Here is a 57,158-nt window from a genome sequence, read left to right as displayed (position 1 = left end):
CGGCACCCCGGGCTCGACGAACGCCCTGCGCGTCCACACAATCGGCTCCGCGGTCTCCCACGCGCACTGACCTTGTGACCCGCCGTGCGTGCGGCGACTCTCCGTGACCCCGCCGTGTGTGCGGCGATCTCTGATCGCGGCGTGATGCCCCTTCTTTTACGCTGCGACGTGGCCCGCCACCCGCCGCACTCCGGCGGGCGGCCCTCCATGTAACGGCCTCTGACCCTTCACCGGCTGAGCGCCGTTACGCGAGCCCACGTGGGCCGTCTCCGTGGTTCAAGGAGCAGCCGGGCTACCGGGGGTCCAGGCTTGCCCGCTGAAGCAGGCCGGCCCGGCGACGCCCTGTGGCATGAAACGACGATGGGGCAGCGTTCGTCCGGGCGCTGCCCCATCGGTGTTCTGCCAGTGGGTCAGTCGTTGGCGTGGAGGGCGGCGTTGAGTTCGATGCCGCCGCCCTTGCGGGGGAGGGCCTCCACCGCGCCCGACTGGGAGTTGCGCCGCAGCAGGATGCCGTTGGAGCCCGACAGCTCGGCCGCCTTGACGACCGTGCCGTCCGGCAGCGTGACCCGCGTGCCCGCCGTGACGTACAGGCCCGCCTCCACCACGCAGTCGTCGCCCAGCGAGATGCCCAGGCCCGAGTTGGCGCCCAGCAGGCAACGCTCGCCGATCGAGATGACCTGCTTGCCGCCGCCCGACAGCGTCCCCATGATCGAGGCGCCGCCGCCCACGTCGGAGCCGTCGCCGACGACCACGCCGGCCGAGACCCGGCCCTCGATCATCGAGCTGCCGAGCGTGCCGGCGTTGAAGTTCACGAAGCCCTCGTGCATGACCGTGGTGCCGGCGGCCAGGTGGGCGCCCAGCCGGACCCGGTCCGCGTCGGCGATCCGGACACCCGCCGGCATGACGTAGTCGACCATCCGCGGGAACTTGTCCACCCCGTACACCGTCACCGCGCCCCTGGCCCGCAGCCGTAGCCGCGTACGCTCGAAGTCCGGCACCGGGCAGGGGCCGAAGTTCGTCCACACCACGTTGGCCAGCAGGCCGAAGATGCCGTCCAGGTTGACGCCGTGCGGCCGGACCAGGCGGGACGAGAGCAGATGAAGACGCAGGTAGACGTCGTGCGCGTCCACGGGCGCCTCGGAGAGCTTGGCGATGCCGGTGCGCACGGCCACCACCTCCACGCCCCGCGCCGCGTCGGAGCCGGCCAGCCCGGCCAGCTCGCCGGCCTCGTCGGCGGAGAGCCGCTGGGTGCCCGGATGGGGCGCGTCGCCCAGCTCGGGGGCGGGGAACCAGGTGTCGAGTACGGTGCCGTCGGCGGCGATGGTGGCGAGGCCGACGCCGAACGCGCCGGTCGAGGTGGGATCGAAAGCAGTCACGGCCCCAAAAATACCGTTTCCAGGTCAGCCCGGGCCCGCAGGCACCCCGACGCCCCCACCGCCCTCATCCCCGGCCCCCAAGGCCGGCGGTGTCGACCCGCGGTGTGGGCCCCCGCGGTGTGGGCGGCAGCCCGGCCCATGGCAGGCCGCCGACATCAGAGCCGCCCTCAGGAGGCTGCCGGCGTCAGCCACCGTACTCATGGGGGCCCTCAGCTCAGGGCGCCCAGGTCGGCCGAGAGCCAGTGTTCCGGGCGCATCCTGAACGTCACCAGCACGTTGAGGTCCGACCCCTGGACGTAGCCGGACACCGCGTCCGGCGGCAGGTAGCGGGCGGAGATGCGGGTCAGGTCGTCCAGCGTCGTCGGGCCCGAGCGCACCACCGGGCCCTCCACCGACACGTAGCGGTAGGTGGGACTGACTCGCTGCGCCAGTATCGAGAACCGGCCCGTCTTCGCGATGAGCCTGGCCTTGTGCGAGCCGCCGTCCGTCAGGAACCGGATCTCGCCGCCGGGGCTGTAGTCGTACCAGACCGGTACGACCAGCGGCGCCCGGCCGTCGCCCGCCTCCACCGCCAGGCTGGCGATGTGCGACTCCGCCAGGAACGCCTCCCGCTCCGCCACGTTCAACGGCATCCCGCCCCACCCCCCATGAGTCTTCGATCTTGAGACGGCTATTCCCGGTGGGAGCGATCCCGAAAAGTCCCCACCCCACCCGAGGCCCGAGCCACAACCTCCGCCGCCGTACGAGGCGCCGCGACGTCCGCCGCCGCATGGTGTGGGGCGGTCTCCGCGCTGGTGCGCCGCGCGGCGACCTCCGTCCCTGTGCGGATCGTGGCGGCCTCCGCCCCTGTGCGGATCGCGGCGATCTCCGCCGCCGTGCGGACGAACTCGGCCAGTGGCCGCGACCGGGCCCCCTCCGGCCAGGCCAGCACCACGGTGGTCGGCTCCGCGTCCAGCACCGGCACGCACGTCAGATCCCGCCGCACCTGGTCGTGTACCGACTCCGGCGCCACCACGACGAGCCGCCCCAGCGCGACGAGCTGCATCAGCATCGCCGGATCGCCCACCTCCTGGTGGGACCCGGGCCAGCGCGGCGGCGGGCCGGCGTCGAGTTCGGCCAGGCGCACGTGGTCGCGGCCCGCCAGCGGGTGGCCCGACGCCATGACGGCCACGTTCGCCTCCACCAGCAGCGGCTCGCTGTCGAACCCCGTCAGGTCCTCGTACGGGCGGTGCAGGAACGCCACGTCCGCCGTCCCGTCGCGCACCAGCCGCGCCCGCTCCGCCACCCCGCACAGTGCCAGCTCCACCGCCACCGCCCCGGGCCGCGCCCGGTAGGCGGCCAGTACGTCCGGCAGCAGCCCGCCGTCGCCTCCCGGCTTGAGCGCGACCACCAGCCGCGGCTCCGCCAGCCCAGCCCTGCGGGCGCGGGCCGCCGCCCCCGGAGCCTGCGCCACCGACCTCACCAGGGACCTGCCGTTGCCCATCACCCGCACGGCCGCGGAGGGAGCGGCCGTCGTCATCCATCTGGCCACCCTGGGAGCCGACGGGCCGACGGGCGGGTTCTTCGACGACGGCGGGCCCGTGCCCTGGTGACGCCGCCCGGAATTACGGTCGAGCATTTCGGCCATCTGCCACGGAGTGCGATATCGTGCATGCGGAGAGTGTCGCAGCCGGGTACGACAAAACCGCCGGGCTCGGAAGCCGGGCGGTCGGGTCGGTGTCACCTCGGTGCCCCGGGTGGGATTCGAACCCACACTGAATGGATTTTGAGGCCATCGACTCTGCCGATTGGTCTACCGGGGCGGCGAATGTCCGGGCTGTGATCTCGTAGCGTAGCGCTCCGAGCCGCACCGGCGTGGATCTAATCTACCGGACGTCTGTACTCTTCTGCTCGTGAGTACGCAGCGGCGAGTAGTGATCGCGGAAGACGAGGCCCTGATCCGCCTCGACCTCAAGGAGATGCTCCAGGAGGACGGCTACGTCGTCGTGGGCGAGGCCGGTGACGGCGAGCAGGCGATCCGGCTGGCCGCCGAGCTGAGGCCCGACCTCGTCATCCTCGACGTGAAGATGCCGGTGCTCGACGGCATCTCGGCGGCCGAGCGCATCGTGTCCGAGCGGATCGCCCCCTGTCTCATCCTGACCGCGTTCTCCCAGCGCGACCTGGTCGAGCGGGCCAGGGACGCGGGGGCGATGGCCTACCTGGTCAAGCCGTTCACCAAGGCCGACCTGGTGCCGGCGATCGAGATGGCGGTCAGCAGGCACGAGGAGATGGTGGCACTGGCGGCCGAGGTCTCCAGCCTGTCGGAGCGGCTGGAGACCAGGAAGCTGGTCGAGCGGGCCAAGGGTCAGCTCATGACGCAGCACGGCTGGACGGAGCCGCAGGCGTTCCGGTGGATCCAGAAGGCGTCGATGGACCGGCGGCTGAGCATGCGCGAGGTTGCCCAGATCGTTATCGACGACACGGCGGAGCGATCCTGAAAAAGCCCTATATCAGGTGATTTGGCCCGGCGGGTTGTGGTGCGGTCACGAGTGGGCATCCAACCGGCCTCGGCCGCTTACGTGGGATGCGTCCCGGCGCGTAACTGATGGTCGGACGGAAGGTCCGCTCATCTCGATCGGAGACGCACTCCATGATCCGCATTCTTCGCGCGCCGCTCGCCGCCACCGCGGCGGTCGTGGCGCTGGCGGCGTGCTCGCCCGGCGACACGACCGCCGGCACCGTCCCCTCCGGCTCCGCGCCGGCGCAGCCGCCCTCGGCGACGGCGCCGCAGGGGGACGGCACGCTGAGCATCGGCACGGTGCTGCCGCAGACCGGGTCGCTCGCCTATCTGGGGCCGCCCATGTTCGGGGGCGTCGATCTGGCGCTCAAGGAGATCAACGGGGCCGGCGGCGTGCTCGGCAAGCCGGTCACGAAGTCCGACACGGACTCGGGGGACACGACCACCAACATCGCCTCGCAGTCGGTGGACAAGCTGCTGGCGCAGAAGGTGGACGCGATCGTCGGCGCGGCGTCCTCGTCGGTGTCTGAGTCGATCATCGACAAGATCACGCGGGCGGGCGTGGTGCAGTTCTCCCCGGCCAACACCTCCGACAAGTTCACCACGATCGAGGACGCCGGCCTGTACTTCCGTACGGCGCCGCCGGACAAGCTGCAGGGGCGGGTCCTGGGTGACCTGGTGGTCGCCGACGGCAACGACACGATCGGGATCCTGGCCATGCAGGACTCCTACGGCTCCGGCCTGGCCGACCAGGTGACGCGGACGGCCCAGGAGGGCGGCGCGACGGTCGTGGAGCGGGTGGACTACGACCCGAAGGCGGCCGACTTCTCCGCCGACGTGTCCAAGATCAAGGCGGCGAACCCGAAGGGCATCGTGCTGATCGGGTTCGAGGAGACGTCGAAGGTCGTGCAGGAGCTGGTCAAGCAGGGGCTGACCAGCGACAAGTACAAGTGGTACATGGTGGACGGCAACATGTCGAACACCAACTTCGCCAAGACCCCGAAGGGCACGATGGAGGGGGTCAAGGGCACGCTGCCCGGGGCGGAGGCGCCAGAGGCGTTCCAGAAGCGGCTGCTGAAGGTGAACCCGGAGCTGGCCGAGTACACCTACGCGGCGGAGTCGTACGACGCCGTGACGCTCATCGCGCTGGCCGCGGAGGCGGCCAAGGCGGACACGGGCGCGGCGATCGCGGGCAAGCTGGTGGAGGTCAGCAAGGGCGGCACGAAGTGCACGGGGTTCAAGGAGTGCGCCGATCTGCTGAAGGCGGGCACGGACATCGACTACGACGGCGTCAGCGGGCCCGTGGACTTCAACGACGTGGGTGACCCGTCGGTCGCGACGATCGGGGTCTACCAGTACAGGGCGGACAACACGTTCGACGCCGCCAAGGCGGTCGAATATCGCCGGGGGAACATCGACGGCTGAACCGCGCGGCTTTCTCACCCTGGTCCGGATATTCGGGCCAGGGTGCTCTGCTTTACGGACCCATCCGTAACTCTCCTGAAACAGACCATTACTCTGGGTATTTAGGACATTACGATCCAGTATAAAAGTCAGGTAAGAACTCCCCATCCTCGCGCTGAACAGGCATGCTGAGCTCGGAAAACGCGGCGAAGGTGATCGTCTCTTCGCCGAGATTGGGGGAGTTTCTTCTATGAACCGCATTGCTCCGATGGGGCGCCTGCTGGCAGCCGCGGCCGCGGCGAGCCTGGCTCTGACGGCCTGCGGCGGCGGCGACACGGCCAACCAGTCCGCCTCCACCGCGCCGTCCGCCGCGACGTCCACGCAGGCCTCCTCGGCGCCGGCGGCGAAGGGTGACGGCACGCTGACCATCGGCACGGTCCTGCCGCAGACCGGTTCGCTGGCGTTCCTCGGCCCGCCCGAGTTCGCCGGCGTGGACCAGGCCGTCAAGGAGATCAACGAGGCCGGCGGCGTGCTCGGCAAGCCGGTCACCAAGGTGCACACGGACTCCGGCGACACCACCACGAACATCGCCTCGCAGTCGGTGGACAAGCTCATCGGGCAGAAGGCCGACGCCATCATCGGCGCCGCGTCGTCGTCGGTGTCGGAGTCGATCATCGACAAGATCACGGGTGCCGGGGTGGTGCAGTTCTCACCGGCCAACACCTCCGACAAGTTCACCACCATCGAGGACAACGGCCTGTACTTCCGCACCGCGCCGCCGGACAAGCTGCAGGGCCGCGTGCTGGGCGACCTGATCGCCGCCGACGGCAACGACACCGTCGGCATCCTGGCGATGCAGGACTCCTACGGCTCCGGCCTGGCCGACCAGATCACCAAGACGGCCGAGGCCGCCGGCGCCAGCGTCGTGGAGCGCGTCGACTACGACCCGAAGGCGGCCGAGTTCTCCGCGGACGTGGCCAAGATCAAGGCCGCGAACCCGAAGGCCGTCGTGCTGATCGGGTTCGAGGAGGGCGCCAAGGTCGTGGCCGAGCTGGTCAAGCAGGGGCTCACCGCCGACAAGGTGAAGTGGTACATGGTGGACGGCAACATGTCGAACACCAACTACCTGAAGATGCCCAAGGGCACGCTCAAGGGCGTCAAGGGCACCATCCCGGGCGCCGAGGCGCCGGAGGAGTTCAGGGAGAAGCTGAAGAAGCTCGACCCGAAGCTCGACGACTTCACCTACTCCGCCGAGTCGTACGACGCGGCGAACCTGATCGCGCTGGCCGCGGAGGCCGCCAAGGACGACAGCGGCGCGTCCATCGCGGGCAAGCTGGCCGAGGTGAGCAAGGGCGGCGAGAAGTGCAAGAGCTTCAAGGAGTGCGCCGACCTGCTCAAGGCCGGTAAGGACATCGACTACGACGGCATCAGCGGGCCCGTCGAGTTCGACGACAACGGCGACCCGGCGGTGGCGACCATCGGCGTCTACCAGTACGGCGACGACAACAAGTACGCCCCCAAGGCGCTGGAGTACCGGACCGGCAAGATCGAGGGCTAGGCCCTCATCCGCCCGGGCCCCTTCCTTCCCGAGGGGCCCGGGCACGCCCGTCAGGAGCCGAGGCCGCAGGTCCGCTGGGCGTAGGTGATGAGGCGGTCCTGGAGGGGCTTGGGCGGGGTGACGATCAGCACGCGCTCCTCGCCGCCGTCCACCGACACCCGTACAGGGAACAGGAACGCCTTCTTGGCCTCGGCGAAGGCGTGCGGGTCGCAGCGGCCGGGGGTGAGCTCGAGCGGCACCTCCAGCCGCTGCTCCCCGGCGGCCAGCGTGCCCATGGGCCTGCGCGCGGGGGTGGCGATGTAGTGGGTGGTGCCTCCGACGTCGGCGAGGGTCACAGCGCCCTGCCCGCGCCGCGTGACCACCAGGCTCCCGCGCATCACCCGCTCGGACTTCGGCCCTGACTCCGTCCACTCGGGCCCGAACTCGATGCTCGCGCGCTGCTTGATCAGGAACTCCGAGCACTCGTCGCGCAGCAGCCTGGCCAGCAGCGGGTCGGGGTGCGGCACGTCGAAGACCACCTTGCGGAGCTGCTCCGACCCGGTCCGCACGTGCGCCACGACCGTCGCCGGCTGGACCTCTGGCAGGCCCTGGGGCCGGCAGTTGGCTGCGCCGTACGTGATGGGCAGGTCCGTGCGCCTGGTCTTCCTGATGACGGCGTCGGCCTGCTGCGGCGGCAGCGTCTTGAAGGACGGCGTGACGAGCTGGACATCAGCGAAATAAACGGGTGTTTCACTAGTATTTCGGACAGCCACTTGAAGCGCGTGCACCGGTTCGTCCGAACGATATTGGGCCAGCGTGACCGATACTCCGGGCGGCGGTCCGGCGGGCGGCGGGGAGTGCGGCTCGGTGGAGCCGCATCCGGTCGCCAGCGCGACGATCAGCAGGAGAGGCGTTTTGCGCTTCACCTGTCGCACATTAAGCGCCGGTGCGCAGCTCTCGTAAGTTGAGGAGTGATTACGACTCCGCATCCAAGTGCCGACAGTTCCCCAGCGGATCTGGTTCGAGTGTGCAGCAATTTTGTACGTTTCCTGCATTCGATCGGGAACGCTCGGCGGTGCTGAGGATCCCGGCCTGGAATCGGAGGAGACACTTCATGATCCGCATTGCTCCCGTGGGGCGGGCGCTGGCTGTCGTGGCTGCCACCAGCCTCGCCCTGACAGCCTGCGGTGGTGGCGGCGGTGACACCGCCACTCAGGCTTCCCAGAGTGCCGCGCCTGCCTCATCCGCGCCCGCGGCGAAGGGTGATGGCACGCTGACCCTCGGCACGCTGCTGCCCCAGACCGGTTCGCTGGCGTTCCTCGGCCCGCCCGAGTTCGCGGGCGTCGACCTCGCTCTCAAGGAGATCAACGAGGCCGGCGGCGTGCTCGGCAAGCCCGTGCAGAAGTTCGACACGGACTCGGGCGACACGACCACCAACATCGCCTCGCAGTCCGTGGACAAGCTGCTGGCGCAGAAGGCCGACGCCATCATCGGCGCGGCGTCCTCGTCGGTGTCCGAGTCGGTGATCGACAAGATCACGGGCGCCGGCGTGGTGCACTTCTCCCCGGCCAACACCTCCGACAAGTTCACCACCATCGAGGACAAGGGCCTCTACTTCCGTACGTCCCCTCCGGACAAGCTCCAGGGCCGCGTGCTGGGTGACCTGATCATCGCCGACGGCAACGACACCGTCGGCATCCTGGCGATGCAGGACTCCTACGGGACCGGTCTGGCCGACCAGGTCCAGAAGACGGTCACCGACGGCGGTGGCGAGGTCGTCGAGCGCGTCGACTACGACCCCAAGGCGGCCGACTTCTCCGCCGACGTGGCCAAGCTCAAGGCGAAGAACCCCAAGGGCATCGTCCTGATCGGCTTCGAGGAGACCGCCAAGGTCGTGCAGGAGCTGGTCAAGCAGGGCATGCCGGCTGACAAGCACAAGTGGTACATGGTGGACGGCAACACGTCGAACACCAACTACGTCAAGATGCCCAAGGGCACGCTGACCGGCGTCAAGGGCACGATTCCCGGCGCCGCGGCTCCGGAGGAGTTCCAGAAGAAGCTGACCGGGGTCAACCCCGACCTGGAGGACTTCAGCTACGCCCCCGAGTCGTACGACGCGGCGAACCTGATCGCCCTGGCCGCCGAGGCCGCCAAGAGCGACGCGGGCGTCGACATCGCGGCCAAGCTGATGGAAGTCAGCAAGGGCGGCACGAAGTGCAAGAGCTTCAAGGAGTGCGTCGACCTGCTGAAGGCCGGCACGGACATCGACTACGACGGCGTCAGCGGTCCGGTCGAGTTCGACGAGGCCGGTGACCCGGCCGTCGCCACCATCGGCATCTACCAGTACGGCGACGACAACAAGTACGCCTCCAAGGCGCTGGAGTACCGCACCGGCAACATCGCCGGCTGATCAAGCACCACCCAGGCACCACCTCGAAGGGCCCGGCCACCTCGGCCGGGCCCTTCCGGCTATCCGCCGCATTCCGCCACGATCCGGTCGGCGGCGGCGCGGTACTGCTTCAGCAGCGCCACCTGCCGCTCCCTGGGCACGCCGCTCTTCGACAGGGCCGCTGTGGTGCTCTTCACGGTCTCGGCGGCGTCCCGCAGCGAGCCGGGCAGCCGGTCGCCGAACTCCCTCGTGATGCCGTTGGCCTCGGCCAGACGGCCCAGGACGGCGTCCTCGAAGTTCTGCCGCTCCTCCTGGCCCTTCGGCTCCAGCATGAGGCCGGCGTACCCCAGGGCGGACACCACGCGGTCGCAGGGGCTGTCGGCAGGGTCGCCGCCGGTGCTGTACTTCTGCGCGGAGGAGGCGCCCTCCTGGCACCCGGCGAGCAGGGCGGGCAGGATGAGCGCGACTGCCGCGAAACGTCTCACACCACTCATTAAAAAACGGAGAAGGGGCCCAGGGGAGCCCCTTCTCCGTTTTGCCGCCGGAGCCCGGTTACGCCTTGGCCAGCGTCCCCAGGTACAGCTCGATGACCTTCGGGTCGTTGGCGAGCTGCCTGCCGGTGCCGGTGTAGGCGTTGCGGCCCTGGTCGAGCACGTAACCGCGGTGGCAGATCTGCAGGCAGCGCCGCGCGTTCTGCTCCACCATGATCACGGTCACGCCGGCCTTGTTGATCTGCTGGGCCTGGATGAAGACCAGGTCCTGCAGCTTGGGCGACAGGCCCGCCGACGGCTCGTCGAGCAGCAGCACGGAGGGCTCGGTCATGAGGGCCCTGGCCATCGCCACCATCTGCCGCTCACCGCCCGACAGGGAGCCTGCGCGCTGCTTGCGCCGCTCCTTGAGCGCGGGGAACAGCTCGGCCACGAACTCGAAGCGCTCCTTGAACTTCCCCGGCACCTGGAAGGCGCCCATCTCGAGGTTCTCCTCGATGGTGAGGCTGGGGAAGACGTTGTTGGTCTGCGGCACGTAGCCGACGCCGCGCGAGACCAGGGAGTGCGCCTTCATGTTCGTGATGTCCTCACCCTTGAGCACGACCGTGCCGCTGCGGATGGTGACCAGGCCGAACATGGCCTTGAGCAGGGTCGACTTCCCGGCGCCGTTGGGGCCGATGATGCCGATCAGCTCGCCGTCCTTCACGTACAGGTCGGAGCCGTTGAGGATGTTGACGCCCGGGAGGTAACCCGCGATCAGCTCGTCGCAGCGCAGCACCGCGTCCTTGGCGCCCTCCAGGTGGGCGCTGCGGTCGGTGACGGCGGCCTTGGACTGGACGGGCGCTTCGTCGGCGCTCACTTCTGCCTCTCCTCTGCGGTCTCGGGCTCCGGGGCGGTGATGCCGCCGGTCTCGTGGATCTCCGCCTCCAGGGCCGCCTCGGCCTCGTGGAGCTGGGCCTCCAGCTCGCTCTCCGACAGCGGCGCGTCGTGGTGGGCGCCGAGGTAGGCGTCGATCACGCGCTCGTCGGACATGATCGTCGAGGGCGGGCCCTCGGCGATGACCGCTCCCTGCGCCATGACGATGACCCAGTCGCTGATGTCGCGGACCATGTCCATGTCGTGCTCCACGAACAGCACGGTCATGCCCTGCTCGCGCAGGTCCTTGACGTGGCCGAGCAGCGACTGCGTCAGCGCCGGGTTCACGCCGGCCATCGGCTCGTCGAGCATGACCAGCTCGGGGCGGACCATGAGCGCGCGGGCCATCTCCAGCAGCTTGCGCTGGCCGCCGGAGAGCGACCCGGCGAAGTCGTCGCGCTTGGCGTCGAGCTTGAAGCGGACGAGCAGCTCCTCGGCCCGCTCGGTGATCTCCTCCTCCTGCCCGCGCCAGACGCTCGGGATGAGGGCTCGCCAGAAGTTCTCGCCCTTCTGCTGCTGGGCGCCCAGGCGCATGTTCTCCATCACCGTGAGGCGCGAGAGCGCCTTGGTGAGCTGGAACGTGCGCACCATGCCGGCCCGCGCCACCTTGTGCGCGGGTACGCCGTTCATGGCCCGCCCGTTGAACGTCCACGTGCCGGAGTCGGCCGTGTCGAAGCCGGTGAGCTGGTTGAAGAACGTGGTCTTGCCCGCACCGTTGGGGCCGATCAGCGCGGTGATGGAGCCGCGCTGGACCTCGACATGGTTGACCTCGACGGCGGTCAGGCCGCCGAAGCGGCGCACCACGTTGTCGGCCACGAGGATCGGGTCGGGCTTGGGCACCCCGGGATCGCGGGCCAGATCCTTGAACGCGGCCAGCGCCGCCGCCTTGCGGTCGGTGGCCCCGGCGGTCGCAGTCGTCTTAGCGTCGTGCATCGATCGCTATCTCCCTCTTGTCACCCAAAATGCCCTGCGGCCGGTAGATGAGCAACAGGATCAGACCGAGGCCGACCAGGATCCAGCGCATGGCACCGACCTGGTTCGTGTTCAGGAACGTGATGTACCCGGCGGCGACCGCCTCGGCCATCACGTTGTAGAACAGGACCAGGAGCACCCAGAAGATCATCGAGCCGAGAACGGGGCCGAGCACGCGTGCGGCGCCGCCGAGGATGAGCATCGTGTACATGTAGAACGTGGTTTCGGTGCCGAACACGTCGGGCTGCACCGAGGCGTAGCCGAGACCGTAGATGAAACCGCCGAAGCAGCCGATGACGCCGCCCAGGACGAGCGCCTGCATCTTGTACGAGAACACGCTCTTGCCCAGGCTGCGCACCGCGTCCTCGTCCTCGCGGATGGCCTTGAGCACGCGGCCCCACGGGCTCTTCATCAGCAGGTACACGATGAAGCTGAACAGGGCGATGAGCGCCCAGCCCACCGTGAGCACCCACATCGTGCGGTGGCCGAAGAGCAGCGGCACCGGCCCGAGGTTGAAGCCGTACTCCCCTTCGGGGTACGGGTTGAGCGCGTAGAACCCGTCGGTGAAGCCGCGCTGGCCGTCGGAGCCGCCGAAGACGCTCTTGAACTCCACCGAGCGGAAGATGAGGCGGACGATCTCCGCCGCGGCGATGGTGACGATGGCCAGGTAGTCGGCGCGCAGCTTCAGCGTCGGTATGCCCAGCAGGATCGCCAGGATGACGGCGGCGATCAGGCCGACGAAGATGCCGACCCAGAACGGCAGCCCCATGACGGTGACCGTGACGGCCAGCCCGTAGCCGGCCACGCCCATGAACGCGGCCTGGCCGAAGTTCAGCAGGCCGGTGTAGCCGAAGTGCACGTTCAGGCCGATGGCGCCGATGGCGTACAGCACCGTCTCGACGTTGACCGCCGCCTTGATGGTGGTGCTGAGAATCGTGATCCAGTCCATTCTGATCCTCCCCCGATCAGCCGATCCGCTCGCGGCGGCCGAGAATGCCCTGCGGCCGGACGAGGAGCACGATGATGAGTACGGCGAGCGCGCCCACGCTCTTCAGCTCCGGCGGCACCCACAGGGTCGAGACCTGGATGAACAGGCCGACCACGAGCGAGCCCACCAGGGCGCCGAAGGCGGTGCCGAGCCCGCCGAGCGTGACGCCGGCGAAGATGAGCAGCAGGACGTCCTGGCCCATCGTGTACTTCAGGTTCTGGGAGAGGCCGAGCATGATGCCGGCCAGCGCGGCGATGGCGCCGCCGAACGTCCAGATGATCCTGATGACCCGGTCGACGTTGATGCCGGACGAGGCTGCCAGCGCGGGGTTGTCGGCCACGGCGCGGGCCGCCTTGCCGGTGCGGGTGCGCAGCAGCGCGATGCCGACGATGATCAGGACCGCCAGCTCGATGCCCATGGCCACGAAGTTCTTGGGTGCGGCCGAGATCGGGCCCACCTCGATGCCGGGCTGGGCGGTGTACTGGGCGTAGGCCTCGGTCTGGCCGCCGAAGAAGATCAGGAACACGTACCGGAGGAAGAGCGCCACGCCGATCGAGATGATCATCATGGCGATCGTGCCGGTGCCGCGCCTGCGCAGCTGCCCCCAGAACAGGCGGTCCTGGAAGTAGCCGAGGACTCCGGCGACGATGACGGCGATCACCGCTGCCGGGATGAGATGCAGCCCGAAGCCTATGTTGAAGGCGTAGGCGAGGATGGCGCCCAGCGTGACCAGCTCGCCGTGGGCGAAGTTGGTCAGGCCGGTGGTGCCGTAGATGAGCGACAGGCCCAGCGCGGCCAGCGCGATGATCAGGCCGAGGTTCAGGCCCTCGAACGTGAGCTGCGCGGCCTGCGTCCAGAACGTGCTGGTCGAACCGCCGCCGTCCTGCTGCTGCTGGCCGGGGGCTCCCTTCGGCTGCAGGGCGTACAGGACCGTGGAGCAGTTGCCCTCGTAGACCGTCGGCGTGCGGACGTTGTTGCCACCGCGCACCTCGGCATTCTGCGGAAGGCTGCTGACATCCAACGTGACCTTGTACTTGCCTGGCTTGTCGACCTGTACGTCCCAGGTGCCTTCCGCGTTTGTCGTGACCGTCTCGACGGGTTGTCCGCCCTCTGTGGTCACAGCGACTTTGGCGCCGTTCACTGGCTGGCCTTGGAGTTTGAGTGTTCCCCTCAATCCCTGGCAATCGGCGGGACCCGCGTGGGCGGGCCCGGCCAGCAGGAAGATGAGTCCACCCAGGAAGGCCGTGAACGCGATCACGGCTCTGCGCAATGGTGCTCCCTCAAAAGTAGGTCAAGGCGGGGTTGTGCCCCTCCATCTCGACACGCGCGCATCGCAGGCACAACTGGGATGCAATGGCGGGAGCTTATTCCGGCGGCGCCCGGTTCAGTATCGTTCGTCACCAATTAGTGACATGCGTGTGTCACTCATGTGAGGAATCAACGAGCCAGGTCAGGGCCTAAATGAGGCGAGACGCCTGGCGTCGCGGAGGAACGAAACGATAACGATCAACCGAAAACGTGGACGAGCCCGCGGGGGCGGCCTTTGGGGCCATGTAAGGATCCCCTTGGCGCTTGCGAGAACACCCTCGCAGACGTTGGGGCCGAACACGTTTTCTACTGGGCCTCCCCGCGGGCTCTGTTGCGACCACGGTAGCGACCCGCGGGGGCCATGCGCAAAGGGTCGGCGAAAGTAACGGACGTGACGTAAGTGTTATCGGTCTCGCACCATGCAGGTGAGGCGTGAGGTACAGACGCGACGGCCCTGCTCATCGGTGATCTCGATGTCGTACGTCGCCAAAGTGCGGCCGCCGTGCAACCGTGTCGCGACCCCGGTGACGTACCCGGAGGTCGCCGACCGGTGGTGGGTGGCGTTCAGCTCGATGCCCACGGCGATGCGCTCGGGACCGGCGTGCACGGCCGCCCCCACCGAGCCCAGCGTCTCGGCGAGCACCGCCGAGGCCCCGCCGTGCAGCAGGCCGTACGGCTGCGTGTTCCCCTCCACCGGCATGCGGCCCACGACCCGCTCGGCCGTGACCTCCAGGAACTGGATGCCCATCTTGTCGGCGAGGGTGCCCTCGTGCAGGTCGCCGAATATCGAGACATCCAAGGGATTGGTCTGCGTCAAAGTGCCGCCTCCACTCTTCCGAGCTCGGGTTTTCTGTCGGAGACGCAGACTAGGCTGCGTACGTGCCGAAGAGTGAAGTGACCCCCAGCCGCCCGTGCCTGCTGCTGCTTGACGGGCATTCCCTGGCCTACCGCGCGTTCTACGCGCTCAAGGACGCCAACCTGATGACCACCGACGGTCAGCACACCGAGGCGGTCTACGGGTTCACCTCGATGCTGACCAACATCCTGCGCGACGAGCAGCCCACGCACGTCGCGGTGGCCTTCGACCGGTCGGAGCCGACGTTCCGCCACGAGGAGTACGCGGAGTACAAGGCCAACAGGAGCGAGACCCCGGAGGACTTCCGCGGTCAGATGCAGCTCATCTACGAGCTGCTCGACACGCTGCGCATCCCGCGCATGTCCAAGGCGGGCTTCGAGGCCGACGACCTCATCGCCACCCTGGCCACCCGCGCCGGCGAGCAGGGTATGAACGTCCTGATCGTCACCGGCGACCGCGACGCGCTGCAGCTGGTCAACGAGCACGTCACCGTCCTGATGACGCGCAAGGGCATCAGCGACATGACCCGGTTCACGCCGGAGGCGGTGGAGGAGAAGTACGGCCTCACCCCCGCCCAGTACCCCGACTTCGCCGCCCTGCGCGGCGACCCCAGCGACAACCTCCTGAGCATCCCCAGCGTGGGGGAGAAGACCGCCGCCAAGTGGGTGCGCGAGTTCGGCTCCCTGACCGCGCTCGTCGACCGGGTCGACGAGGTCAAGGGCAAGGTCGGCGACAAGCTGCGCGAGCACGTCGCCCAGGTCCTGATGAACCGCCGGCTCACCGAGCTGCTGCGCGACGTGCCGCTGGAGGTCGAGCTCGGCGACCTCAAGCAGGGCGCCTGGGAGCGCGAGGAGATCAACAAGCTGTTCGACACCCTGCAGATCCGCGGCGAGCTGCGCGAGCGGGTGTTCAAGGTGCTCGGCACCGGCGAGCAGGAGCCCGAGCAGGGCTTCGAGGTCGAGACCGTGCTGCTCGGCCCCGACCGGGTCGCCGGCTGGCTGTCCGCGCTGCCCGAGGGCCGTGCCGGGCTCGCCTTCAAGGGCGCCTACGGCAGCGGCACCGGCCGCGTCGACGCCATCGCCGTGGCCTCGCCCGACGGCACCGCCGCCCACATCGACCCCGTCAAGCTCACCGAGAGCGACGAGGCGGCCCTGCGAGCCTGGCTGGGCGACGACACCAGGCCCAAGGCCGTGCACGACGCCAAGGGGCCCATCCTGGCCCTCTGGGCGCAGGGCATGGAGCTGCGCGGCCTGAGCTGCGACACCGCGCTGGCCGCCTACCTCGCCATGCCGGGCCAGCGCACGTTCGCCCTGGAGGACCTGGCCAGGCGCTACCTCCACCGCGACCTGCGGGCCGAGGAGGAGCCCAACGGGCAGGCCGCGCTGTTCGGCGACGACGAGGACGCCCCGGCCAAGGACCTCGCGCTGCGCGCCCACGCCGTGCGCGAGCTGGCCGAGGCCCTGGAGACCTTCCTGGCCGGGCGCGGCGGCACGCAGCTCCTGGCCGACGTGGAGCTGCCGCTGCTGTCGGTGCTGGCCGAGATGGAGCGGGCGGGCATCGCCGTCGACAGCGAGTACTTCGCCGGCCTGGAGGCCGAGTTCGGGGCCGCGGTCAAGCACGCCGTCGAGGAGGCGCACCGCTCGGTCGGCGAGCAGTTCAACCTGGGCTCGCCCAAGCAGCTCCAGGAGATCCTGTTCACCCGGCTCAACCTGCCCAAGACCAAGAAGATCAAGACCGGCTACAGCACCGACGCCGACCAGCTCGCCTGGCTCGCCACCCAGACCGAGCACGAGCTGCCCACGATCATGCTGCGCCACCGCGACCAGCAGAAGCTGCGCACCACGGTGGAGGGCCTGATAAAGGAGATCTCCGACGACGGGCGCATCCACACCACGTTCAACCAGATCATCGCCGCCACCGGCCGGCTCTCCTCGGAGAAGCCCAACCTGCAGAACATCCCGATCCGCACCGCCGAGGGCCGCCGCATCCGGCAGGGCTTCACGGTCGGCGAAGGCTACGAGACGCTGCTGACCGCCGACTACAGCCAGATCGAGCTGCGCATCATGGCCCACCTGTCGGGCGACGAGTCGCTGATCGAGTCGTTCGAGTCGGGGCACGACTTCCACCAGGCCACCGCCGCCAGGGTCTTCGACCTGCCGCCCGAGCAGATCGACGGCGAGCTGCGGGCCCGGATCAAGGCGATGAACTACGGCCTGGCCTACGGCCTGTCCGACTTCGGGCTGTCCACCCAGCTCAACATCCCGGTGAGCGAGGCGCGGGCGCTGAAGGAGGAGTACTTCCAGGAGTTCGGCGGCGTGCGCGACTTCCTCAACGCCATCGTCTCCCAGGCCCGCACCGACGGCTACACCGAGACGATCATGGGCCGCCGCCGCTACCTGCCCGACCTCACCAGCGACAACCGCCAGCGCCGCGAGATGGCCGAGCGGATGGCGCTCAACGCGCCCATCCAGGGCTCGGCCGCCGACATCATCAAGGTCGCCATGCTCCACGTGCACCAGGCGCTGCGCGAGGAGGGGCTGGCCTCGCGGATGTTGCTGCAGGTCCACGACGAGCTGGTGTTCGAGGTGGCGCCGGGCGAGCTGGAGCGGCTCACGCAGCTCGTGTGCGACCAGATGAACGCCGCCTACCACCTGCGGGTGCCGCTGGAGGTCTCGGTGGGCGTGGGCCGTACCTGGGAGGACGCGGGGCACTGACCGGAGCCCCGGCCGGGGCCCGCCGAGGCGGTCCCGGAACCGCCGCTTGTGCCCCGGATTCTCCACTAGCCTGGGGAGCCGTCCTCACCGAGCGGCCGGGGGTTTCGTGCGGGTTCCAGGGTCCCTTCCGCGGATCATCGGCATCGCGAACGTCGTCGTGATCACGGTGGCCGTCATCGGCCTGAGCCTCCTGCCGGCCGGGCCGCGACCCCAGGCCGGGCCGAAGGCCGCCGAGCACGGGCGGAGCCCCGCGGCGGCCGCGTCGCCTGAGCCGTCCGCCAGCCCTGTCGGGCAGCCGCCAGGGGTGGTGGCCACGCCCGAGTTCGCCCGGCAGGTGCGCGCCAACGAGGCGGGCCTGGTGCCGGTCCTGATGTACCACCGCATCCTGGCCAAGCGGCACGCCTCGCTCGACCGGACGCCCGACCAGCTCAGGAAGGAGCTGGTGAGGCTGGCCGAGCGGGGTTACGTGCCGATCACCGCCAGGGAGTTCGCCTCCGGGGACATCCGGGTGCCCGCCGGGAAGCACCCCGTCGTGCTCACGTTCGACGACGGGCACCCCAGCCACTTCGGGCTCGGGGCGGACGGCGGGCCGCTGCCCGGCACTGCCGTGGCGGTGATCCAGGAGGTGGCGGGCCGGTATCCCGGATTCCGGCCGGTGGCCACGTTCTGGGTCAACAGGGAGCCGTTCGGGCTGCGCGACAGGGCCGCGCAGGAGGCCGCCGTGCGGTGGCTGGTCGATCACGGCTACGAGGTGGCCAACCACACCTGGGGCCACCCGAACCTGAGGATGCTCAAGCGCAAGAAGGTCGGCGAGCAGATCGTCAGGATCGAACGCCTGCTCAAGAAGCTCGGCGCGCCGCCGTCGGAGACGATGGCCCTGCCGTACGGGTCGATGCCCCGGCCCAAGAAGGCCGCGCGGAGCGGGTCCTGGGACGGCACGCGGTATGATTTCGCGGGCGTGTTCCTCGCCGGGGCCGAGCCTTCGCTTTCGCCCTACGCGAAAAAGTTCGACCGTGGGGCGATCCAGCGGATCCAGAGCAACGGCAAGAAGGGCGAGTGCCGCAAATGGTGCTCGCAGTACTGGCTGGAATGGCTGGACAAGCACCCTCGTGAGCGCTATGTGAGCGACGGCGACCCGGAGCGGATCTCCATACCGGAGGCACTTCGAGGTAATATCGTCGCCAAGCGAGGGCTCCAGGTCATCGCCTACTGACGTCTCCCCGGATTGACCCAGTGGCGAAGGTCTCATATGCTGATCGCTGCGCTGTGGGCTCGCGCGCGCCTCAGACGGAGCGGGCTCGCGCTCGGTCACGTCGATGTCGTAATTCCTCGGCTTGATGCGGAAGAGGGCCTGCCGCGCATCCGCCACATCGACATCCTGTCCGCGTTCGGAGCAATTCCACACATGACGTCCAGCACTGAGGCCACCTCGAGCACCCCGCAGGTAGCGGTCAACGACATCGGGTCCGAGGAAGCCTTCCTCGCGGCGATCGACGAGACCATCAAGTACTTCAACGACGGCGACATCGTCGAGGGCACCGTCGTCAAGGTCGATCGAGACGAGGTTCTTCTCGATATCGGCTACAAGACCGAGGGTGTCATCCCCTCGCGTGAGCTTTCGATCAAGCACGATGTCGATCCCGCTGACGTCGTGGAGGTCGGGGAGCACGTCGAAGCCCTGGTTCTCCAGAAGGAGGACAAGGAAGGGCGCCTGATCCTGTCCAAGAAGCGGGCTCAGTACGAGCGCGCCTGGGGCACGATCGAGAAGATCAAGGACGAGGACGGCATCGTCACCGGCACCGTCATCGAGGTCGTCAAGGGTGGTCTCATCCTCGACATCGGCCTGCGGGGCTTCCTCCCCGCGTCCCTGGTCGAGATGCGCCGTGTCCGCGATCTGCAGCCGTACGTCGGCCGTGAGCTCGAGGCGAAGATCATCGAGCTCGACAAGAACCGCAACAACGTGGTCCTGTCGCGCCGCGCCTGGCTCGAGCAGACGCAGTCCGAGGTTCGCCAGACGTTCCTCAACACCCTCCAGAAGGGCCAGGTCCGCAAGGGCGTCGTCTCCTCGATCGTCAACTTCGGTGCGTTCGTGGACCTCGGCGGCGTCGACGGTCTGGTCCACGTGTCCGAGCTGTCCTGGAAGCACATCGACCACCCGTCCGAGGTGGTCGAGGTCGGCCAGGAGGTCACGGTCGAGGTCCTCGACGTCGACATGGAGCGCGAGCGCGTCTCCCTGTCGCTCAAGGCCACCCAGGAAGACCCGTGGCAGCAGTTCGCCCGCACCCACCAGATCGGCCAGGTCGTGCCGGGCCGCGTCACCAAGCTGGTGCCGTTCGGCGCGTTCGTCCGGGTCGAGGAGGGCATCGAGGGCCTGGTCCACATCTCCGAGCTGGCCGAGCGCCACGTGGAGATCCCGGAGCAGGTCGTCCAGGTCGGCGACGAGATCTTCGTGAAGATCATCGACATCGACCTCGACCGTCGCCGCATCAGCCTCTCGCTGAAGCAGGCCAACGAGGGCGTCGGCGCCGAGGTCGAGTTCGACCCGACGCTGTACGGCATGGCGGCCACCTACGACGACCAGGGCAACTACATCTACCCCGAGGGCTTCGACCCCGAGACGGGCGAGTGGCTCGAGGGCTTCGACAAGCAGCGTGAGGAGTGGGAGCGGCAGTACGCCGAGGCCCAGCAGCGCTTCGAGGCCCACAGGAAGCAGATCGAGGAGGCCCGCAAGGCCGAGGCGGAGGCCGGCGAGGCCGCTCCCTCGACCTACCAGGGCGAGACGCCGGCCCAGTCCGGCAGCTCCTCGTCGGCTCCCGCCAGCGGCGCGCTCGCCTCTGACGAGGCGCTCGCGGCTCTGCGCGAGAAGCTCGCGGGCGGCCAGAGCTGAGGTCCGCCAGGACTTCGGCCGCCTGAGGCACAGGTAGTCGGGAGGCCCCGCACGGTTCGCCGTGCGGGGCCTTCCGCATTCTCCGCTCCTCCGCCCAATGCGGAACGATCCTTGCCGCATTGCCGTCTACCTTCGGAGGCATGAACGAGATCAAGCCCTTCCGCGTCGACATTCCCCAGGCCGACCTGGACGACCTGCGAGCCCGGCTGCGGCGCACCAGATGGGCCGCGCAACTGCCCGGCGGGTGGAGCAGGGGCGTGCCGGTGGCGTACCTGCGCGAGCTGGCCGCGTACTGGGCCGACGGGTTCGACTGGCGGGCCCAGGAGGCCAGGCTGAACGCCTTCCCCCAGTTCACCACCGTCATCGACGGGCAGCCGGTCCACTTCCTGCACGTGCGCTCGCCCGAGCCGGACGCCCTGCCGCTGGTCATGACGCACAGCTGGCCCAGCACCGTGGCCGAGTACCTGGAGGTGATCGGCCCCCTCACCGACCCGCGCGCGCACGGCCTCGACCCCGCGGTCGCCTTCCACGTCGTGGCCCCGTCGCTGCCCGGATTCGCGTTCTCGCCGTTCCCCGAGCCCGCCGACGAGCGGCCGTGGAGCATCGAGCGGGTGGCGCGTACGTGGGCGGAGCTCATGCGGGGGCTCGGGTACGAGCGGTACGGCGCGCACGGCAACGACGCCGGCGCGCTCGTCACGCCGCAGCTGGCCGCGCTGGACAGCGAGCACGTGGCGGGCTCGCTCATCACCGCCGGGCTGGGCATCCCCACGGGCCGGCCGGGCGAGCTGGACGGGCTCGGCGAGAAGGAGCTGGCCGAGCTGGAGGAGCTGACCGCCTGGACGACCGGGGGCAGCGGGTACGGGCCGTACCTGGCGGCCAGGCCGCAGACGCTCGCGTACGGGTTCGCCGACTCGCCGGTGGCACAGCTCGCGTACCTGGTGGAGAGGTTCAAGGAGTTCGACGGGTGGGGATCGGGGGAGGAGCCCGTCGGGCGGGACCTGGTGCTCGCCAACGCCAGCCTGTACTGGTTCACGGCGACGGGCGGCTCGTCCTCCTGGACGTACTACGAGGGGGCGGCCGGGCTGCCGATCTCCCAGCGCGCCGTGCCCACCGGGGTGACGCACGGCGGGCCCGAGGTGATGCGGCGGCTGGCCGAGCGGGACAACGACCTCGTGTACTGGGGGCAGGCGCAGAGTCCCAGCCACCTGATCGGACTGGCGGCGCCCGGCACGCTGGTGACGGGCATACGGGAGTTTTTCCGGATGATCCGGTGAGCGGGGCGGAGATTTTACCTAGGGACTTTGCAAGGCCCTGACCTGCGGGATCGGGCGCTGGGAAACTGGGCGGCGGCGCTGGTGGTCGCGACTCTCCCAGAGGTGACGCATTGGGCATGGTTCAGCGGGTGATCCGGGCGGCGGCCGTGCTGGCGGCGGCGGTCTGTGCCTCCGTACCCGGCGTTCCGGCGGCCGTCTCCGCCTCCGTCCCGGGTGTACCGGCACCGGTCCAGGTGGGGTGGTGGGGGTGCGGGGACGGGCTGGAGTGCGCGAAGTTGTCCGTGCCCGTCGACTGGGCCAGGCCGCGCGGGCCGCGTACCGAGATCGACCTGGCGCGGATGCCCGCCCGGGACCCGGCCCGCGGCCTCGGCCCGCTGGTCGTCAGCACCGGCGCCGAGTCCACCGTCCAGGGCGTGCGGGCGCGGCCCGACGCCGTGAGCGAGCTGGCCCGCTGGTTCGACGTGGTGTTCGTCGAGCCGCGCGGGATCGGTGACCGGGGGAGCGCCGCCACCGTACGCTGCTCGGTGCCCCAGCCCGACCCCCGCCGGCTCCAGCTCACCCCCGGGCCGGCCGCCTGGCGGGCCCACGCCCGCGACAACGCCGCCTACGACCGGAGCTGCCGGATCGCCGCCGGGCCCGCCTACGCGGGCCTCACGTCCTGGCAGGTGGCCCACGACCTCGACGCCGTACGCGCCGCGCTCGGGCAGCCGCGGCTGCGGTACTTCGGGAACGCCTACGGGGCCGTGTTCGGGCAGGCCTACCTGGAGCTGTTCCCGAGGCGGGTGGAGCGGATGTACCTGGAGGGGGTGCCCGACCACGGGCAGCCCGGCGTGGGGCGGCGGCTGATCGCGCACGCGCGGGCGGCCGAGCGGCAGCTCACCGCCTTCCGCGACTGGTGCGCGGGGCGGCTGGGCTGTCCCCTCGGAGGGGACGACGCCGTGAAGGTCCTCGACGGCCTGCTCGAACGCGCTCCCCTGCCCGCCGCCCCCGGGCAGGCGTTGGACTCGCGGGGGATCGTGGTCGCCGTGCTGGCCGGGCTCGTTCCGCAGCGGTGGCCCGAGCTGGCCCGGGCCCTGTCGGCGGCCGACGCGGGCGATGCGAGCGCGCTGGCGGCTATGGCGGCCCCCGGGCGGCCCGTGGCCCCCGCGACGGTGACGCGGTCGCTGCACTGCCACGACTTCATGCCCGCCGTGCCCGGGTACCGGCGGTTCCTGGCGATGGAGTCGCGCCTGCGGGAGCTCGCGCCGCGGGTCGGGTGGCTGACCGGCCGGTACGAGGTCGGCCGCTGCCTGGGCATCACGGGCCGCCCGAGCTGGCCACCACGCCCGGCCGCGCTCGGCAACGGCCTCCCCACGGCGGCGCGGGGCGGCGGAGAGCCGTCCGCGGGCGCCGCGGCGCGGGCCGTGAGGGGCCCGGCGGTGCTGGTCGGGATCGGGCGGCTGGACCTCGAGAGCCCCGCCTCCGGCGCCGCACGGGTGGCCGGCCGGATCCCGGGGGCCGCGGTGCTCCGGCACGGGGACGGGCACGGCGCGTACCTGCACCAGGGCACCGCCAAGCTGCGCGCCACCTGCCTGCGCTCCCGCGTGCACGACTTCCTCGTCAACGGCACCCCGCCCCGGGCCCGTACGCGCTGCCCCGGAGAGCTGACGGCCGTGAGATAGGCTGCCGCAGGTGGTGATCGAACGAGCCGAGCCCGCGGACGCGGGCGAGATCCTCACCCTGCAGCGCGCGGCCTACCTCAGCGAGGCCCAGCTCTACGGCGATCCGTACATCCCGCCGCTCGTCGAGTCGCTGGAGCAGGTGCGCAAGGTCGTCGAGGACGCGCTGGTGCTCAAGGCGCTCGACGGCACGCGGATCGTCGGCGCCGTACGCGGCCGGCTGTCCGGCGCCACCTGCCTGGTGGGCCGCCTGGTCGTCGCCCCCGACCGGCAGGGTCAGGGCGTGGGCACGGCCCTGCTGCGCGCCCTGCACGAGGCGCTGCCGGAGGCCGAGGCGTTCGACCTGTTCACGGGCCACCTGTCGGAGGGGAACCTGCGGCTCTACCGCCGGCTGGGCTATCGGGAGACGAGCCGCGAGCGGATGGACGATCACCTGACGGTGGTGTACCTGCGTAGGACGCCAGATCGATCCCCTCCTCCGCGATGATCATGGCGCGGCCGAGGTCATCGTCCACCCAGTTCCACCCCCACCGCCACTCCGAGCCGGCCGGATGCGCGGCGTTCAGCCGGTCGAGCACGGCCTGCAGCCGGGCGGCGGGCACCACGATCTGGTGCCTGCCGCGCCACGGCACGTGCTCGGGCGCGTCCAGCGGCGGCACCCGCACACCGTGGCGCCGCAGCCCCGCCAGCACCTCCTCCGGCGAGACCCCGAACGGGTGCAGCGGCGTCGCCCCGCGCTCCACCTCGGTGTCGTGGGCCAGCGCGATCAGCCAGTGCTCCGGCGACGGCACCCGCTCGCCCTCGGCCAGGGCCAGGCCGGTCGCGATGCCCGACAGCTTGTGGAGGGCCGGATTGGCGAAACCGCCGCCCCGGTGGTGCCCGGGCCGCCCGTGACGGGGCAGGAGCTCCAGGGCGTGCTCGTGGTCCAGCCCGGCCTCGTTCAGCACCCTCGCGGCGAGAGAGTCGCCGCTCAGCAGGGCGAGCACGACGTGCCACGGCCCCACCCAGTCGTCGCCGGCGGCCGCCGCCTGCTCGTGGGCGGCCCGTACGATCCAGCTCACCATGCTCCGATGATGCACCTTGGACTAGGCTTCTGGCGTGCTGAAGATCGGACTGACCGGCGGCATCGGCTCCGGCAAGAGCGAGGTGGCCAGGCGGCTGTCGGCCGCGGGCGCCATGGTGATCGACGCAGACAAGATCGCGCGTGAGGTGGTGGAGCCGGGCACACCGGGCCTGGCGCGGGTGGTGGCCACGTTCGGGGAGGAGGTGCTCCGGCCGGACGGCTCGCTCAACAGGGAGAAGCTGGGCTCGCTGGTGTTCGCCGACTCCGAGCGGCTGGCGGCGCTGAACGCGATCGTGCACCCGCTCGTCGGGGAGCGGGTGGCGGAGCTGCAGCGGGCCGCCGCCGACGACACCATCCTGGTCTACGACGTGCCGCTGCTGGTGGAGAACAACCTGGCCCCCATGTACGACGTCGTCATCGTCGTCGACGCCCCCGACGGCCTGCGCATCAGGCGGCTGGCCGAGCACCGCGGCATGCCGGAGGCCGACGCCAAGGCCCGCATCGCCGCCCAGGCGACCCGCGAGGAACGGCTGGCGGCGGCCGACTTCGTGATCCCGAACGACGGCTCGCTGGAGGAGCTGGACGCGCGGGTGGCGGAGGTCTGGCAGGAGCTGCTCGGGCGCGCCGCCCGCGGCTGAACCGGCGGGTTGACGGCCTGACCGGTTTCCGTGACGATCGGAAAGATCGCCCGGAAGGATCACCGGAAGGACCGCCCATGCCGCGTCCCTGGCGTGCCGCCCTCGCCGCTCTGACCGTCGCCATGACCGTGCTCGTCCCGGCCGGGGAAGCGAGTGCGGCGCAGTCGTTCCGCAACCCGGTGAACCCCTCCGCCGACCCCAGCCTGCTCCACCACAACGGCAGCTACTACGTGGCCACCACGCGCGGCGACCGGATCGGCATCTGGCGCTCGCCCAGCCTCGCCACCCTGCTGGCGGCCCCCGAGCAGGTGGTCTGGCGCGACAGCGACAACAGCCGCAACAAGCAGATGTGGGCGCCCGCCTTCCGCCACGTCGGCTCGCGCTGGTACCTCTACTACACGGCGTCCGACGGCGTGGACGCCAACCACCGCATGTACGTCCTGGAGTCGGCGGGCGACGACCCGATGGGCCCGTACTCGTTCAAGGCCAGGATCGCCGACTTCGGCGAGTACGCCATCGACGGCGAGCCGATCACCCACAACGGGCAGCAGTACTTCGTCTGGAGCGGCCCGGGCCGCGGCCTGGGCGGCCCCGCCCAGCTCTACATCGCCAGGATGAGCAACCCGTGGACCGTCACCGGCGGCCGCGTCGCCATCCCGGCGGACGGCGGGTGCACCGAGGTGCGCGAGGGCCCCACCCCGCTCTACCGCAACGGCAGGACGTTCCTGACCTACTCCACCTGCGACACCGGCAAGCCGGACTACCAGCTCTGGATGAAGAGCATCGCGAACGGCGCCGACCCGATGGTGGCGGCGAACTGGAGGCAGCACCCGGGCCCGGTGTTCTCCCGCAACGACGCGACGGGCGTGTGGGGCCCCGGGCACCACTCGTTCTTCCGCTCGCCCGACGGCGCCGAGGACTGGATCGCCTACCACGGCAAGAACACCAGCACCTACACCTACGACTTCCGCACCACCCGGGTGCAGAAGTTCACCTGGAACGCCGACGGCACGCCGAACTTCGGCCGTCCCCTGGCCGCCGGCGCCACCCAGCAGCTCCCGTCCGGCGACCCGGGCGCCGCCACCTCGGTGATCAACGACTTCGACGCGCAGGTCACGTACGCGGGCACGTGGCAGTCCGGCTCCGGCTGCGGCAACCAGTGCTTCTGGAGCAACGACCACTGGAGCGGCCAGGCCGGCGCGACGGCGACGGTCACCTTCACCGGCAGCCGCGTGGCCCTGCTCAGCGTGCGCGACCGGGGCAACGGCATCGCCGCCATCTCCATCGACGGCGGCCCCGAGCAGCGCGTCGACTACTACAGCGCCATCCGGGTGGGCGAGCAGCTCAACTACCTGAGCCCCGTCCTGCCGCGCGGGCAGCACACGCTGCGCGTACGGGTGACGGGCGAGCGCAACCCCGCGTCGGGCAGCACGGTGATCAGCATGGACCGGATCGAGGTGTTCTAGAAGGGCGAGTCGAGCGGTACCTGCCGCACCCCCGGCAGGTACGGATCCAGCTCGCCCAGCTCGAACCGCGACATGCCCACCACGTGCCAGAACTGCCCGCCGGGCTCGCCGTGCACCTTGTACCGCCCGTCGGGCGCCAGCGCCGCCCACCCCTCGGGCAGCCCGAGCAGGGTCGCCCGCCGCTCGCCGCCCGCCCAGAGGATCACCAGGCCGTCGTCGCCGGCACTGGCCAGGAGGTCCTCGGCGGGGCTGAAGGCCACCGACCAGATCCTGCGGGCGTGCCCGCCCAGCGTGTGCAGCAGGCGGCCGGTGGCGGTCTCCCACACGCGTACCAGCGTGTCGTCGCCGCCGGTCGCCAGGCGCTCGCCCGAGGCGTCGAACGCCAGGCTCCACAGCCGCCCCTCGTGCCCGTCGAGCGTGTGCACGAGGCGGCCGGACGGCCGCTCCCACACCAGGGCCCTGCCGTCGTTGCCGGCACTGGCCAGGAAGCGGCCGTCGGGAGAGAACGCGACGGAGTAGACCCGGTCGCTGTGCCCTTCCAGCTTGGCCGTCCGGAGGCCGGTGCCCGCCTCCCACACGCGGACCGCGTGGTCGTCGCAGCCGGTGGCCACGTACGCGCCGTCGGGGCTGAACGCGATCGAGCGCACCCGGCCCCGGTGGCCCAGCAGCTCGCCCGCCAGCCGCCCCGTCGGCCGGTACCAGATCCGCACGCTGTCGTCGTCGTTGGCGGTGGCCAGCAGGCTCCCGTCGGGGCTGAACGCCTCGGCCCACACGTGGTCGGTCTCGGCGTTCAGCTCGCGCTCGTAGTCGCCGGTGGCGGCGTTCCAGAAGTGCACGCCGCCGTCGTTGCTGGAGGTGGCCAGCACCGGCCCGGCGGGGGAGAACGAGGCCGAGATCAGCCGGTCGGCCGTGCCGGTGAACTCGCGCAGCCGCCGCCCGGTGCGCGGCTCCCACAGCCGTACGACGCCGTCGTTGCCGCTGGTCGCCAGCATCGTGCCGTCGGCGCTGAAGCGGACGGAGGAGATGCGCCGCCCGTGGCCGCGCAGCACCCGCTGGCACTGGCCGGTCTCCGGGTCCCACAGGCGCACGGTGCCGTCGTTGCTGCTGGTGGCGAGCTGCCCGCCGTCGGGGCTGAACGCGAACGGCCAGACCGAGCTGCGGTGCCCCGTCAGCTCCACCCGCTGGCCCGCGCCGAGCCGCTGCACCCGCACCACGCCGTTGGCGTCGCCGCTGGCCAGGGTCTGCCCGTCGGGGCCGAACGCAACCTGGTAGACGGCCGCGGCGTGCGTGGTGTGCACGCCGCGGGCCTCGCCCGAGGTCTCCCACACGCGTACGCCGCCCGCCGTGTCTCCGGAGGCCAGCAGCGAGCCGTCGGGCGAGAACGCCACGCAGTAGACGCTGCCCAGGTGCCCGGCCAGCTCGTGGACGAGCCGCCAGGTGCGGGTGTCCCACAGCCTGACCGTGCCGGCCTCGTCGCCGGTGGCCAGCAGGCGCCCGCCGGGGCCGTGCACGGCGCGGTAGACGCTGCCGCGGTGCTCGCCGAGCGTCTCCTTCACCTGCCCGGTGCCGAGGTCCCAGACGCGCACCACGCCCGCGGAGTCGCCGGTCACCAGCGCGGCGCCGCCGAACGACGCGGTGTAGACGGGCGCCCGGTGCCCGGCCAGCTCGTGCGCGAGCCGCCCGGTGGCCGTCTCCCACACGCGGACGACGCCGTCGCCGCCGCCCGCCGCCACCAGGTCGCCTGACGGGCTCAGCCGCAGCGGCCAGACGCCACCGGGGTGGCCTTCCAGCCTGCGCAGCAGCTCGCCGCTGAGCGCGTCCCACAGCAGCACGTAACCGTCGGCGGCGCCCGTGGCCAGCAGGTCGCCGGCGAACCGCACCGCGTACACGCGGCCCCGGTGGCCCTGGAGCGTGCGCACCGGAGCGCCGCCGGCGCACAGCAGCACGCCGCCGTCCTCGTTGCCGACCGCGATCGTGGCCCCGTCGGGGCTGTAGTCGATCGGCTCGGGCAGGCGGCTGGTCTGGAAGTGGTAGCCGTACGGGACGCCGATGGCGGCCGGCGCGAACTGCACCTCGACCGGCTGCCCCGGCACCACGGCGGCGCCGGGCAGGCGCGGCAGCGTGCCGGTCACGTCGATCAGCGAGGCCCGGTGCCAGCGGGCGCCCTCGACGTCGGCGTCGCTCAGGTCCACCTGCGCCAGCCGTGCTCCCGACAGGTCGGCGCCGCGCAGGTCTGCCCCGGTGAGCTGGGCGCCGTCGAGCCGCGCGCCGATCAGCCTGGCGTCGCGCAGCGTGGCCCTGGACAGGTTCGTGCCGGCCAGCGTGGCCTCCGACAGGTCGGCGCCGGTGAGGTCGACCTCGCGCAGGTCCCTCGCCGACAGGTCCTCGCCCTTCAGGCTGGCGCCGCGCAGGTCGGCGTGGGCGGGGGTGCGCAGCCTGGCGGCGATCTTGACCGCGTTCGCCCTGGCCACGTCGTCGGCGGGCGGGTCGTTGACCCACGCCCGCAAGGCCCGCACGTCGCCCAGGTCGCACAGGAACTCCACGGTCAGCGCCGACAGCGGCCGGCGCGCCAGCAGCACCGGGTGGTCCAGCGTCGTGGCGATGCGCCGGGCGACCAGCCACTCCATGACCGAGGCGTGGATGAACCCGAACATGCCCTCGTCGGTACGCACCAGCAGGCTGCCCGAGCCCATGCGGAAGGCGGCGTGCGCGGCGGTGAGCCGGCCGTCGGCCAGGCCGGTCAGCGTCTCGCCGATCTCGGTCAGCTCGTCCAGGGCCAGCAGCGCCTCGCCGGACTCCCACAGCCGCACCGCCAGCGCCGTCACCACCTGCCACAGCTCCTCGAGGCTCAGGCCCGCGGGGGAGCCGGGGACCCTGGCCCGCCGCTCCTCGAAGGCCAGCCACGAGGTGAGGATCTCCTCGTACAGCAGGGCGGGGCTGATGGTGTGGCGGGCCTCGGCGACCGTACGCAGGCGGTCGGCGTCGAGGTCGGCGATGAAGCTGAGCATGCGCGGGTTCTGGGCCAGCGCCAGCAGGTCCTGGATCTCCCCCATCAGCGACATGCGGGCGCCGGCCTCCTCGCCGCCGCCGAACCGGTTGGCCAGGTAGGAGCGGATCTGGTCGGGCGTGAAGTCCTCGACGCCGAGGACCCGCCGCTGCGGCAGCACCCCGACCATCTCGCCGAGCGAGGTGAGCACCTGGCTGTGCGACTTGAAGTGCTGGGTACGGCTGGCCACCACGATCTTCGCCTTGTCGTCGGCCGCCGCCAGCAGCGTGGCCAGGTGGTCGGCCGCCCGGTCGTAGGTCAGCCGGGTCACCAGCTCGTCGAACCCGTCGAACAGCAGCACGATCCGCCCCTGCCGCAGCAGGTAGCGGAACGCCTTCAGGTCGATGACCTCCTCGCCGTGGCCCGCCAGGTGCGCCGCCACCAGCGCGTCCACGGAGTGCGCCTTGTCCAGGGCGCGCAGCTCGATGAGGATCGGCGTCAGGTGCGGCAGCTCGGCCGGGATGCGCCGGGCCAGCTCGCGCAGCGCGAACGTCTTGCCGTGGCCGAAGTCGCCCAGCAGCAGCAGGAACCGGCCGTGGTCGGCGGCCAGCAGCCGCATCAGCTCGTCGGTCAGGCCGTGCCTGATCTGGCTGCCGGGGCGGTCGAGCTCGCGGTAGCGCTGCGGGACGTACAGGGCGGGCGGGTAACGCCGGTCGGAGGTCAGCCTGGCGGTCTGCTCGGCGACGTAGCCGCTCAGGTCGAGCAGCCCCTGGAACTCGGTGAAGCTGCGCAGCCGCACGCCCATCCGCATCAGGTCCTCGCGCAGCGAGCGCGGCGCCGGCGGCCCCTGGTAGACCAGCTCGGCGGCCAGCCCGCCGGCGTGCGCCTGCCGCACGAACCCGGCCACCGCCTCCTCGTCCAGCGCGCCCACGTGCGCGCCGATCATGGTCTGGCGGACGAAGCCGTCCTCGGCCTGGGTGACCACCAGATGCGTGTCGAACCTGCGGATCTTGGCGCGCTCGTGCCTGGCCTCGCAGACCTCGGTGACCCGGTCGAGCAGCAGCTCCACGGGGCTCGGCACGCGCTCCTCCGGCTTGGCGGCGGGCGGCTGCTCGGGCGGGCTCTCGCCGGTGAACGTCGCCTGCGCGGCCCGCCAGCGTACGCGCACCGGCTCGGGACGCTCCTGGTCGGGCACCCACGTGCGCAGCCCGTCGGGGCCGATCTCCACGAGGTGGTGCCGCCCCGAGCGCGGCGCGCCGATGCGCCCCTCGGCCGCCTGCCCGGTGCCGCCGTGGAAGAGCAGGTTGAGCCGGTGCCCCAGCAGCCGCTCGAACGCCGGCGCGTCCGTCAGCTCCTCCGGCGGGTGCCCCATCGCGCCCAGGCGCAGCCACCCGCGCTCCTCGTACGGCCGCAGCCGCTCGGCGAACCAGGCCGCCTGCGCCTCCCCGAGCATCGCGTACGCGTCGCGCTCCAGATGGCTCATCGCCATCGTCGAGTTCAGCCCTGCCACGACCACCTTCAGATCGGGTACCTCGAACAGCGTCCACGGCTGCCCGCCGTCGAACACCCGGTCGTCCAGCCCCTGGTACAGCTCGCCGAACAGGGTGGCGAAGTGGCGCCACTTGGGCCAGTACGGCGGCTGCGGGCTCACGTCGTCGGCCTCGCAGGTCATGAAGTACGCGCTGGCGGCGGCCTTGGTGACGTCGCGCGGCCCCGGCAGCAGCACCAGCCGGTGCGGCTCCAGGCCGAGCAGCAGCCGCAGGTCGGTCACGAACCGGGTCGCCTGGGCGTACTGCCCCAGGCTGCCCGACTCGGTCAGGTCGCCGCTGACGACCATGAGGTCGGGGCGGGGCATGCCGCGGTCGTACAGGGCGGTCAGGTCGGCCCAGATGCGGGCCTGCATGTCCTCGGGCGTGAACGGCTCGCCGGGGTCGGGCAGCGCGCGCCCGAAGCGGGGACCGCCGATGTGCAGCACGCCGATCGAGTCGCGGCCCCGGCTCTCGCCGGCCACCGGGGGGAACGTGGGCGGCGTGACCGGGGCGCGCCTGGCCCTGGCCCGCTCGGCGGGCGGCGGCAGGCTGGGCAGGGTCGCGGGCGGCGACGGTGGCACGACGGAGCCGTCGGGGAAGGCGGGCGCGGCCTCGGGCTTGGCCCGGCCCGCCAGCGCCTCCCCGACCCGGCCGAGCAGCAGCGCCCTGGCCTGGCCGGGATCGGTGACGCCCAGCAGGTCGACCCAGGTGATGGTGGACAGCAGCCCCTCCAGGGGCACGTCCTCCAGCCTGATCGTGACGAGCTTGTTGGAGGGGTTGTCGGGGTCGGCCCGCAGCGCCGCCTGCCACTCCAAGCGGCCGTAGCGCGAGCCCAGGTAGTTGCGGGAGAGCACGGCCACGACGAGTTTCGCCTCGCTGACGCCGCGGTCCATGAAGTCGATGAAGTTGGTGCCGGGCACGAAGTCCCAGGCCTGGATCATGGTGCGGTAGCCCGCCGCCTCCAGCTCCCAGGCGATCCAGGTCGCCCAGGCTGTGTCGGCCGGGGAGTAGCTGACGAAGATGTCGGTCGGCCTGCCGTCACGTGCCATTCGCTCAGTATCCCTTGCCCCGCCGCCGGTGTGCGATCATCTTCGGGTGTGGCGGCGTCTTGGCGTGCTCGACTGGATCAGGGTCGGGCTGCTGGTCCTCGGTCTGGTCTTCGTGGCGGCCGGCCTGCTGCCCTGGGCCGACGCGGTCACCAGCCTGGGTGAGATCGGCCCGTTGCTGGTCTTCCTGGTGGCGATCATCGTGCTGGCCGAGCTCACCAAGGAGGCGCAGGTTTTCGACGCCATCGCGGCCAGGATGGCGGTCCTCGGGCGCGGCAATTACGCCGCCCTGTTCTTTCTTTGTGTCGCTTTTGCGTCATTTGTTACGATATTTCTGAACTTGGACACGACGGCAGTGCTGCTCACCCCCGTCATGCTCGCCCTGGCGCCACGGGCCCGCATCGCCGCCCTCCCCCTGGCCATGACCACGATCTGGCTGGCCAACACCGCCAGCCTGCTGCTGCCGGTCTCCAACCTCACGAACCTGCTCGGCATGCGGAAGATCGGCCTGGACGCCACCGAGTTCGCCGCCCGCATGTGGGCGCCGCAGGCCGCCGCGATCGCGGTGACGATGGTGTTCCTGTGGGTGTTCTACTGGCGGCGCGGTGAGCGGCGCGACCTGCGCTACACCCCGCCGGTGCTGGAGCCGGTGGCCGACCGCGTGCTGTTCGGCGCCGCGTCGGCGGCGTGCCTGCTGTTCATCGTCCTGCTGCTGCTGGAGACGCACGTGGCGATCGCCGCCACGGCGGCCGCCGCGACCGTGCTGGCCGCGTTCGTGCTGCGCGCCCGCGAGCGCCTGACGTGGAGCCTGATCCCCTGGCAGCTCGTCATCTTCGTGACCGGCCTGTTCCTGGTCGTGCCCACGCTCAGCATCCACGGCCTGTCCGCGCTGATGACCTGGATGATCGGTACGGAGGGCGACCCCTACCGCACCGCCGCGGTGGGCGCCGGGCTGTCCAACCTGATCAACAACCTGCCCGCCTACAAGGCCGTCGAGATCGTCATCCCCGCCGCCGACCAGGACCGCCTGCTGGCCCTGCTGGCCGGCACCAACGTCGGCCCCGTGATCACCCCGTGGGCCTCGCTGGCCACGCTGCTGTGGTTCGAGTCGTGCCGCCGCCACGACGTCCGGGTCCCGATGCGCCGCTTCCTGCTCACCGGGGCCGGCCTGGCCGTCGCCGGGCTGCTGGCCACGGTGTGGGCGCTGGTGGAGTTCGGCTGACCCGGGCTTGCTCAGGCCGGGTCAGACGGCGGCGGGCTCGTAGGCGCAGGCGACCGCGTCCAGGGCCCAGCGCATCCGGCGCGCGTACGCCTCGGGGTGGTCGCCGGCCTCCTGCGCCACGAACGCCGCGCACCAGGACGGGTCGCCGCCGCACGCGCACAGCCGCTCGTCCACGGCCTCGCGGATCCGGAACGGGGACAGCTCGTCGGACGGCTGGAGGGTGGTGACGAAGAGCACCTGGGCCAGCTCGGTGGTGGTGAACATGTCGGGCTCCTCTCCGCGGTGATGCCGTTCTCGGCACCCTCTAAATAGACGTCGAACGGCGGCGGAACTCATCGACAAACGACACACAACATCCGCGGATTTTTCCTCACTGGAGGAACGACAGCAGCCCCGGCATGGCCCGCGGATGGGCGGCCACGAAGCTGCGCTCGTCGGCGGGAGCGTCCACGCACTCCTCGTACGGGCCCCCGTCCAGCCCACGGATCTCGATGCCCGCCTCCTGCGCCAGCAGCGCCCCCGCCGGCAGGTCCACCACCCCTGCCCGGTAGCCCACGATCCCGTCGATGTCGCCGCGCGCCAGCATCGCCCAGGCCAGCAGCGGAGCCCAGAGTTGCAGCACCCGGCGGGCGTTGAGGTCGAGCGCCGTCTTCAGCCGCCGGACGGTGGCGTCGTCCCTGGCGATGCCGTACCCCTGGGTCCAGGCCAGCAGCGGCCCGTGCGGGCTCGGCGCGTACGGCGGCGCCAGGCGCATGCCCGAGGAGGCGACCGCGCCCTTCCCCCGCAGGGCCGACCACGTCTGGCGGGAGACCGGGTCGTGTACCACGCCCAGCAGCGGCAGCCCGTCCCTGCACAGCGCCACGCCCACCACGTACGCCGGCAGCCCGATGGCCACGTTGTTGGTGCCGTCGAGCGGGTCGACCAGCCACGTCCACTCGCCGCCCGCCGCGCCGACCAGCCCCGACTCCTCGGCGATCACCGTGTGCGACGGGTACGCCGTCAGGATCCGCTCCAGCAGCAGCTTCTCCGAGGCCAGGTCCAGGTCGGTGACCACGTCGCCGGCCTCCCCCTTGGCCCGGGTGCCGAGCGCGCCCCGCGTGCCCTCCCGGAGCAGGGCGCCCGCGGCCTCGGCGGCTTCGACGGCGACCGTACGAGCGTGATCCAGGTCCATCGGTGCCCTCTCAGGTCAGGTGCGCGGTGATGGTGCGGATGGCCAGGGCCCGCTCCCCGGCGTCCAGCGGCTGCCTGGAGACGTGGTGGGAGCGGCCGGCCAGTGGGCCGAGCGACAGGTCGTGGCTGCCGGGCCGGCCGCGGCCGAGCGCGATCGTGGCCGCCTCGCCGCCCTCGGGCACCACGCTGCTGTGGAAGCGGTCGGCGGCCAGCGTGTAGGTGTCGCCGGGGCCGAAGACCTCCACCAGGCCCGTGGTGTGCCGCACGGTGCGGGAGGTGGGCGAGATCCGGTCGCCATCGGCACCGCTGACCACCTCGTACACGCGGTGCGTGGCATGGTCGCAGGCGTCGTCGACCACGGCGTGCACGTTGCGCACCTGGCCGTAGAGCACGTGGCTGACCAGGTCCCAGCTGTGGCAGTGGATCTGCGAGGTGGTGCTCTCGGCGTGCGCGAGCGAGTCGGTCCACAGATGCAGGCATACCCCCTCGCCGCCCTCGCGCTCCAGCGGCAGGCAGACGAACCCGAGCGGGTGGCGTACGGCCGTCAGGTCCGGCCGCGACAGCTCCGCCAGCGCCCACGCCCTGGCCTCCCCCGCGAGCAGCACCTCGTGCACGCCGCGCAGGCTCATGAGTACGGGTCCACGGCGCGCAGGGCCTTGCGGGCGATGTCGACGACGTCGCGGCCGTTGTACGACTTGGGCAGGGGCACCCCGATCCGCTCGAACAGCTCCTGCACCTCCTCGATGGTGGGCTCGTCGCCGAGCGGCACCTTCTTGTACATCTCCAGCGGCACCCGGCGCGCCTGCTCCAGGCTCAGCCGCAGCTCGGTGTCGCAGTTCTCGTAGTAGAACGTGTCGGCCAGCGCGGTCATCGCCATGTTCGGGTCCTCGACCGTCATGATCAGCCGGGTCGAGGACAGGTCCCAGCGGAACGTGGTCATCGTCGAGGACAGGCCCACCTCGATGTCGAGCAGCCCGTAGCGCTGGCGGTGCCAGAAGGCGGCCAGGATGGTCGCGTACGACTCCTTCCTGGCCCGGTCGGTCGTCCACGTCTCGCCGGTGCCGTCGGGGGCGTCGGACAGCGAGCGGCGGTAGTGGGCGTAGGTCTCGCACACCTCCACGTCGCCCGGGTCGATGATCTCGACGCTGACCCTGAGGTGCCGCTTGTCCCTGCGCGCGGCGGCGACGCACTCGGGCAGGGTGACCGCCCGCAGGTAGGTGCCCGTACCGCCCTTGAAGCTCCACCGGGTGGTGTCCTTGCGGGCCTCGGCATGGGAGTGCGCGATCTCCTGCCTGCTGCCCAGCACCCTGACGAGCTGCAGGGAGTCGAGTGCCCTGCGGGTGCTGTGGGCCAGGGTCTCGATCTCCTCCAGGCGGGCCAGGCGTACGGGCAGCTCGGCCAGGGCCCCCGAGGTGATCGTCTTCTCGACGGGGGCCTGCCGGGCGCGGTCGCGCAGCAGCGCGGTGGCCACCAGCGCGAGGATCACCAGGGTCGCGGCGGTCACGAGCTGGCCCTGGATCTCGTCGCCCTGCGGGCCGAAGATCTCGTCGGGCATGATGCCGAGCACGCCCACCACGATCGCCAGGCCCAGGGCGATGGCGCCGTCCGCGTTGCGTGCCGCCCATGGGGCGGACCTCTTCAACGCCGCCATGAACCGTGCCATCGCTCGCCCCGCCGTCCGACGATCAATCAGTCCCGAGGTCATGGTAACGACGGCGCCATGCGACTGCCAGCACACGATCTGCTAGCGGAAGATGCCGCGCAATATTGCTTCGCGTACGGATCGGCGGCGATCCTAGGATCGGATGGCATGATCATGGATCCCGCCGTCATGGGTTACTACGAGCGCGGGGGCGAGCTGACGCGCCTGCGGCAGGGCCGGGGCCGCCTGGAGTACTGGCGCACCCGCGACGTGCTGCGCCGCTTACTGCCGCCGGCGCCCGCGGGGGTGCTCGACGTGGGCGGCGGCACGGGCGTGCACGCCGAGTGGCTGGCCGCCGAGGGTTACGACGTCGAGCTCGTCGATCCGGTGCCGCTGCACGTCGAGGAGGCCGCGAAGCTACCGGGGGTGCGCGCCCGCCTGGGTGACGCCAGGGCGCTGCCGGTGCCCGGCGGGCAGGCCGACGCGGTGCTGCTGCTCGGCCCGCTCTACCACCTGCCCGAGCGCGCCGACCGCCTGCGGGCGCTGTCGGAGGCCCGCCGCGCCGCCCGTCCCGGCGGGCTGGTCGCCGCCGCCGTCATCACCCGGTACGCGGCCCTGCACGACAGCGTCTACCACGGCTACCTCCTCCAGGAGGGGCGGCCGGCCATCGAGTACGAGGCCCTGGAGACGGGCCTGCTCATCTCCTCCAAGGAGGGCGGCTTCCGCGGGTACGCCCACGGCCTCGACGAGATCCTCACGGAGTTCACCGAGGCGGGGCTGCCCGAGCCGCGCCGGTACGGCCTGGAGGGCGCCTTCTGGCTGTACGGCGACGTGAACGACTGGCTGGACGACGACGGGCGGCGCGAGCTGCTGCTCGACGCCGCCCGCCGCCTGGAGTGCGAGCCGTCGCTGCTGGGCGTCAGCGGCCACCTGCTGGCCGTCGCGTCCGTTTGAGGTCGATCACCTCGTCGCCGCGCCCCGGATAGACCATGACGAGCAGGTGCTGCGGGGTCCACGCCTCCCAGTCCGGCTCGCGGTAGTGCACCCGCACGCGGTAGTGTCCCCTGCCCGCGACCGCCAGGTTGGGCAGCTCCGGCGAGTCGAACGGGTCCCGTAGCGTGAAGTCCCCCGTGGGGCTGAGGTAGCCGACCTCGATCACCTTGTCCCAGCCCTTGACCTCCACGGGCGGGCGGCGCCGGTAGGTCTCGGTGGTGACGCACTGCTCGTAGTCGGCGGCGAGATCGATCCGCAGGACTCCGGTCGCGCTGCCCACCAGGTCATGGTGCATGACCGGGTCGTCCTCGCTGTCCTCGTGGTCCTCGTACGCCTCCAGCCCGATCTCGCTGAACTCGAGGATCCTGGCGACCCGGACCGGCTTGATCAGCGGCTTGTGACGGAACCGGTCGCACTCGGCCTGGCTCTCGGCCTCCTCGCGGGCGTACTCGGCCTCCTCGGCGTCGATCTCGCGCTGCCAGTCGGCCGCGGCCGGCGGGCAGATGGGGGCCAGGAACGCGGCGTGCACCGTCGTGCCCGGGTAGCGGGCGCACTGCTCGCGGCCGAAGGCGAGCAGCCGGTGATCGGGGAGTGTGGGGTATTGCGCGCCCTGGCGGGCGCCGCACAGGAAGGCGTTCTCGCCCGTCGGCACGGTCTTGGCGTAGGGGTAGGCAGGCTCGCACACCAAGGGCCTGATGGGGCCCGACGCCAGGTCGGCCGCCGGGGCGAGCCCCAGCAGGGCCACGCCCAGCACGACGGCCGCTCCGCGCCGGAAGCGGCGTCCCGAGACCAGCCTGCGCAGCCGGTGGCGGGGCAGGCGCACGGCCGTGAACGCGCACAGCGCGGCGAGCACGGGCGCCAGGGCCGGGCCGAGGAAGAACCACAGCCCCGCGAGCCCGCCCCACGCCCCGGTGCAGGCCCGGTCGATGGCCAGATCCACGGCGAAGGCCAGCGGGCCCGTGCCGTACACGACCAGCACCACGGTGGCCATGACCCGCGCGAGCACCCGGCCGAGCCCGGGCCGCCCCCTGCGCGTGCCCAGCCAGCAGGCGGCGAAGCCGAGGACCAGCAGGGGCGCGCCGGCGTAGCCGAGGAGCGGCACCGCGAAGGCGACGGACCACACCCGGCTCAGCTCGAACAGGTAGAACTCGCGGCCGGGACAGAACCCGCCGTAACCGAAGAACGCGAACCCGCCCGCCGGCCCCGCCGCGACGTACGCCGCACCCGCCACGCTCAGCGCGAGCGCGGCGGCCCACCATAATCGTGATCTCCAGGACACGATCGGCACCCTAGCGGGCCGGACCGACAGGTGATGGCGGGCGGCGGGCCGCCCGCCCTCCTCCGGATCAGAACCAGCCGCGGTGGCGGGCCATCTGCTCCAGGCCGCGCTGCAGGGCCGCGTCGGCGTCCTGCGGCGACTGGTCGTAGCGGACCGTGAACCGGTTGTACGCGTCGTGGCTGGAGGTCAGGAAGCCACCCCGCTTGTCGGCCTCCAGGATGACGTCCATCTGCCGCGGCCCGGCGATGAACGTCAGCTCCAGCTCGTTGAAGTAGCGCCGCCACTGGCCGCCCGCGTAGTACTCGATCTCCTGGAAGAACGGCATGGTCGAGCCGTACAGCGTGCCCCGCTCCAGGTCGGCCTTCTTGAACTGGAAGCCCAGCCGGTCGAGCGCCCCGATCACGTGCTCCTGGGCGGGCAGCGGGCTGACGAACAACGGGTCGAGGTCGCCCTTGTCGAGCGCCCCCGCCAGCGCCAGCTCCGTCTGGACGCCCAGCTTCATGCCGTGCAGCGGGTGCCCGGCGATCGCGCTGATCGGCGTCTCCCACGGGATCGGGATCTCGAACGGCTGCTGGTGCTGCGCGCCGGCCGCGAGCTGGAAGGTCCCGGCCACCTGCTGGCGCAGGAAGCTGTAGGACGTCTTGTACTCGTTGTCGCCCTGCTCGACCTCGACCACGGCGGTCAGGTCGATGTAGATGCCCTCGACCTTGTAGTCGGAGTTGCCGCCACGGAAGTGGACGACGCCGCGCAGCGGCTCGCCCGGGCGCACTCCCGTGTTGGTCAACACCGTGTCAACCTCGACGCCCGCGCCGAACGCGGCCATCAACTTGCGGAACACCATGGGGTTCTCCTAAGCGGAAGGTGTGGGGCCGTTCACTTGCCCTGTGCCCGAGATGCGGGGGAGCAGCTGGGCCAGGAGGAGGGTGGAGAGCGCGGAGTCCGCCTGCCCCTGCTGGGTCCGTACGACCAGCGGCTGGGGTGCGTTCTCCGCCAGTTTGGCGCCCACGTCGAGGCGCCTGCGGGCCAGCTCGTACTGCAGCACGGCCCGGTTGTCCCGGTACGATTCGGCCAGCCGGCGCAGCGCCTTGGCCTCGTTCTCGGCGGAGGTCAGGTCGGCCCTGCCCCGCGCCTCGATCTCCCACGTCACCCGCTGCGCCTCGGTCTCCTGCTCCTCCAGCATGCGCGCCACGTTCTTGCGCGCGTTGTTGTGGGCGGCCTTGACCTCGACGACGCGGGCGTCACGGGTCTTCTTGGAGCGTTCGATCTCCATCAGCAGCGTGTCGATGCGGCGCTTGCGGGTCAGCTCCCACTCCCGCTCGTAGGCGGACAGCTCCTTGGCCACCTTCTCGCGGGTGGCCAGGTGCTGCTGGTACTGGTCGGGGAGCTGCACGTCGGGGATGTTGGCGCCGGTGATGCGCACGCCGTAGCGGCCGAGCTGCCGGTTGAGCGCGTCCTGCATGTCGCCGACGTCGGAGCCGCGCAGGTCGTACGCGCGCTCGGTGTTGACCCTGCGGCTGCGCTGCCTGATCGCGTCCTGGACGGCGCTGGACAGCACCAGGTCGAAGTTGCCCGCGCCGATCGTGCGGACGAACGCGACGGGGTCCACGATCCTGAACTTCAGGAAGAACTCGATCGACTTCAGCGGCACGTTCTCGGCGGTCGGGCAGGCCACGATCGGCGCCGAGTACGGGATCTCGGTGGAGGTGTCGACGACCGCGTCCACCCGGTCCCACGGCAGCCACAGGTAGTGGCGGCCCGGCGGCAGCGTGCCGGTGATGGCGCCCCAGCGGCTGCGCACGCCGGTGGTGCCCTCCTCGATCTCGATGATGGCCTTGCGCCACATCGTCAGCAGCGCCAGCAGCAGGAACAGCAGCGCGGCGAACGCGCCGACGAGCGTGAAGTCGGTCAGCGCGGCCAGGCCGGCGAAGTAGATCGCCAGGAACACCAGCGTCATCCAGGCGAAGCCGCGCCGGTCCTTGGGGATGACGACGGGCACGAGCTGGCCCTGCTCGCCGCCGCGCAGGAGCTGGCGGATCTCTCCCCAGGAGGCCAGCGACTCCTTGATCTTCGAGAACTCGCGGCTCATCTCAGATCTCCTTCCCGGGCAGGAGACGCTCGACGGTGCGTTCCAGGTCGTGGTCGGGCTCGGGTGTGGCGGGCGGCTCGGCCACGTCGGCGGCGGCCTTCTTGAGCAGTGCGGCGATCTCGTCCTCGCGCTCGCGCACGCGGGTGGCGATCTCGTCGAGCCTGCCGCGGATGGCGGCCATGTCCTCGGCGGAGAACAGCGCCGCGTCCCTGCCGCCCACGAGCTGCTGGGCCAGGGCCAGGAAGTCGATGTCGGTCTGCTCGCCCACCTGCACCACCTGCGGCAGCCTGGTGGCCACGGACTCCAGCTTGGCCAGCAGGTCCTGCTGGAAGCGGTAGTCGAGGATCTCGGGCGCCTCGGCGGCGGACAGGGCCCTGATGTCCAGCGCCTGCGCCTCCAGGAGCGCGGCGTTGGCGTTGGCCGTGGACTCCGCCTCGACCAGGCGCTGCCTGGCCTGGGCGGTGGCCTGGTGGGTGGCGCGTTCGAGCGCGGTGTCCATGCGGGCCTGGTAGCCGGCGATCTCGGCCTGGATGGCGCTCAGCGTCTCCTGCAGCCCCGCCAGCTCCTTGACCAGGTCGCCCTCGTTCTGCTCCTTGCGGAGCTGCAGCTCGTACTCGTAGGTGTAGGCCTCCTTGGCGACCCTGACCATCTCGGGGGCGGCCAGGTCCATGCGGTATTCCTGGCTGGACGGCTCGGCGTGGGTGATGTTCACGTCGGTGAGCCGAACGGCGGGCAGGAACTGCTGGTTGAGGCTCTCCAGCATGCCGAGCGTGCTCTCGCCGACGAGGTCGTAGATCTCCTCGGCCCGCTGGGCGTAGATCAGCGAGCGGGTGACCTCGCTGATGGCGTTCTGCAGCTTGGACTGGAAGCCGCTGACCGAGCCGAGCACGAAGATGAACTCCGCCGGGTTCTCGATCCTGAACTGCAGGAACAGGTCCACGCTGGCCTTGACGCCCTGCTGGGTGGGGGCCTCGCTGATCGGCGCGTTGAACGGGTACTCGCGGGTGGTGTTGACGATGTAGCTGACCCGCTTCCACGGGTTGAACAGCGTCACCCGGCCCGGGTCCGCGATGTGCACCAGCTTGCCGAACTGGGTGATGAGCGCCTTGCAGCCCTCGGGCACCATCACCACGCTGCGCCGCCACCACAGGAACACGGCGGCCAGCACCAGCACGACCCAGTAGTGGGGGCCGAAGACCACGTCGGCGCTCGGCACGATGTTGCCGAGCGCGCCGAGGAGGCCGAGCGCCACGAGGATGCCCAGCGGCACGACCACCTTGGCGGTGCTGCCCTTGGGGATCACCACGGGCGAGATGACGTGCATGCCGTTCTCGGCGAAGCTGCGGTTGACGATCTCGCCGGCTTCGTTGAGCGAGGCGGACCTGGCCTCGATGAGGGTGCCGACGGAGGCGCCGCCGTCCCGGGCGGCGGCGAAGTCGTGCGGGTTCAGCCTGAAGCCCGGGGCCTGGCCGGCCAGTTGCCCCGCCTGGTCGACGACCTGCCCGACGGCCTGCCCCATGGCCTGCCTCACGTCACCCCCTTGGGCCACCGCTCGGGCTACGCCCTGTCCAGCCTGGATCAGTGCCTCTCTGGGTCGTGACATCGAACCTTCCTTTTCCGCTACAGGCGATTCCGACCGTATCGGGTGTGACTTACTGTTCGCTTGCAATGCGGTGTCATATGTGTATTGCGGTCTGTAGTAGGTGTGCTATAGATGTAGTAGTCCTACTACTTGGAGGGTTGATGGGAGCGGTGAAAGAACTCGCAGGGGGCCTCGACCTCGGCAAGAACGCCGCCGCTCTGGAGGTCGAGGGGCTGCGGATGGCGTACGGCGAGAAGGAGGTCCTGCGGGAGGTCGCCTTCACCGTCAGCCCGGGCGAGGTGATCGCCCTGCTCGGGCCCAACGGCGCGGGCAAGACCACCACCATCGAGATCCTGGAGGGCTTCAGGAAGCCGTCCGCGGGGCACGTACGGGTACTGGGGGTCGAGCCCGCCCGCGGCGACGAGCGCTGGCGCGCCAGGCTGGGCGTCGTGCTCCAGTCGTGGCGCGACCACGGCCGCTGGCGGGTGCACCAGCTCCTGCACCACCTGAGCCGCTACTACGAGCCGTACGCCAGGCCGGACCGGCCACCGTTCGGCACCGCCGAGCTGATCGAGGCGGTCGGGCTCACCGAGCAGGCCGGGCAGCGGATCAGGCAGCTTTCGGGCGGGCAGCGGCGCCGGCTCGACGTCGCCATCGGCATCGTCGGCCGGCCCGAGGTGCTCTTCCTCGACGAGCCGACCGCCGGCTTCGACCCGCAGGCCAGGCGCGACTTCCACGATCTCGTGCACCGCCTGTCGGACCTGGACGACACCACGATCCTGCTCACCACGCACGACCTCGACGAGGCGGAGAAGCTCGCCGACCGCATCCTCATCCTGTCCGGCGGCCGGATCGTCGCCGACGGCAGCCCCGACAGCCTCACCCGCGAGTACTCCCGTGACGCCCAGGTGCGCTGGAGCCGCGACGGCGAGCACTTCGTGCACGCCACCCGCGACGCCACCGGCTTCGTCCGCGAGCTGTTCGAGCAGCACGGCACCGAGATCGGCGACCTGGAGGTGCGCCGGGCCACGCTGGAGGAGACCTACATGGCCATCGTCAGGAGGGAGGAGGCGTGAACCCCACGCTGCACGCCGCCCGGCTCGGGGTGTCCCGCGGGTGGATCGAGTTCAAGCAGCAGCTCGCCAGCGCGCAGGACATGGGCTTCACCGTGGTGAGCACCGCGGCCTTCGTCGTCGTGCTGTACTTCCAGCGCGACGCGACGCTGCCCGGCACCGGCCTGTCGCTGGCGGCGGCCACGCTGCCCGGCCTGGTGGGCCTGATGATCCCGCTCAACGGGCTCATGGGGGCGGTGGGCTCGCTGTCGGTCGAGCGCGAGGACGGCACCCTGCTGCGGGCCAAGGCCGTGCCGCAGGGCATGGTGGGCTATCTCGTCGGCAGGATCGTCATGCTGTCCATCACCACGATCGGCTCCGTGGTGGTGATGCTGGCCGCCGGGCTGTTCTTCGTGCCCGGGCTGCTCGGCATCGGGGCGGGCGGCTGGCTCACGCTGGCCTGGATCGCCCTGCTGGGGCTGCTGTCCTCGCTCCCGCTCGGCGCGATCATCGGCTCCCTGGCCAAGAGCCCCCAGTCCGCGGCCGGGCTGGCCATGCTGGCCGTCGGCGCGCTCACCTCCATCTCCGGCGTCTTCTACCCGATCACGGCGCTGGCCGGCTGGCTCCAGGCCGTCGCCCACGCCTTCCCGCTCTACTGGCTCGGCCTGGGCATGCGCTCGGCCCTGATGCCGGACGCGGCCGCCGCCGCGGAGATCGGCGGCTCCTGGCGGCCCGTGGAGACCACGCTCGTGCTGCTCGCCTGGGCCGTGGCCGGGCTGCTGCTGGCGCCCCCGATCCTGCGCAGGATGGCCAGGCGCGAGTCCGGCTCGGCGATGGAAGAGCGCCGTCACCGGGCGATGCAGCGCGTGACCTGAGAAACTACGGCCTGATGAGTGAGACCGTCTACAACCGCATCGCGCTGCTGCGCGCAGAGCGGAACGTGACCCGCAGGCAGCTCTCCGACGCGCTGGGGGTGCACTACCAGACCATCGGCTATCTCGAACGCGGCGAATACAGCCCCAGCCTCTACCTGGCGCTGCGCATCGCCGAGTATTTCGAGGTGCCCGTCGAGGTGGTCTTCTCCACCACGCCCTTCCCCCGGATAGGCGAGCGCACGGCCTGACCGTTTCTGTCGGTCGGGCCGCCTACAGTGGGCAGCATGCGACCGGTCACTGATTTGCAGCGGAAGGTGGCGCCCTTCGAGGTCGTCACCGAGATGACTCCATCGGGCGACCAGCCGACGGCCATCGCCGAGCTGGAGCGCCGCGTCAAGGCCGGGGAGAAGGACAGCGTCCTGCTGGGCGCCACGGGCACCGGCAAGACGGCCACGATCGCCTGGCTGATCGAGCGCCTGCAGCGGCCCGCCCTGGTCATGCAGCCCAACAAGACGCTCGCCGCGCAGTTCGCCAACGAGCTGCGCGAGATGCTGCCCAACAACGCGGTCGAGTACTTCGTCTCGTACTACGACTACTACCAGCCCGAGGCGTACGTCCCGCAGAGCGACACCTACATCGAGAAGGACTCCTCGATCAACGACGAGGTCGAGCGGCTGCGCCACTCGGCCACCAACTCGCTGCTCACCCGCCGCGACACGATCGTGGTCGCCTCGGTGTCGTGCATCTACGGCCTGGGCACGCCGCAGGAGTACGTCGACCGCATGACCCGGCTGCGCGTCGGCATGGAGACCGACCGCGACCAGCTCCTGCGCCGCCTCGTCGACATGCAGTACACCCGCAACGACCTGGCCTTCACCAGGGGCACGTTCCGGGTGCGCGGCGACACGATCGAGATCATCCCGAAGTACGAGGAGCTCGCCGTCCGCATCGAGATGTTCGGCGACGAGATCGAGAAGCTGTCCACCATGCACCCGCTCACCGGCGAGGTCATCACCGAGGACGAGGAGCTCTACATCTTCCCCGCCTCCCACTACGTCGCCGGCGAGCAGCGCATGGCCGCCGCCGTGGCCGGCATCGAGGCGGAGCTGGCCGATCGGCTGGCGGAGCTGGAGCGGCAGGGCAAGCTGCTGGAGGCGCAGCGGCTGCGCATGCGCACGACGTACGACATCGAGATGATGCGCCAGGTCGGCACCTGCTCCGGCATCGAGAACTACTCGCGCCACATGGACGCCCGCGAGGCCGGCAGCGCGCCCAACACGCTGCTCGACTACTTCCCCGAGGACTTCGTGCTGGTCCTCGACGAGTCGCACCAGACCGTGCCGCAGATCGGCGCCATGTACGAGGGCGACGCCTCCCGCAAGCGCACGCTGGTGGAGCACGGCTTCCGGCTGCCGTCGGCGCTCGACAACCGGCCGCTGAAGTGGGAGGAGTTCCTGGAGCGCATCGGCCAGACGGTCTACCTGTCGGCCACGCCGGGGCCGTACGAGCTGGGGCGGGTCAAGGGCGACGTGGTGGAGCAGGTCATCCGCCCGACCGGCCTGGTCGACCCCGAGATCGTCGTCAAGCCCACCAAGGGCCAGATCGACGACCTGGTGCACGAGATCCGCGAGCGGGCCGAGCGCGACGAGCGCGTCCTGGTCACCACGCTGACCAAGAAGATGTCGGAAGACCTCACCGACTACCTCCTGGAGCTCGGCATCCGGGTCCGCTACCTGCACAGCGAGGTCGACACGCTGCGCCGCATCGAGCTGCTGCGGGAGCTGCGCATCGGCGAGTTCGACGTGCTCGTCGGCATCAACCTGCTGCGCGAGGGCCTCGACCTGCCCGAGGTGTCGCTGGTGTCCATCCTCGACGCCGACAAGGAGGGCTTCCTGCGCTCGGAGACGTCGCTGATCCAGACCATCGGCCGCGCCGCCCGTAACGTCTCGGGCCAGGTGCACATGTACGCCGACAAGATCACCCCGTCGATGGAGCGGGCCATCGACGAGACCAACCGGCGCCGCGCCAAGCAGATCGCCTACAACGAGGCCAACGGCATCGACCCGCAGCCGCTGCGCAAGAAGATCGCCGACATCCTCGACTCGCTGTCCCGCGAGGACGCCGACACCCAGCAGCTCATGGGCGGCGGCCGGCAGCAGTCGCGCGGCAAGGCCCCCGTGCCCGGGTTCGCCGCCCGGCAGGCCGGCCAGCACGCCAAGGCCATCGCCGGCGAGATGCCGCGGGCCCAGATGGAGTCGCTCATCGAGTCGCTGACCGAGCAGATGCACCAGTCGGCGGCCGACCTCCAGTTCGAGGTGGCGGCCCGGCTGCGCGACGAGATCAAGGAGCTCAAGCGCGAGCTGCGCGACATGCGCGAGGCGGGGGTTCAATAGGTCGTATGCCTTCCGACCTGGGCGAATGCTTCACCTTCAGGTGGGCAGCGTCCAGGTATGAACAAGACGATCATTGGGGCCCTGGTCGGTGCGTCGGTGCTGGCGGGAGGCTGCGGCACCGTGGTGCGCGAGGTGGAGCGGCTGGCCGTCCAGTCCTCGCCGACCATCGGCACCGCGACGGCCACCACCGCTCCGCCGGGGAGCCCCACGGGCTCCCCCGGCGCGGGTGACCTCAAGCAGGCCGCCCAGGCGGCGCTGGGCGCGGTGCCGGGCTCCACCCTCGTCTCCATCGAGACCGAGGAGAACGGCCGGCTCTGGGAGGTGCAGGTCGTCGGCGAGGACGGGACCGAGCACCAGCTCGACGTGGAATCCGGCAAGGTCGTCAGCGGCCCCACCACCGAGCAGGAGGACAACGCCGACAAGGCCAAGCACCGGGCGCGGGTGTCGGCGGCCGAGCTCGACTACGCGCAGGCGGCCGACAAGATCGCGGCGGCGGTGCCCGAGGGGCGGATCACGGAGCTGAACCTGGACACGGAGCAGGGCAAGACCGTGTGGGAGGCGGACGTGATCGGGGCGGACGGGACGAAGCACGAGGTGGCGGTGGACGCCGCCACGGGCTCGGTCACCAGGAACAACAGCGCCACGACGTGACCCCCTGGGCTAGGGGCCCGGGGAAAGCAGGGCCGCGAGCGTGCGGGCGAAGGCCTGCGGGTTGTCGAGCATGATGTTGTGCCCCGACTCGGGAATCTCCAGCACCCGCACGCCCGCCTCCCGCAGCTCCGCGGCCCCGCGCGGCTCGTCGCCCTCCGGGTGCAGGAAGGCCCGGGGGATCGGCAGCCCGGCCAGCAGCTCGCGAACGGTGGGCGACGTCCCCCTGGCCAGGCTGACGGCGGTGCGGTGCAGGCCGCGCAGGTCGGCCAGGCGCATCGTGGACCACCAGTGCGGCCCCACCCGGTCCCGCACCTCCTTCCAGCCGCCCGCCACGAACTCCTCCTCGCCGAAGGCCGCGATGCCGGTGCCACCTGGCCGCACCGGCGCCGGGGGATAGGGATCGAGGTTGGCGTCCACCAGGATCAGGCGCGCGACCAGCTCGGGATGGCGCGCTGCCAGGACCGTGGCCACCGCCCCGCCCATGCTGTGCGCGATCACCGACGCCCCCGTCACCCCGGCCTTGCGCAGCCCCTCCGCCAGGGTGCCGGCGTGGGCCTCCAGCGTGTACGAGAACTCCCGCGGCCGGTCGCTGATGCCGAACCCGAGCAGGTCGATCAGGAGGGACCGGTGCCGGGGCAGCAGGGGATGCGCCGCCACCTCCGCGTAGTAGGGGGCCGAGGTGGCGCCGAGACCGTGGACGTAGACCCGCGCCGGCTCCTCGCCGGGCAGCTCCACCCAGCGCATCCGGGCGCCGCTGGAGTGAACGATGGCATCGTGCATGACGGAACTCCTCATGTATCGGGGCCAATATATATCGGCACCGAGGTATGCTGACAGCCATGCTGGAGCTGGCGATACTCGGGTTCCTCAGGGATCGGCCGTTACACGGTTACGACCTGCGCCGCAGGGTGGCGGCGCTGATGGGCCACGTACGCCCGGTGGCCGACGGCACGCTCTACCCGGCCATCAAGCGGATGGCCGGGGCCGGCTGGCTGGTCAGGAAGGACGAGCCGGGCGTGGCCGCCGCGCCACGGCGCATGCTGTACCTGACGCCCGAGGGCCGAGCGGAGCTGGAGCACCGGCTCCGGGCCCCGGACGACCTCGACATCAGCGACGAGAACCGGTGGTTCACGCTGCTCGCCTTCCTGCGCCACCTGGACGAGCCGAAGGAGCAGGCGGCGGTGCTGCGCAGGCGGCTGGCGTTCCTGGAGGAGCCGACGAGCTTCTTCTACGACGGCGACCGGCCGATGGCGGCCGGGGAGTTCGCCGACCCGTTCCGCCAGGGCCTGCTGGCCATCGCCCACGCCACCAGCCAGGCCGAGCTCGCCTGGCTGCGCGCCACCATCGAAGCCCTCGGCTGAGGCGTCAGGGGAGCAGCCCGGCCTCCTTGCGGAGCAGGGCGGCCAGGGCGTCCGCGTCGGCGGCGGCGACGCCCTTGGCGGCGAACCAGGTGGCGACGTTGCGCGCGTCACGGTCGAGGAACGCCGGGCCCACCGGATGCGCGATCACGTCCACGATCTGCGGCAGGTCGATGACCACCAGCCTGCCGTCGTGGACCAGCAGGTTGTACGCCGACAGGTCCCCGTGGGCGAGCCCCTCGCGGGCCAGCGTGACCATGGCCGCCACGAGCTGCTCCCACAGGTCGCCGAGCCCCTCGCTCACCTGCGCCAGCCGCGGCGCCGCGTACCCGCCTGCCGTCCCGACGAACTCCTGGAGGATCTCCGTCCCCACGATCTGCACCGGGTACGGCACCGGCACCCCCAGCTCCCACAGCCGGCACAGCGCCGAGAACTCGGCCACCGCCCACTGCGCGGCGATGACCTGCTTGCCGAACGCCGTCCGGCCGGCCATGGCCCGGTTCATGCGGTCGTCGCGGGTCCTGCGGCCCTCCAGGTAGCCGGCGTCGCGGTGGAAGAGGCGATGCTCGGACGAGCGGTACCGCTTGGCGGCCAGCAGGCAGACGCGGTCGGTGCCCGGCACGCCGCGGGAGATCAGGTGGACGTCGGCCTCCTTGCCCGTCTTGAGGATGCCGTGCTCGGTGTCGACGGCTGCCAGCTCGGTGACGAGCCAGTCGGGGTAGGGCCGCGGACCCTTCTCCGTCGGCGTGCTCTGGTCCCAGGTGGACCAGCGGTCGCCTTCCGGCGGGCCGTCGTAGGCCCCGGAGAGGCTGCCGGGGGCGGTCTCGGGGGTGTTCTCGAGCCATTCGAGGTCGTCGGCGTCGAGGGCGTGCTTGCCACGGCGGCGGTGTTGCGAGTGCTTCGGCACGGTGGGATGACTCCAGCCATGAGGCCCACCGGCCGGTCGCGATCAGGTCGGCCGGCTCCCGGTGGGAAGGAATGAGGACGCGGAAAACGGCACGCGAACAGTCGTCGTCACGGTCTCACCCTCCCTTCGTGTCGCGGTGATCGAAACGCAGCCAGAGTATGCCGAGGCGGCGGGTGCCGCCGCAACCGGTTAAACGCCCCGGTCCCTGCGTTCCTCCATCGAGCGCCGGTAGAGCTCGTCGATCTCGTCCAGCGGGTCGGGGGCGCGGCGGCGGGCCTCGATCTCCAGGTCGGTGCGGGAGGTGAGGTCCGCGATGCCGGTGGCGGTGTGCTGCACCTGGTCGCCGAGGAGGTCGGCGCGGATGCGGGCGCACATCGCCGTCAGCTTGGCCTGGTGCTCCCTGAGCCGGTCGAGGGTGGCGTGGTCCACGTACGGCGACACGCGGCGCTGCTGGGCGTACATGCCGAGCTGCCCGTCGTGCACGTCGGCCTGCGCGGTCAGGTCGGCCAGGAGGCGGGGCAGGTCGCCCAGGCCCCAGCCGAGGCTCTGCGCGTGCTCGACGGCCTGGCGGGTGAGGGAGACCTCGCGGCGCAGGTCGAGCCGGAGCCGCTCGACCTCGGCGGCGTCGCCCGTGCCCATCGCGTTGACGTGCGTGCTGAGGCGGACGGTGGCCTGCTTGGCCTTGACCGCGGCCTTCTTGCCCAGCTTGACCAGGAGGTAGATGCCGACGCCGCCCAGCAGCAGGAGGAACGCCAGGATCACCAGCACGATGACAAGGAACTCGCCGATCTTCGCCACCTCCCGTTGGTGTTGGTGCCTTGAAGGATAGTCGGCTCCGGCGGTTCCGGCGCGTCCCGCGGGCGTCCCGGGTGAGCAAGCAAGCTCTTGATCGGATCCGGCCGGTGTGTTTCAGTGCACATGTCTTCCCAACCACCCCTAGAGAGGGCGAAAAGGGTGCTCGACGGCAAGGTTGTGATCATCACAGGCGGCGCCCGTGGCATGGGGGCGGCCACCGCCCGGCGCTGCGTCGCGGCAGGGGCCCGGGTCGTGCTCACCGACGTGCTGGTGGAGGAGGGCACGGCGACCGCCAAGGAGCTGGACGCCCGCTTCATCCGGCACGACGTGACCAGCCAGGACGCCTGGGCGGCCGTCGTCGCCGAGGTCCTGGAGGCGTACGGGCGCGTCGACGGCCTGGTGAACAACGCCGGCATCGCCACCATGCTGACGATCGAGCAGCAGCCCCTGGAGGAGTTCCAGAACGTCCTCCAGGTGAACCTCGTCGGCACCTTCCTGGGGCTGAAGGCCGTGCTCGCGCCCATGCGCGAGCAGGGCGGCGGCGCCATCGTGAACCTGTCGTCGGTCGCGGGGCTGTTCGCGCTGCCCCTGACCGGCGGGTACGGCGCCTCCAAGTGGGGCGTGCGCGGGCTGACGAAGATCGCGGCGCTGGAGTTCGGGCGCGACCGGATCCGGGTCAACTCCGTGCATCCCGGGATGATCGTCACCCCGATGACGCAGGGGCTCGGGGCCGTGTCCGGGGAGGGCACGTTCGGCCTGGCCCCCGCCGGGCGCTGGGGCGAGCCGGAGGAGGTGGCGGAGGCGATCGCGTTCCTGCTGTCCGACGCGGCCTCGTACGTCACCGGCGCCGAGCTGGCCATCGACGGCGGCTGGACCGCGGGGGAGGGCTCGCTGCTGCCCCCGCCGAAGGCTCCAGAGGTCTAGGTGCCGTACGAGGAGGTCGGGGAGGGCGTCCGGCTCTTCTACACCGACGACGGGCAGGGCACCCCGCCGCTGCTGCTGGTCCACGGCTGGGGGACCGACTCCCACCAGTGGTCGTGGCACATCGACGCGCTCGCCGCCACGCACCGCGTGCTCGCCGTGGACCTGCGCGGCCACGGCTACTCCTCGGTCCCGGAGACCGGCAACACGCCGCGCGCGATGGCCGCGGACCTGGACGTCCTGCTCGGCCGCCTCGGCATCCCCCAGGTGGTCGCCGTCGGCCACTCGATGGGCGGCCAGGTGGTCTCCATCCTGGCCGTCGAGCACCCGGAGCGGGTGCGGGCGCTGGTCACCCTCGACCCCGGCTACGGCATGACGGCCGAGATCGCCCGCGGCTTCCCCAGGATGATCGAGGGCCTGCGCGGCGAGCGGCCCCACGAGGCGGCCGAGCGCATCGACGAGTGGTGCACGAACGCCGCCACCCCGCCCGTCATCAGGCGCTGGCACAAGCGCAGGCTGCACGGGATGCCGCCGCACGTGCTGGTCCAGGCGTTCGAGGCCATGTTCACCGGCCCCGGCGCGATCGGCGTGCGCCCGGCCAGCGACGACTACCTGGCCCGCAGGCGGTGCCCGGTGCTGTCGATCTGGGCCGACGCCGGCCGGGCGGGCTGGGAGGCCGGGCTGCTCAAGGACCCCGCGTCGGTGGTGCTGTCGTGGGAGGGCGCGAGCCACCGGCTGCACGAGGAGCGCCCGGGCGACTTCGTCAACGCGCTGGAGGGCTGGCTGCGGCGGTTGTGAAGCGCCCGGCGGCACGGGAGTGCCGCCGGGCGCCGGTGCGTGTGAGCGTGCCAGGGTTGGGGGCCACGGATGTACGCTCACACGTTTCCATCCCTTTGTTCGCTACCTCGCCCCAACCGTAGGCGGCCAGCCGCGCCGGCACATCAGCCCGCGGGCGGAGCGTGGATCAGCCTGGCGGGTGATGATTCCCGGTCGCCCTCTTGCGGGCCCTCCTGTGGGCGCGGAAGCGGCGTACCCGCCGCAGCAGCCACCACGCGGCCACCGCGAGCACCAGCAACGCGACGATCACCAGCACGGGCAGGAACACCGCGATCAGGCTCATGCCGAACGACCCGGCGTCCTCGACCGTGCTCACCACCGGCGCGCCGACGCCCGCCGTGCCCGCGTTGATCACCGGGCGGGCGGCGGACTTGACCGCGTGCACGGCCAGCGCCAGCAGCACGCCCAGCAGCCATCCCACCCAGGGGCGCTCGGTCATCCAGGTCGAGTTCTCCAGCTCGGCGGCGGCGCTCGTGGCGGAGAAGACCACGCCGCCCGAGGCCGGGCGCACCACGGTCTGGATGACGTCGTTGACGCTGTCGACGGCGGGCACCTTGTCGAGCACCATCTCGGCCACCAGCAGCACCGCCAGGACGGCCAGCACCCCCCAGTTCGACAGCCACGCGTAGCCGTCGGGCAGCCGGACGGCGTCGGTGACGTTCGCCAGCACCCCCACGACCAGGAGCGGGATGTACGCGTTCAGCCCGGCGGCGGTCGACAGCCCCAGGCCGGTCAGAGCGGCCAGCATGACCCTAGTCTGCCCGGGCCGCCTCCTCCATGAGGCCCGTCAGGCCGGGATCGGTGAATTCGGCCACCGCCCGCTCGTACTTCTCCATACCCCAGGACCAGAAGTCGAAGTCGATGGTCTCGTTCGCGCCGTCCTGGATGGAGGCCCACAACGTCCAGCCGTACTTGGACATGAGGCCGAGCAGGCGCGCCCGGGCGATCTTGTGGCGCAGGCGGCGGCCGTAGTAGGCGGTGACGAGCTGCTCCAGGTGGCCGGGGGGCAGGGCGGACTCGCTCCAGATGTTGCCGAGCTCGAAGCAGGGGTCGTTGTTGCCCGCGTACTCGTAGTCGATCAGCCAGAGGCGCTCGCCGTCGTCCAGGATGTTCCCGGGCAGCAGGTCGTTGTTACACGGAACCGTCCCCTCGTCCCTGATAGCCAGACATTTCCGGATCTGGGTGACGGTGGGCATGAAGTCGAGGTAGCGGGGCGGGAGCCGGAAGCCGCGCTCGCGGACGATCTCCAGATAGCGCCGCTGCACCTCGAACATGTCGAAGTCGCGCACGAACCGCGGCCCCGCGTGCAGCCGCCTGCACGCCTCGGCCACGCGCGGCAGGTTCGCCTGGTCGTGCAGGTCGGCCTCGGTGAACGTGTGGCAGCCCGGCAGGAAGCCCACCACCAGCACCCCGAGCCCCGGCAGGTAGTCGTGCACCGGCGCGCCGACCCCCGCCCGCGCCGCCGCGATCGAGTTCGCGTGCTCGGCGTCCCTGTCGATGGCCAGCAGCGTGCCGTCGCTGGCCCACACCCGCACCACGTACGCGCCGGACGGCGTGGTGACCTTGTAGTTGTGGTTGGTGAGCCCGCCGGGCAGCTCCTCCACGGAGCGCGGCACGCCGGACAGCAGCGGGATGCGATCGAGGAGCTCGGGCGCGGCCATGCTCGATGCTAGCTCCGCGGCGGTAAACGGTCTAGACCTTTAGGGGCGCGCCGGTTAGCCTCGCGACCATGAGCGACTCGGCCCGGATCGTGATCATCGGTGGCGGCGTGGGCGGCGCGTCCGTCGCCTACCACCTCACCCAACTCGGCGAACGCGACGTCGTCCTGCTGGAGCGGGACGAGCTCACCAGCGGCTCCACCTTCCACTCCGCCGGGCTCGTCGGGCAGCTGCGCGCCGACCCCACGCTGACCCGGATGAACCAGTACTCCGTCGAGCTCTACCGCTCCCTCGACGCAGGCTGGACCGAGTGCGGCGGCATCAAGCTCGCCTCCACGCCCGAGCGGATGGCGGAGATCCGCCGCCAGATCGGCTGGGCGCGCACGTTCGGGCTGCCGCTGGAGGAGATCTCCGTGGCCGAGGCCGTGGAGCTGTTCCCGCTCATGGATCCGGAGGGCGTGGTCGGGGCGGCGTACCTGCCGACCGACGGGCAGATCGACCCCTCCCAGCTCTGCTACGCCCTGGCCGCCCGCGCCCGCGAGGGCGGAGTCACCGTGCGCACCCGCACCCGTGTGCTCGGGATCACCGTCGAGCGGGGCCGCGTCACGGGCGTGCGCACCGACCAGGGCGAGCTCGCGTGCGAGATCGTGGTCAACTGCGGCGGCATGTTCGCGGCCGAGATCGGCCGCATGGCCGGGGTGCGGGTCCCGATCGTGCCCATGTCGCACCAGTACGTCGTCAGCGACGCCTTCCACGACCACACCGGGCTGCCCACGCTGCGCGACCCCGACCTGCTCGTCTACTACCGCCAGGAGGTCCAGGGCCTGGTCATGGGCGGGTACGAGCGCCAGTGCGCGCCCTGGACGGCCGGGCAGAACGCCTACGACGCGGTGCCCGGCGACTTCAACGGCCGCCTGCTGCCGGAGGACTGGCCGAGGTTCGAGGAGATCTCGGACAACTCCCGTGTCCGCGTGCCCGCCATGGCCGACGTCGGCATCCGCAAGCTGATCAACGGGCCCGAGGCGTTCACCCCCGACAACGAGTTCTGCCTGGGCGAGACCGAGGTCGCCGGGTTCTTCGTCGCGGCCGGCTTCTGCGCCCACGGCATCGCGGGCGCGGGCGGCATCGGCAAGGTGATGGCCGAGTGGATCGTCGAGGGCGAGCCCGGCATGGACCTGTGGCACATGGACGTGCGCCGGTTCGGCCGCCACTACCGCTCACCGTCGTACACGATCAAGCGGGCGGTCGAGAACTACGAGACGTACTACGACATCCGCTACCCGGGCCACGAGCGGTCGGCGGGCCGGCCGCTGCGGGTCTCGCCCGCCTACGGCTGGCACGCCGCCCACGGCGCCGTCTTCGGCGAGAAGTCCGGGTGGGAGCGGGTCAACTACTACGCGGACAACGCGCTCCCCGGCGAGGAGGAACGGCCGCACGGGTGGGCCGGGCGGCTGTGGTCGTCCGCGATCGCGGCCGAGCACCGGGCCACGCGCACGGCCGCCGGGCTGTTCGACGAGAGCTCGTTCGCCAAGATCGAGGTCACCGGCCCCGACGCCGCCGCGCTGCTGGAATGGGTGTGCGACAACCGGGTCGCCAGGCACGTGGGCGCCGTCACGTACACGCAGGCGCTCAACCGGCGCGGCGGCATCGAGTGCGACTTCACCGTCACCCGGCGCGGCGAGGAGGAGTTCCTGATCGTCACCGGCACCGCGTTCGGCGCGCACGACCTGGGCTGGCTGCGCAAGCAGGCGGCGCTCACCGGGTCGAAGGCCAGGATCGCGGACGTGACCGGGCAGTACGCGTGCTTCGCGCTGTGGGGGCCGCGGGCCCGCGACGTGCTGGGCGGGCTGACACCCGACCCGCTGGACTTCCCCTTCATGTCCGCGCGCGAGCTGACCGTGGGCGACGTGCCGGTGCTGGCGCTGCGGGTGACGTTCGTGGGGGAGCACGGGTGGGAGCTGTACTGCTCCAGCGAGTACGGGCTCGGGCTCTGGCAGACGCTGTGGCGGGCGGGGGAGCCGTACGGGCTGGTGGCCGGGGGGTACCGGGCCATCGACAGCCTGCGGCTGGAGAAGGGGTACCGGGTGTGGGGGGCCGACATCGGGCCCGAGACCACGCCGTACGAGGCGGGGCTGGGGTTCTGCGTCAAGGACGGCAAGGACTTCCTCGGCAGGGACGCCCTCGATCCCGCGCCCGCGCGGAGGCTGCGCTGCCTGACGCTGCGCGATCCGCGCGCCGTCGCGCTCGGCAACGAGCCGGTGCGCGTGGACGGGCGGGTGGAGGCGCGGGTGACGTCCGGCGGGTACGGCTACACCGCGCGGGAGTCGATCGCCTACGCCTACCTGGAGGCCGGGCCGGGGACGCCGGTCGAGGTCGAGGTCGAGGGACGGTGGGTGCCGGGGGTGGTGGTCAAGGGGCCTCTGGTGCCGTGACGCCGGCGGTGCCGTGACGCGGGCCGGGTTTCAGGCGGTCTCCGTGACGCCGCTGCGGACCGAGATGCGGACCCGGTCGGGGCGGAACAGGTCGAGCGCGTACTCCACCGGCGTGCCGCCCGCCGCGTAGGCGGTGCGCTCGATCAGCATCAGCGGCGCGCCCGGCTCGATGCCCAGCTCGGCGGCCTCGGCCGGCTGGGCGATCACCGGGTCGAGGTGCTCCACCGCGGTGCGCGGCTCCAGGCCGTACCGGGTGGCCAGCAGCGCGTACAGGGAGCCGGTGAGGTCCTGGCCGAGCAGGCCGGGCAGGCAGGGGAAGTACGAGCGCTCCAGCGCGACGGGCGAGCGCCCGGCCGAGCGCACCCGCGCCACCTCGTGCACCGGTGAGCCCGGCGCGACGCCCAGCGCCCTGGCCGCGGCGGCGGGCGCGGGCACCGTCGCGGCCCGCAGGATCCGCGCCTCGGCCCGCAGGTGGGCGCGGCGCATCTGCTCCGTGAACCCGGCCAGCCCGGTCAGGTCGCAGTCGATGCGCGGCTCGGGGCGCGGCTCGGCCACGAACGCGCCGCCCGACCTGCCCGGCACGCGCAGCAGCACGCCGTCGCGCTCCAGCGAGGCCAGCGCCTGCCGCAGCGTCATCCTGCTCACGCCGAGCCGCCCGGCCAGCTCCCGCTCGCCGGGCAACCGGTCGCCCGGCGCCAGCTCGCCGCAGGCGATCGAGGCCAGGAGCCAGCGCTCGATCTGCACGTGCGCGGGGACGCCGGTGCCGCGTTCCAGCTCAGGCGGAGTCCCGACCACAGGCGCAGGTTACCTTCTGGGAAAGAACGGGCAAACGCCCGGGGGCTCACTCCGCAGACAGGCGGCGCAGCCGCTCGATCGCCTCGCCGAACTCGCTGATCATGTCGTAGACCACGTCCCTGGCCGGTCTCACCTGGTCGAGCTGGCCCACGACCTGCCCGACGAAGTAGTTGACCAGCTCGACGGCCCCGGGCTCGCCCTTCTCCGCCGCCGCCCCGATGCGCGCCATCGCGCCCTCGGCCAGCAACATCTGCAGCGGCATCCCCAGCGCGCCCGGGCTCTCCTGGCCCGCGTCCCACTCCTCGGTCCAGGCGGATTTGAGCTGGCGGGCCGGCTTGCCCGTACGGGACCGGGACCGGACCGTGTCCAGCGACGAGGCCGCCAGGAACTTGGCCTTGACCGCCGGCGCCGTCTCGGCCTCCTCGGTCGTCAGCCACACCGAGCCGCACCACACGCCCTCGGCGCCGAGCGCCATGGCCGCCGCCATCTGCCGCCCCGACGCGATCCCGCCCGCAGCCA

The 57,158-nt window shown here is 71.3% G+C and carries 51 protein-coding genes, 1 tRNA gene and 1 pseudogene (2 of these 53 cut by a window edge); 25 read left to right on the top strand and 28 right to left on the bottom strand.

What is annotated here, in order from left to right:
* Window positions 1-70 carry the end of a pyruvate kinase gene (gene pyk, locus HD593_RS37450; protein ID WP_185106637.1) on the top strand. Its footprint begins 1,361 nt before the window's first position, so only the last 70 of its 1,431 coding nucleotides appear in the window; the start codon falls outside the window, past its left edge; it ends in the stop codon at window positions 68-70.
* A 340-nt stretch (window positions 71-410) separates the two neighbouring features.
* On the opposite strand, the gene dapD is transcribed toward pyk, so the two are convergent.
* The 3 genes from dapD to HD593_RS37435 all read right to left on the bottom strand — a co-directional run bounded on the left by dapD (window position 411) and on the right by HD593_RS37435 (window position 2,766).
* Window positions 411-1,376, bottom strand: coding sequence for a 2,3,4,5-tetrahydropyridine-2,6-dicarboxylate N-succinyltransferase (dapD, locus tag HD593_RS37445; RefSeq protein WP_185106636.1), 966 nt, complete (start codon window positions 1,374-1,376; stop codon window positions 411-413).
* A 209-nt stretch (window positions 1,377-1,585) separates the two neighbouring features.
* The gene (locus HD593_RS37440) at window positions 1,586-2,008 is read right to left on the bottom strand and encodes a pyridoxamine 5'-phosphate oxidase family protein (protein ID WP_185106635.1); all 423 of its coding nucleotides are present in this window, start codon (window positions 2,006-2,008) and stop codon (window positions 1,586-1,588) included.
* Window positions 2,009-2,046: 38 nt separating this feature from the next.
* Window positions 2,047-2,766: a LysR family substrate-binding domain-containing protein gene (locus HD593_RS37435; protein ID WP_185106634.1), complete on the bottom strand. Its 720-nt coding sequence runs from the start codon at window positions 2,764-2,766 to the stop codon at window positions 2,047-2,049.
* Between HD593_RS37435 and HD593_RS64650 the strand changes: the two genes are divergently transcribed.
* Window positions 2,753-2,968 carry a hypothetical protein gene (locus tag HD593_RS64650; RefSeq protein WP_221525177.1) on the top strand — a complete coding sequence of 72 codons (216 nt, stop codon included), beginning with the start codon at window positions 2,753-2,755 and terminating at the stop codon, window positions 2,966-2,968. The genes HD593_RS37435 and HD593_RS64650 overlap by 14 nt on opposite strands.
* Window positions 2,969-3,104: 136 nt before the next feature.
* On the opposite strand, the gene HD593_RS37425 is transcribed toward HD593_RS64650, so the two are convergent.
* Window positions 3,105-3,178: transfer RNA gene (locus HD593_RS37425), tRNA-Leu, on the bottom strand.
* A 90-nt stretch (window positions 3,179-3,268) separates the two neighbouring features.
* Between HD593_RS37425 and HD593_RS37420 the strand changes: the two genes are divergently transcribed.
* The 3 genes from HD593_RS37420 to HD593_RS37410 all read left to right on the top strand — a co-directional run bounded on the left by HD593_RS37420 (window position 3,269) and on the right by HD593_RS37410 (window position 6,835).
* Window positions 3,269-3,853: an ANTAR domain-containing response regulator gene (locus HD593_RS37420; RefSeq protein WP_312903976.1), complete on the top strand. Its 585-nt coding sequence runs from the start codon at window positions 3,269-3,271 to the stop codon at window positions 3,851-3,853.
* A 152-nt stretch (window positions 3,854-4,005) separates the two neighbouring features.
* Window positions 4,006-5,298, top strand: coding sequence for an ABC transporter substrate-binding protein (locus HD593_RS37415; protein ID WP_185106633.1), 1,293 nt, complete (start codon window positions 4,006-4,008; stop codon window positions 5,296-5,298).
* Between the two features lie 229 nt (window positions 5,299-5,527).
* Entirely contained in the window at window positions 5,528-6,835 is a 1,308-nt protein-coding gene (locus HD593_RS37410) for an ABC transporter substrate-binding protein (protein WP_185106632.1), read from the top strand.
* A gap of 50 nt (window positions 6,836-6,885) precedes the next feature.
* Here the strand turns inward: HD593_RS37410 and HD593_RS37405 are convergent, their stop codons facing one another.
* On the bottom strand, window positions 6,886-7,740 hold the full coding sequence (locus HD593_RS37405; RefSeq protein ID WP_185106631.1) for a hypothetical protein: 855 nt from the start codon (window positions 7,738-7,740) through the stop codon (window positions 6,886-6,888).
* A 188-nt stretch (window positions 7,741-7,928) separates the two neighbouring features.
* On the opposite strand from HD593_RS37405, the gene HD593_RS37400 reads away from it, so the two are divergent.
* Window positions 7,929-9,224: an ABC transporter substrate-binding protein gene (locus HD593_RS37400; RefSeq protein ID WP_185106630.1), complete on the top strand. Its 1,296-nt coding sequence runs from the start codon at window positions 7,929-7,931 to the stop codon at window positions 9,222-9,224.
* 59 nt (window positions 9,225-9,283) lie between these two features.
* Here the strand turns inward: HD593_RS37400 and HD593_RS37395 are convergent, their stop codons facing one another.
* The 6 genes from HD593_RS37395 to HD593_RS37370 all read right to left on the bottom strand — a co-directional run bounded on the left by HD593_RS37395 (window position 9,284) and on the right by HD593_RS37370 (window position 14,622).
* Window positions 9,284-9,688, bottom strand: coding sequence for a hypothetical protein (locus HD593_RS37395; protein WP_185106629.1), 405 nt, complete (start codon window positions 9,686-9,688; stop codon window positions 9,284-9,286).
* A gap of 67 nt (window positions 9,689-9,755) precedes the next feature.
* Window positions 9,756-10,550 (bottom strand): ABC transporter ATP-binding protein, encoded by a 795-nt coding sequence (locus HD593_RS37390; RefSeq protein WP_312903974.1) that lies wholly within the window; start codon window positions 10,548-10,550, stop codon window positions 9,756-9,758.
* Entirely contained in the window at window positions 10,547-11,539 is a 993-nt protein-coding gene (locus HD593_RS37385; protein WP_185106628.1) for an ABC transporter ATP-binding protein, read from the bottom strand. The genes HD593_RS37390 and HD593_RS37385 overlap by 4 nt, the downstream gene beginning before the upstream one ends.
* On the bottom strand, window positions 11,526-12,527 hold the full coding sequence (locus HD593_RS37380) for a branched-chain amino acid ABC transporter permease (RefSeq protein WP_185106627.1): 1,002 nt from the start codon (window positions 12,525-12,527) through the stop codon (window positions 11,526-11,528). The genes HD593_RS37385 and HD593_RS37380 overlap by 14 nt, the downstream gene beginning before the upstream one ends.
* A gap of 16 nt (window positions 12,528-12,543) precedes the next feature.
* Window positions 12,544-13,554, bottom strand: a complete 1,011-nt coding sequence (locus tag HD593_RS37375; protein ID WP_312903972.1) for a branched-chain amino acid ABC transporter permease — start codon at window positions 13,552-13,554, stop codon at window positions 12,544-12,546.
* 723 nt (window positions 13,555-14,277) lie between these two features.
* Window positions 14,278-14,622 carry a PaaI family thioesterase gene (locus tag HD593_RS37370; RefSeq protein ID WP_185112367.1) on the bottom strand — a complete coding sequence of 115 codons (345 nt, stop codon included), beginning with the start codon at window positions 14,620-14,622 and terminating at the stop codon, window positions 14,278-14,280.
* Between the two features lie 131 nt (window positions 14,623-14,753).
* Between HD593_RS37370 and polA the strand changes: the two genes are divergently transcribed.
* From polA to HD593_RS37340, 6 genes are all read left to right on the top strand, one after another.
* On the top strand, window positions 14,754-17,444 hold the full coding sequence (polA, locus tag HD593_RS37365) for a DNA polymerase I (RefSeq protein ID WP_185106625.1): 2,691 nt from the start codon (window positions 14,754-14,756) through the stop codon (window positions 17,442-17,444).
* Window positions 17,445-17,550: 106 nt separating this feature from the next.
* A complete protein-coding gene (locus HD593_RS37360; RefSeq protein WP_185106624.1) occupies window positions 17,551-18,657 on the top strand; it encodes a polysaccharide deacetylase family protein in 1,107 nt (368 codons plus the stop codon).
* 192 nt (window positions 18,658-18,849) lie between these two features.
* A complete protein-coding gene (rpsA, locus tag HD593_RS37355) occupies window positions 18,850-20,331 on the top strand; it encodes a 30S ribosomal protein S1 (protein WP_185106623.1) in 1,482 nt (493 codons plus the stop codon).
* A 140-nt stretch (window positions 20,332-20,471) separates the two neighbouring features.
* Window positions 20,472-21,605 carry an epoxide hydrolase family protein gene (locus HD593_RS37350; protein WP_185106622.1) on the top strand — a complete coding sequence of 378 codons (1,134 nt, stop codon included), beginning with the start codon at window positions 20,472-20,474 and terminating at the stop codon, window positions 21,603-21,605.
* 116 nt (window positions 21,606-21,721) lie between these two features.
* Window positions 21,722-23,266, top strand: a complete 1,545-nt coding sequence (locus HD593_RS37345) for an alpha/beta hydrolase (RefSeq protein WP_185106621.1) — start codon at window positions 21,722-21,724, stop codon at window positions 23,264-23,266.
* 13 nt (window positions 23,267-23,279) lie between these two features.
* Window positions 23,280-23,750: a GNAT family N-acetyltransferase gene (locus HD593_RS37340; RefSeq protein WP_185112366.1), complete on the top strand. Its 471-nt coding sequence runs from the start codon at window positions 23,280-23,282 to the stop codon at window positions 23,748-23,750.
* 265 nt (window positions 23,751-24,015) lie between these two features.
* On the opposite strand, the pseudogene HD593_RS65590 reads toward HD593_RS37340, so the two are convergent.
* Window positions 24,016-24,327 (bottom strand): annotated as a pseudogene (locus HD593_RS65590) (Clp protease N-terminal domain-containing protein); the annotation flags it as partial.
* Window positions 24,328-24,361: 34 nt separating this feature from the next.
* Here HD593_RS65590 and coaE point away from each other — a divergent pair.
* Both coaE and HD593_RS37330 read left to right on the top strand, forming a co-directional pair.
* Window positions 24,362-24,964, top strand: coding sequence for a dephospho-CoA kinase (gene coaE, locus HD593_RS37335; RefSeq protein ID WP_185106620.1), 603 nt, complete (start codon window positions 24,362-24,364; stop codon window positions 24,962-24,964).
* A 77-nt stretch (window positions 24,965-25,041) separates the two neighbouring features.
* Complete coding sequence (locus HD593_RS37330; RefSeq protein ID WP_185106619.1) at window positions 25,042-26,430, top strand: glycoside hydrolase family 43 protein; 1,389 nt, start codon at window positions 25,042-25,044, stop codon at window positions 26,428-26,430.
* Here the strand turns inward: HD593_RS37330 and HD593_RS37325 are convergent.
* A complete protein-coding gene (locus HD593_RS37325; protein ID WP_185106618.1) occupies window positions 26,427-31,994 on the bottom strand; it encodes a TIR domain-containing protein in 5,568 nt (1,855 codons plus the stop codon). The two genes, HD593_RS37330 and HD593_RS37325, sit on opposite strands and share 4 nt — an antisense overlap.
* 46 nt (window positions 31,995-32,040) lie before the next feature.
* On the opposite strand from HD593_RS37325, the gene HD593_RS37320 reads away from it, so the two are divergent.
* Window positions 32,041-33,213 (top strand): SLC13 family permease, encoded by a 1,173-nt coding sequence (locus HD593_RS37320; RefSeq protein ID WP_312903970.1) that lies wholly within the window; start codon window positions 32,041-32,043, stop codon window positions 33,211-33,213.
* A 21-nt stretch (window positions 33,214-33,234) separates the two neighbouring features.
* On the opposite strand, the gene HD593_RS37315 is transcribed toward HD593_RS37320, so the two are convergent.
* From HD593_RS37315 to HD593_RS37300, 4 genes are all read right to left on the bottom strand, one after another.
* On the bottom strand, window positions 33,235-33,477 hold the full coding sequence (locus tag HD593_RS37315) for a hypothetical protein (RefSeq protein WP_185106616.1): 243 nt from the start codon (window positions 33,475-33,477) through the stop codon (window positions 33,235-33,237).
* Between the two features lie 106 nt (window positions 33,478-33,583).
* Window positions 33,584-34,384 carry an inositol monophosphatase family protein gene (locus HD593_RS37310; protein ID WP_185106615.1) on the bottom strand — a complete coding sequence of 267 codons (801 nt, stop codon included), beginning with the start codon at window positions 34,382-34,384 and terminating at the stop codon, window positions 33,584-33,586.
* A 10-nt stretch (window positions 34,385-34,394) separates the two neighbouring features.
* The gene (locus HD593_RS37305; protein ID WP_185106614.1) at window positions 34,395-35,012 is read right to left on the bottom strand and encodes a hypothetical protein; all 618 of its coding nucleotides are present in this window, start codon (window positions 35,010-35,012) and stop codon (window positions 34,395-34,397) included.
* Window positions 35,009-36,046, bottom strand: coding sequence for a hypothetical protein (locus HD593_RS37300; protein ID WP_246546914.1), 1,038 nt, complete (start codon window positions 36,044-36,046; stop codon window positions 35,009-35,011). The genes HD593_RS37305 and HD593_RS37300 overlap by 4 nt, the downstream gene beginning before the upstream one ends.
* A gap of 147 nt (window positions 36,047-36,193) precedes the next feature.
* On the opposite strand from HD593_RS37300, the gene HD593_RS37295 reads away from it, so the two are divergent.
* Window positions 36,194-36,979 (top strand): class I SAM-dependent methyltransferase, encoded by a 786-nt coding sequence (locus HD593_RS37295; RefSeq protein ID WP_185106613.1) that lies wholly within the window; start codon window positions 36,194-36,196, stop codon window positions 36,977-36,979.
* Here HD593_RS37295 and HD593_RS37290 read toward each other — a convergent pair.
* The 4 genes from HD593_RS37290 to HD593_RS37275 form a co-directional block, all read right to left on the bottom strand.
* A complete protein-coding gene (locus HD593_RS37290; protein ID WP_185106612.1) occupies window positions 36,945-38,297 on the bottom strand; it encodes a hypothetical protein in 1,353 nt (450 codons plus the stop codon). The two genes, HD593_RS37295 and HD593_RS37290, sit on opposite strands and share 35 nt — an antisense overlap.
* Window positions 38,298-38,364: 67 nt before the next feature.
* Window positions 38,365-39,138: a sporulation protein gene (locus tag HD593_RS37285; RefSeq protein ID WP_185106611.1), complete on the bottom strand. Its 774-nt coding sequence runs from the start codon at window positions 39,136-39,138 to the stop codon at window positions 38,365-38,367.
* 9 nt (window positions 39,139-39,147) lie between these two features.
* Window positions 39,148-40,383: an SPFH domain-containing protein gene (locus tag HD593_RS37280; RefSeq protein WP_185106610.1), complete on the bottom strand. Its 1,236-nt coding sequence runs from the start codon at window positions 40,381-40,383 to the stop codon at window positions 39,148-39,150.
* 1 nt (window position 40,384) lies between these two features.
* A complete protein-coding gene (locus tag HD593_RS37275) occupies window positions 40,385-41,986 on the bottom strand; it encodes an SPFH domain-containing protein (protein ID WP_185106609.1) in 1,602 nt (533 codons plus the stop codon).
* Between the two features lie 140 nt (window positions 41,987-42,126).
* Here HD593_RS37275 and HD593_RS37270 point away from each other — a divergent pair, with 140 nt between their 5' ends.
* Genes HD593_RS37270 through HD593_RS37250 form a run of 5 tightly spaced genes read left to right on the top strand, consistent with a single transcriptional unit; the run spans window position 42,127 to window position 46,936 of the window.
* Window positions 42,127-43,041 carry an ABC transporter ATP-binding protein gene (locus HD593_RS37270; RefSeq protein WP_185106608.1) on the top strand — a complete coding sequence of 305 codons (915 nt, stop codon included), beginning with the start codon at window positions 42,127-42,129 and terminating at the stop codon, window positions 43,039-43,041.
* Window positions 43,038-43,892 (top strand): ABC transporter permease, encoded by an 855-nt coding sequence (locus tag HD593_RS37265; RefSeq protein WP_185106607.1) that lies wholly within the window; start codon window positions 43,038-43,040, stop codon window positions 43,890-43,892. Before HD593_RS37270 ends, HD593_RS37265 begins: the two co-directional genes overlap by 4 nt.
* 14 nt (window positions 43,893-43,906) lie before the next feature.
* Entirely contained in the window at window positions 43,907-44,140 is a 234-nt protein-coding gene (locus tag HD593_RS37260; RefSeq protein ID WP_185106606.1) for a helix-turn-helix transcriptional regulator, read from the top strand.
* A 36-nt stretch (window positions 44,141-44,176) separates the two neighbouring features.
* On the top strand, window positions 44,177-46,285 hold the full coding sequence (uvrB, locus tag HD593_RS37255) for an excinuclease ABC subunit UvrB (RefSeq protein WP_185106605.1): 2,109 nt from the start codon (window positions 44,177-44,179) through the stop codon (window positions 46,283-46,285).
* 57 nt (window positions 46,286-46,342) lie between these two features.
* Entirely contained in the window at window positions 46,343-46,936 is a 594-nt protein-coding gene (locus tag HD593_RS37250; protein WP_185106604.1) for a PepSY domain-containing protein, read from the top strand.
* A 9-nt stretch (window positions 46,937-46,945) separates the two neighbouring features.
* Here HD593_RS37250 and HD593_RS37245 read toward each other — a convergent pair whose 3' ends face one another.
* The gene (locus HD593_RS37245) at window positions 46,946-47,716 is read right to left on the bottom strand and encodes an alpha/beta fold hydrolase (protein WP_246546911.1); all 771 of its coding nucleotides are present in this window, start codon (window positions 47,714-47,716) and stop codon (window positions 46,946-46,948) included.
* Window positions 47,717-47,775: 59 nt separating this feature from the next.
* Between HD593_RS37245 and HD593_RS37240 the strand changes: the two genes are divergently transcribed.
* Window positions 47,776-48,297: a PadR family transcriptional regulator gene (locus HD593_RS37240; protein WP_185106603.1), complete on the top strand. Its 522-nt coding sequence runs from the start codon at window positions 47,776-47,778 to the stop codon at window positions 48,295-48,297.
* Window positions 48,298-48,301: 4 nt separating this feature from the next.
* Here HD593_RS37240 and HD593_RS64645 read toward each other — a convergent pair whose 3' ends face one another.
* Together HD593_RS64645 and HD593_RS37230 are read right to left on the bottom strand one after the other, a co-directional pair.
* Window positions 48,302-49,201, bottom strand: a complete 900-nt coding sequence (locus HD593_RS64645; protein WP_185106602.1) for a serine protein kinase RIO — start codon at window positions 49,199-49,201, stop codon at window positions 48,302-48,304.
* A gap of 189 nt (window positions 49,202-49,390) precedes the next feature.
* Window positions 49,391-49,999, bottom strand: a complete 609-nt coding sequence (locus tag HD593_RS37230; protein ID WP_185106601.1) for a hypothetical protein — start codon at window positions 49,997-49,999, stop codon at window positions 49,391-49,393.
* Window positions 50,000-50,119: 120 nt separating this feature from the next.
* On the opposite strand from HD593_RS37230, the gene HD593_RS37225 reads away from it, so the two are divergent.
* Complete coding sequence (locus HD593_RS37225) at window positions 50,120-50,920, top strand: glucose 1-dehydrogenase (protein ID WP_185106600.1); 801 nt, start codon at window positions 50,120-50,122, stop codon at window positions 50,918-50,920.
* Window positions 50,921-51,715, top strand: a complete 795-nt coding sequence (locus HD593_RS37220) for an alpha/beta fold hydrolase (RefSeq protein ID WP_185106599.1) — start codon at window positions 50,921-50,923, stop codon at window positions 51,713-51,715.
* A gap of 166 nt (window positions 51,716-51,881) precedes the next feature.
* On the opposite strand, the gene HD593_RS37215 is transcribed toward HD593_RS37220, so the two are convergent.
* Entirely contained in the window at window positions 51,882-52,502 is a 621-nt protein-coding gene (locus HD593_RS37215) for a DUF4126 domain-containing protein (RefSeq protein WP_185106598.1), read from the bottom strand.
* Between the two features lie 4 nt (window positions 52,503-52,506).
* Window positions 52,507-53,415 (bottom strand): choline kinase family protein, encoded by a 909-nt coding sequence (locus HD593_RS37210; RefSeq protein ID WP_185106597.1) that lies wholly within the window; start codon window positions 53,413-53,415, stop codon window positions 52,507-52,509.
* A 68-nt stretch (window positions 53,416-53,483) separates the two neighbouring features.
* Between HD593_RS37210 and HD593_RS37205 the strand changes: the two genes are divergently transcribed.
* Complete coding sequence (locus HD593_RS37205; RefSeq protein ID WP_185106596.1) at window positions 53,484-55,844, top strand: GcvT family protein; 2,361 nt, start codon at window positions 53,484-53,486, stop codon at window positions 55,842-55,844.
* Between the two features lie 30 nt (window positions 55,845-55,874).
* Here the strand turns inward: HD593_RS37205 and HD593_RS37200 are convergent, their stop codons facing one another.
* Window positions 55,875-56,639, bottom strand: coding sequence for a GntR family transcriptional regulator (locus HD593_RS37200; RefSeq protein ID WP_185106595.1), 765 nt, complete (start codon window positions 56,637-56,639; stop codon window positions 55,875-55,877).
* 46 nt (window positions 56,640-56,685) lie between these two features.
* A protein-coding gene (locus HD593_RS37195) for an NAD(P)H-dependent flavin oxidoreductase (protein ID WP_185106594.1) crosses the window boundary here: on the bottom strand, window positions 56,686-57,158 show its 3' portion. 655 nt of this gene lie beyond the right edge of the window; only the last 473 of its 1,128 coding nucleotides appear in the window; its start codon lies off the right edge, out of view; the stop codon is at window positions 56,686-56,688.

This window comes from Nonomuraea rubra (assembly GCF_014207985.1).
Classification (GTDB): Bacteria; Actinomycetota; Actinomycetes; order Streptosporangiales; family Streptosporangiaceae; genus Nonomuraea; species Nonomuraea rubra.
This window is presented reverse-complemented; position numbering and strand designations above follow the sequence as displayed.

Bases quoted from the DNA above. Each gene is read 5' to 3' on its own strand.
- HD593_RS37440 (WP_185106635.1), bottom strand. From the start codon at position 2,008: ATGCCGTTGAACGTGGCGGAGCGGGAGGCGTTCCTGGCGGAGTCGCAC.
- HD593_RS37415 (WP_185106633.1), top strand. From the start codon at position 4,006: ATGATCCGCATTCTTCGCGCGCCGCTCGCCGCCACCGCGGCGGTCGTG.
- HD593_RS37410 (WP_185106632.1), top strand. From the start codon at position 5,528: ATGAACCGCATTGCTCCGATGGGGCGCCTGCTGGCAGCCGCGGCCGCG.
- HD593_RS37400 (WP_185106630.1), top strand. From the start codon at position 7,929: ATGATCCGCATTGCTCCCGTGGGGCGGGCGCTGGCTGTCGTGGCTGCC.
- HD593_RS37385 (WP_185106628.1), bottom strand. From the start codon at position 11,539: ATGCACGACGCTAAGACGACTGCGACCGCCGGGGCCACCGACCGCAAG.
- HD593_RS37380 (WP_185106627.1), bottom strand. From the start codon at position 12,527: ATGGACTGGATCACGATTCTCAGCACCACCATCAAGGCGGCGGTCAAC.
- HD593_RS37370 (WP_185112367.1), bottom strand. From the start codon at position 14,622: ATGGGCATCCAGTTCCTGGAGGTCACGGCCGAGCGGGTCGTGGGCCGC.
- rpsA (WP_185106623.1), top strand. From the start codon at position 18,850: ATGACGTCCAGCACTGAGGCCACCTCGAGCACCCCGCAGGTAGCGGTC.
- HD593_RS37350 (WP_185106622.1), top strand. From the start codon at position 20,472: ATGAACGAGATCAAGCCCTTCCGCGTCGACATTCCCCAGGCCGACCTG.
- HD593_RS37345 (WP_185106621.1), top strand. From the start codon at position 21,722: ATGGTTCAGCGGGTGATCCGGGCGGCGGCCGTGCTGGCGGCGGCGGTC.
- HD593_RS37330 (WP_185106619.1), top strand. From the start codon at position 25,042: ATGCCGCGTCCCTGGCGTGCCGCCCTCGCCGCTCTGACCGTCGCCATG.
- HD593_RS37325 (WP_185106618.1), bottom strand. From the start codon at position 31,994: ATGGCACGTGACGGCAGGCCGACCGACATCTTCGTCAGCTACTCCCCG.
- HD593_RS37315 (WP_185106616.1), bottom strand. From the start codon at position 33,477: ATGTTCACCACCACCGAGCTGGCCCAGGTGCTCTTCGTCACCACCCTC.
- HD593_RS37310 (WP_185106615.1), bottom strand. From the start codon at position 34,384: ATGGACCTGGATCACGCTCGTACGGTCGCCGTCGAAGCCGCCGAGGCC.
- HD593_RS37305 (WP_185106614.1), bottom strand. From the start codon at position 35,012: ATGAGCCTGCGCGGCGTGCACGAGGTGCTGCTCGCGGGGGAGGCCAGG.
- HD593_RS37300 (WP_246546914.1), bottom strand. From the start codon at position 36,046: ATGGCACGGTTCATGGCGGCGTTGAAGAGGTCCGCCCCATGGGCGGCA.
- HD593_RS37295 (WP_185106613.1), top strand. From the start codon at position 36,194: ATGATCATGGATCCCGCCGTCATGGGTTACTACGAGCGCGGGGGCGAG.
- HD593_RS37285 (WP_185106611.1), bottom strand. From the start codon at position 39,138: ATGGTGTTCCGCAAGTTGATGGCCGCGTTCGGCGCGGGCGTCGAGGTT.
- HD593_RS37280 (WP_185106610.1), bottom strand. From the start codon at position 40,383: ATGAGCCGCGAGTTCTCGAAGATCAAGGAGTCGCTGGCCTCCTGGGGA.
- HD593_RS37275 (WP_185106609.1), bottom strand. From the start codon at position 41,986: ATGTCACGACCCAGAGAGGCACTGATCCAGGCTGGACAGGGCGTAGCC.
- HD593_RS37270 (WP_185106608.1), top strand. From the start codon at position 42,127: ATGGGAGCGGTGAAAGAACTCGCAGGGGGCCTCGACCTCGGCAAGAAC.
- HD593_RS37260 (WP_185106606.1), top strand. From the start codon at position 43,907: ATGAGTGAGACCGTCTACAACCGCATCGCGCTGCTGCGCGCAGAGCGG.
- uvrB (WP_185106605.1), top strand. From the start codon at position 44,177: ATGCGACCGGTCACTGATTTGCAGCGGAAGGTGGCGCCCTTCGAGGTC.
- HD593_RS37250 (WP_185106604.1), top strand. From the start codon at position 46,343: ATGAACAAGACGATCATTGGGGCCCTGGTCGGTGCGTCGGTGCTGGCG.
- HD593_RS37245 (WP_246546911.1), bottom strand. From the start codon at position 47,716: ATGCACGATGCCATCGTTCACTCCAGCGGCGCCCGGATGCGCTGGGTG.
- HD593_RS37240 (WP_185106603.1), top strand. From the start codon at position 47,776: ATGCTGGAGCTGGCGATACTCGGGTTCCTCAGGGATCGGCCGTTACAC.
- HD593_RS37225 (WP_185106600.1), top strand. From the start codon at position 50,120: ATGTCTTCCCAACCACCCCTAGAGAGGGCGAAAAGGGTGCTCGACGGC.
- HD593_RS37215 (WP_185106598.1), bottom strand. From the start codon at position 52,502: ATGCTGGCCGCTCTGACCGGCCTGGGGCTGTCGACCGCCGCCGGGCTG.
- HD593_RS37210 (WP_185106597.1), bottom strand. From the start codon at position 53,415: ATGGCCGCGCCCGAGCTCCTCGATCGCATCCCGCTGCTGTCCGGCGTG.
- HD593_RS37205 (WP_185106596.1), top strand. From the start codon at position 53,484: ATGAGCGACTCGGCCCGGATCGTGATCATCGGTGGCGGCGTGGGCGGC.